A 50,431-nucleotide genomic window follows, 5' to 3' on the forward strand; every position below is an offset into this window, starting at 1 on the left:
ATTAGCCAGTTCATTTTCTAGGGCAATCTGTTGTAGCTTTGCGGCTTGTACATCATTTTTTGTTTTACCCCAGTCAAATATATCCCAGTTTGCAATTATGTTTAGGCTATAGATGGAGTTATCGGCGTATGGGTTATTGTTCATATCGAGGTTTTGACCATTGCGGTTGTAGTTTGCCTTTAATTGTACCTGAGGATAATAGCTAGACTCTACCATACCTACTTGAGCTTTGGCTTTGTTAATTGCAAATGATAGTGCTTTAATATCTGGACGGTTGTCTGTTTGAGCATAAAGTGAGTCAAGGGGTGTTTTTAAGTTAACAACATCCGCTACCTGATCAAATGTATGTGTTTTATCAATGGGCTCGTTGAGCAATTGGTTTAGCTGAGCTATAGCGTTTGTTAAGTTAGCATAAGCTTGTTTTAGCTCTTGCTTTGCATTTGAGTAGGCTACTTGTGATTTTAGTAAGTCTACTTTTGGGATAAGACCTTGTTTATAGAAACTTTCTGCGTCTTTTAAGTGTGATTCATACTGGGCAACAGCAAGCTGCCTAGTTTCTAGTATCTTTTGGTTATATAGGACGTTGAAGTAAGCATTTTTTGCATTTGTTATAATTTGGTTTCTTATTACTTCTAGGTTTGCCTGAGAGAATGATTCATTGTACTTTGCATACTTGTACTTGTTTAACAGATAAAAGCCTGTAAATAAAGGCTGTGTTATTGTAACATTCCACTGATAGTTATTAACAGAGCCCATAATCAATTTATTGCCGTTTGCAATCTGGTATGGTGGCTGATCAAGTCTTGTATATGAGTAATTTGTAGATAGGTTTGGCAAAAAGTTTTTAAAAGCACTTTGCTTTGACTCTTTTGAAGACTCATAGAGCGATTCGTACTGCTTTATCTGATAGTTGTTGTTTGAGCTTAAAGACTGTACTTCGCTTAAAGATAAAGCGTAAGAAGTATTTGCAAATAAAGCTAAGACCGATATGGAAAACAGGGTTTTTCTAAGGTGCATGAAAGAACCTCCCTTGGACTATTAATCAATTGTTTAGTCTATATTTTTATTATAGCAATGTCAAGCTATTTAAATATTACTTTTATTTTTCTTATCAAGTCCAAAAATATAATAAGCTGCAGTTAGTATTCCAAACCACGGTATTGCTACATACAAAGCAATCCTGCCATCTGGCATAAATGCCATTACTATGATTACTAAAACTAAAAAGACAATACACAAAATATTTAAAATCGGATAAAAAGGCAAATGGTATTTTGGTAACTTACTTTCTTTCAAAGATTTTCTAAATTTCATATGCATAACGAGTATGAGCAACCACACATACAAAGCGCCTGTTGTAGCTACACTTGTTATAATTGTAAATACTTGTTTTGGTATAAAATAGTTTAATATTACGCCAATAAGCATTACAATTGAAGAAAAAATAATTCCTATATATGGTACTTTATTGTTGCTTAATTTTGAAAAGGCCGATGGAGCGTTTTTTTGGAGAGAAAGAGAATAGAGCATTCTGCCTGTTGCAAACAAGCCACCATTTGTGCTAGAAAGTGCAGCTGTAATAACCACAAAATTTATAATGCTTGCAGCTGCAGCTATGCCTAGTTTTGAGAAACTTTCCACAAACGGGCTTCCAAATGTGCCGATTTTAAACCAGGGGTATATTGACAGTATTACAATCATTGGTAAAGCGTAAAACAAAATTATTCTGTAGATTACTTTATCAATTGCAGATGGCAATGTAGTGCCTGGGTTCTGTGCTTCTCCAGCAGTAACTGCCACAATTTCTATACCCAAATAAGCATAGACTACAATTATTAAAGAAAATAAAAAACCTTTTAAGCCATTTGGAAAAAAACCACCATATTTGTATAAATTACTAAACCCAGTCGGAATACCGTGATTGCCAATACCAAAAAATATTATAAAGGCTCCTACTACTATAAAAAATAAAATTGTTACTATTTTTATAATTGAAAACCAAAATTCAGTTTCTCCATAAACTTTTACTGCAATAAGGTTTAATAGAGTGATCAAGGTTACAGATATAAGTGCAGGTATCCACTGAGGCACGCTTGGAAACCAATAGGTAACATATATACCTACAGCTGTGATTTCTGCCATGACTGTAACTGTCCACATAAACCAGTAAGTCCACCCAGTAATATAACCAGCTAATGGACCCATTATATGATCTGCCCATGCGCTAAAGCTTCCAGAGACAGGATAAACCACAGCAATCTCGCCAAGTGCTCTCAAAACAACAAAAACAATTAAACCAACCAATATATAAGATAAAATTAGTGATGGGCCGGTAAATTTTATACCCGTTGCAGAGCCCAAAAATAAACCTACGCCAATTGCAGATCCTAAAGCAATTAATTGGATGTGACGATTTTTTAGGTCTCTTTTTAAGTTTTCTTTAAGGTAGCTTTCTTGCGTTTGGTTTGACATGAACACCCCCATTTTTAACTAATTTTACTATAAGTTTATAGTTTAGTCAAATTATTAATTAATTTTGCGATTTATATACTCTTGCTCAATTAGATGTTTCAGCTTTATAATGGCATTTATTTTAATCTGAGAGACACGGCTTTGTGTCTTTTTTATTATTCGGGCAATTTCTTTGACGCTAAAGTCTTCGTAGTAATACATAGATAAAACATCAAGCTCAATTTTTGTAAGTTTGCTTAAAGCTTTTTTTAAGATCCCTAAGCGTTCATTTTTTTCGATAACTTCAATTGCCGATTTAATATTTTTGTCTTCTATTGATTCTTGCAAGCTTATTTCATCTTCTATTATGTTATCCAAACTGACGATATCTAGGTTAGATAGCTCAAACATCGCTTTGTAGTATTCTTTCATTGATATACCAGCTTTTTTTGCAACACTTTTTTCTGATGCATCAAATATATTTTCTTTTAAAAAATCTTTGTGTGCTTTGGATATACTTTTTAATTTGTCTCTTGTGTATCTAGACACTAAATCCACACTGCGTAATTTATCAAGTATAGCGCCTCTTACTTTTAATAATGCATATTTATAAAAGGCGTTTTCGTCTTTTGTTATGTCGATATTGTCAATAGCTTTTAAAAGTCCCATCATGCCAATCTGGACGAAATCCTCTTCATCATAAGATTCTGGCATTTTAACAACGATTTTTCTAACCATTCTTTTGACAATAGGGTAGAAATATTCAATTTGCTCTTCGTTAAAGTACGGTTTATTTGAATTCATAGAGCGCTAAATATTGTTTTGATTGCTTTCATTTGAACTTGCAATATAATTAAAAATGATTGCTAAAATCATACCAAAAATATAAAAACATATAGAAGTTACTATAATTTTTAGTGTTGAATAAAAGAAATCGCTACCTAAGTATACGAGCACAAGACAGCTTGCGATAAAAGCTATTATGCCAAATAATGAACCAAGCCATTTTGGATCAATCTCGTAATTCATTGCCAACCAACTTTAAAAACTCATCTTCGCTAATTATCAAAATGCCTAATTTTTTTGCTTTTTCAAGCTTGCTTCCAGGTTCATCTCCAACAACTAAATAGTTTGTATCTTTTGATAGGCTATCTTTGACAACGCCGCCGAGATTTTCTACAATCTCTTTTGCTTTACTTCTTGGTATACCTAATATTCCAGTAAAAACAAATGTTTCATTGAGCAGTTTAGTGGATTTTTTATTATCAATAAAACTAATATTTTCAAGCAAGTTTTTAATTGTATTAATATTTCTTTGTTCCTTAAAAAAAGCAACTACACTTTTAGCTATCTCTGGACCAATACCTTCTATTTGCATAAGTTTTTCCTCGTCTTTAAGCTCCATTAGCCCTTCTAAACTAAAATTGTTTGCAAGTTTATTTGCCACAAATTCGCCCACATGCTTTATGCCAAGCGCATATAAAAATTTAGCAAAAGTTGTTCTTTTGCTTTTTTCTATGTTTTCTAATATTTTGTTTGCTAGTTTTTCGCCCATTCTATCAAGCTGCAATAGTTTATTTTTATCTAATTTGTAAATATCGCTAACACTTTGAACAATTTTTTTAGCTACTAGTTGTTGAATGATTTTATCACCCAAGCCTTCTATATTTAAAGCATTTTTTTGTACAAAGTGCTTAAGTGATTCAACAATTCGTGCTCTACAATCAATATTTGGGCAAATCAAATATGCGCCTTCTTCTTGCAACAGTGAACTACACACAGGGCAATTAGTGGGTTTTACTACGTGTTTTTCTTTGCCGTTTCTTTTTTCTGGTATGCTTGAGACAACCTCTGGTATTACATCGCCCGCTCTTTGAACAAAAACATAATCTCCTATTCTTATATCCTTTTTAAATAATTCATCAAATGTATGCAAACTTGCCCTTGATATTGTTACGCCACCGATTTTAACGGGTTTTAAAATTGCAACTGGTGTTACAATACCTGTTCTGCCTACATTAAAAATTATATCCTCTACAGTAGTAGATGACTGCATGGGAGGAAATTTAAAAGCAATAGCCCATTTGGGATATTTGCTTGTGTAGCTGAGTTTTTCTTGAAGCGAAAAATCGTCAACTTTGAACACCATTCCATCAATTTCATAAGGCAACTCTTCCCTGGCTTTTAAAAATGTTTGACGATAAGCAATAGCCTCTTGTATATTTTTGCAATATCTATTTAACTCACTAACAGGCAAACCCAGTTCTTTTAATATTTGAAGGCTTTGTGTTTGAGTTTTTGGTTGAGTGTAGGCTTCAATACCCCTTATATAGTAAACAAAGACTTTAAGGTTTCTTTTGGCTGTCTCTTTAGGATCTAGTTGTTTTAAGGAACCAGCTGCTGCGTTTCGTGGGTTTGCAAAAAGCGCTAATCCAATTTCTTCCCTATATTCATTAATCTTTTTAAATTCTTCTTTTGTGAGTATCACTTCGCCTTGTACATCCAAAAAACTAGGTGGGTTTTTAACAATTAAAACAAGCGGTAAGTTTTTTAATGTTTTTATATTTTTTGTAATGTTTTCTCCTATAATGCCATCGCCCCTTGTAGAAGCGACCTTGAGTTTACCATTTTCGTAAATTATATTAACTGATACACCGTCGAATTTTGGCTCTACGCTGTATGCAAGACAATCGTTGATATCTAGATTGCGCTTTACTCTATTGTCAAATTCTATCACTTCTTTTTCGCTAAATGCATCTTCTAGAGAATACATCCTGTATTTGTGTTCGACTTTTTCGAATTTTTCGGAAATATCAGATCCAACTTTTTGAGTTGGTGAGTTTTCATCAAAAAACTGTGGATATTGAGCTTCTAAGCTTATCAACTTTCTAATAAGTGCATCATATTCGTCATCAGAAATAATAGGTTGGTTTAGTACATAGTAATAATAGTTGTGGCGATTGATCTCTTCTCTTAATTGTTCAATTTCGTTTTTTATATTTTGGTTTTGCATTTCTTCAACACCATTGTAACATAATCTTCTAAAAATTTAACTTCTTGTGTTTCATAACCCAATTTTTCAAATTCGTGCCTTGTTTCGAAATTATATTCATAATTGATACCAGATGCAATAAGTAAGCCTTCTTCCTTTAGTAATTTATCAATGTTATTAACATTTGACAAAATTATACTAGAATAAATATTTGCAAAAATTACGTCATACTGAGAATTTATTGCATCAATTGTAGAACATACTGAGTAAATATTGTTTAAGCAATTGTAATGTGCATTTTCTTTTAAGTTTTTGCAAGCTTCAAAGCTAATATCAAAGCAAATTGCTTGTTTTGCACCTTTTTTGAGGCTTGCAAAACTCAAAATTCCTGTGCCAGCGCCTATGTCAAGGATTGTTTTGTTAGAAAAGTCGAGTTTTGAGATAATTTCTAAGCAGCTTCTTGTAGTTTCATGTTCGCCGCTGCCAAATGCGTTACAATTTAAAACAATAGGTATCGTACTACGCTTGATATTATAGATTTCAAAATCACCTGCTTCAACTATTTTCATAATGGTATTCCTTCATTGTTAAAGTTTTATCGTATTCTACATATGTAAAATGTTCGCAAAAATCGCCAATATTTGCATAAACGCTATTATCGATAGTTTTTAATAATGGGTTGTGCGTGTGGGCCAGTATAACATAATCAAAACCTTTTTTTATTAATTGAGTTGCAAATTCTTCTAAAGCAAAATCCGTTCTTCTTAATGCCTTGTTTTTTACGTTGTTTTTGCTGATTTTTGAAGCTATATCGGCAAGTTTAAGTAGAAAAACAGGAGAGATAAGTTTTAGTACTTTAAGCGTAAAAGAATTTTTAAGAATATTTCTAAAAATCCGATATGTTTTGTCCTTTTTATCAATGCAGTCGCCGTGTTCTATATAAAATAGTTTTGTATCAATATTTTCTATCAACTCCTTTTTAACAATTTCAACGTTTGGCAAAAATTTCTTTATAGCTTCTAGCTTGTACTCGTGATTGCCCTCAAATAAGTATACTTTTTTTTCATCCGATATTTTTCTTAAAAGCTCAACAAGCTTTGATTGATGGCAAAACAAAAAATCATAACCATAATAAAACTCAAACAAATCACCAACTATGTAAATTCTATCATATTTTTTGTAAATTGAACCTAAAAAATCCAAAAATATTTCATTGTGTTTATAATGAACATCAGACAAAAAAAGCAGTTTCATGCAACCTCTTTGGCTTGAGCGTTTTTGCGCTTTTCAAGTGCAAATTTAACAATTATATAAAAAAATATAGATACTGGAATTGCTAATACTAAACTTCCAAGCCATGTTATTAAGTAAATATGAAAGCCTTTATGTAATAAAAAATTTACAGAAAAGTTGTTTACTACATTAAGCTTAGCATTTAGCAAAATGGCACCAATTTTATATGCTATTGCATAAACGAAAACTGTGGTCCATGGGTTGTTTAACAATGTCCCAACGATTAGAGAGATTTTATTTAGTTTAAATACAAAGGCAATAATAAGCGCAAGTATTGTATGAAAACCGAAAGTTGGTGTTATAGAAATAAAAACTCCTATGGCAAATGAAAGTGCAATTTTTTTTGGTGTATCTTTAAGTGCAAATAGGCTACGTATTAGTTTTTTGATCTTTTTTACTCCCCAAACTGGAAAATAGTTTATCAAAGAATGTTTCTTTTTTTTGTAAATTATTTAGTTTATCTAATGCGACTTTATTATTGGAGTCCCATTCTAAAACTTCATAATATACTTTAATCGCCGTGTTTTTTAAACCAATTTTTTCATAACAGTTTGCAAGTCCAAGTAAAGCTTCCACATTGTAGTTTTCTAATTCCAATGTTTTTCTATAATAGTCAATGGCCTGTTTGTAATAGTTTTTTGCATTATATGTCTTTGCAAACAGAAAAAAAATTTTTGCATTTTTTTGGCTTTTTTCGAGTATTTTTAGTGTATTTAGGGCATTATCAAATTCATTTTTATTTAAAAATTCTTCCACTTTTAAAATAAGGTATTTTGAATAATCGCTGTCTATTTCAGTTTTAGAGATAGTTTCTTTGTTGCGCGGCGAGTTTTTAATTTGGTTATACGCATTTGTAACATCTTGAAAAATATTCAATAAATATTGTTTTTCTTTTTCATCTTTTGCTAAATCGGGGTGATATTTTTTAGCAAGTTCCCTATAAGTTCTAACTACCTCATCTATGCTAGCATCATTTGTTAATCCTAATACCTTGTAAGGTTCCATATCATCTATCAAACATTTTTTTAAGTTTATTTAGGGCTTCTTTTTCGATTTGCCTAACCCTTTCTTTTGATATATGGTATTTTTCTCCAATTTCATCTAATGTATAGCGTCTATCTAAATCAAGTCCAAAACGCATTTTTATAATATCCTGCTGCCTTTTGGGTAACTGTTTTAAAAGTTTTTTTATAGCGCTAACGCTTGATTCATAAACATAGTTATCTTCCACAGACACATTCTCATCTTCCAAAACATCCAGTAGGCTATTGTCACTATCTTCACCTATTGCTTTATCTAGTGAGTTAAATTTTAACCTACCAGCTTCAATATCATTAATTTCTTTTTCACTAAAGCCACTGACTTTGGAAGCTACTTCATTATCCATTTCTTCACCGAATTCTCTAAAGTATGCATCTTTGATATAGTTTAATTTGCTTGATTTTGCTCTTGCTTTAACAGGGATCTTAATAGGTGATGTCTGCTCGCTTAATGTTTTTAAGATAGCTTGTTTTATCCACCATACAGCATATGATATAAATTTTATGTTTTTATCTGGATCAAACTTTGATGCTGCTTTAATCAAGCCAATATTACCTTCATTGATTAAGTCCGAAAGTGGTACGCCAAAATTTTTGTACTTTTGAGCAACGGATACTACAAACCTTAAGTTATGTTTTACAAGTTTTTTTATAGCCTCTTTATCACCTTTTTGGATTTTTTTTGCTAGTTCAATTTCTTCTTCTTTTGTTAAAATGGATATTTTTGATATTTCATCTAAATATTGATTGATTGAATCTTTAACTTCTGTATCTTTTTCTTTAAATTTTATTTTACTTTTTTCCATATAGTTTTGTCTTTGCGATCTTCTAAAACAATGCCAGCATTTGATAGCTCATTGCGTATGCTATCTGCAAGAGCGTAGTTTTTTTCTTTTTTTGCTTTATTGCGTTGTTCAATTTTTTCGTCAATCCATTGATTTTGTTCAACATTAAACCATTCTTTGTATGATTTATCAAATACTCCTAACACGCAAGCTACTTTAGACATAAAATTTAGAAATTTTTCTTTTAATTCAAGAGCTGGCGTTTTATTGCTTTTTTGGCAATTATCCAGATAAAGGTTAAATTCTTTTATACAATTAAAAACTTCAGCTATGGCTTGAGGCGTATTAAAATCATTATTCATAGCTCTTTCAAAATTTGAAATTAATGTTTCAAGTGAGTCTAATTTGTCATTTTCATATTGAAATTGAGTGTTATCAAGCCTCATTAAAAATGAATAGTATCGATTTAGCGTTTCTTTGGCGGCAAGCAACCCATCATACAAAAACTCTATTGGATTTCTATAGTGTGTGAGGAGCATATAGTATCTAAGTGTCTCACCGTTAAACTCCTTTAGAACGTCCCTAATCGTAAAAAAATTACCTAAAGACTTTGACATCTTTTCATTATTTATTTTAATAAATCCATTATGTATCCAGTATCTTACAAACTGTTTCCCGCTTAAAGCTTCACTTTGGGCTATCTCATTTTCATGGTGTGGGAAAACCAGATCCTCACCACCGCCATGTATATCTATTGTCTCACCTAGATAATACATGCTCATAACAGAACACTCAATATGCCATCCGGGCCTACCTTTGCCCCACGGTGAATCCCAGCTTGGTTCATTGGGCTTTGATTTTTTCCACAAAGCAAAATCTAAAGGGTCTTTCTTTTTTTCGTTTATATCTACCCTTGCACCAGACTTTAAATCTTCAATTTTTTTGTGAGACAATTTGCCATAAGATTCAAATTTGCTTACGCTATAATAGACATCGCCATCTGATTCATAAGCGAACCCTTTTTCTATTAATTTTGAGATAAATACTATTATATCATTTATGTGCATCGTTGCTTTTGGTTCAAATGAAGGTTTTTTAATGCCTATCGCATTCATATCCGTGTAAAATTCTTTAATATATTTTTCACTAATTGCATCAAATGGTTTATGTTCTTCATTTGCTTTGTTTATTATCTTATCATCAATATCGGTAAAATTTTTAACAAATTTTACCTCATAGCCTCTATACAACAAATATCTATATATTACATCAAAACATATGGCGCTTCTTGCATGTCCTACATGGCAGTAGTCGTAAACAGTTACGCCACAAACATACATTGTAACAATATTGTCGTTAAGCGGCACAAAATCTTCTATTTTTCTTGTTTGAGTATTAAATACTTTTAGCATCAGTTTTTTACACCTCTAAACTCAAAATACGGATTTACAGGATACTCTCTTTTTAACTGCATCAAGCAATCATAGGCTTTTTGGGTATTTCCCATTGATTTGTAAGTTTTGTAAAGCATAAATATACAAGCATCCGTTTTACCACCATCAGATGTAGGTTTTTTAGAAAAATTATTAAGACAAACAGAAAAATAATTTAAAGCCTTGCCATAATCATTTAGATTGTAATAGCTATTTCCTATCCAAAAGTATGCATTTTGCTCTAATGTCGTATGTGGGTAATTATTCAAAAATTGTAAGAATTTATCTAATGCTCCAGCAAAATCTCTCTTCATATATATGGCAAGGGCATTTTCATAAGATTTTAAAGCTTCAACAGATGGTGGTTGTAATTTTGATTCTATTGCTTCTTTGGGTTTTTCTTCTTCAGTTTCTTTGATTTGTTTATTTTCAAGTTTTTCTTGAGTTTCATTTGAAAATACGACGCTTGCTGGAGGAATTTTGCTTGTTATGTCGTTTGTGTTGTTGTCAAGGTTAGCTTCAACGATTGTTTTTTGCGAAATTTTCACTTTCTTTGTTGAATTTGTGTTATTTTCTAGCGTATTTATTTTTTTGGCAAGTATATTTAATTTTTCTTCAACCTCGCTTACTTTTGGTTTTATTTTATTTAGATCCGATGTATTTTTACTTATGGCACTTTCAATTTTTCCCAACCTATCATTTATATTATTTATCTGTTGGTTGGAGGCACAAGAAGACAACAAAACTAACACAAATAACAGAAACAATTTTTTACTCATAAGGTCTCCCGCCACTTTTTAATCATTGTAAATAATTTTCTATATAAGTCAAGCTACTAACTTTTTAAATCTATTTTTCTTCTATATCTTGACTTATATCTTAAATTATGTATATTGTTATTGTCACTTTTGATTTTATTTTATGCGTAAATTTCTCCCTACATTATAATGAGGGCGGCAAAGGTTTTAAAATGAATGTTTTTGAAGAGACTCTTACAAAAATTTTAAAAAGTTCAATAGAAGCTATGGGTTATGAATTATATGATTTAACATATTCAAAAAGCTCTAAAAGAGGAAAACTGACCGTTTATATAGACAGACAAAGCGGCGTTAGTTTAAATGACTGTGAAGTGGTAAGTAAACATATCTCAGTTGTACTTGATGTCGAAAATGTTATGGAAGAAAGCTACATACTTGAAGTTTCAAGTCCAGGCATAAATAGAAACCTAAAAACAAAAAAACACTATGAAGATTCAATTGGCAAAGAGTGTATTATTAACCTATTTAATCCAATTGATAATAAAAAAAACATAGAAGGACAGATTATAAGTGTAACCGATAGAGGCGTTGAAGTAAAAAGCGATCAGGTAGTAGTTTATATTGACTTTAATGATATTAAAAAAGCTAAACTGAACTTAATTTAGTGGGGGAAAAAGTGAGAGAAATATTTGAAATTGCCAATGTAATAGCAAAAGAACACAATATCAATTCGCAGGCGGTTATTGAATCACTTGCTGAAGCTATAAAAATTTCTATTGCTAAAAAATATGGAGAGGACAGTGTGGTGAAAACATCGCTTGATTCTCAAAAACAAATATTTTCAATTTTAATCGAAAGAAAGATTGTTGATAAACCAAAGAATCACAACGAAATTTCGCTTGAGGAAGCTAAAAAAATTGATCCAAATGCAAGTATTGGAGACTACATTGATGTTGAGTTTGACCCCGAAGAATTGGGCAGGATTGCGGTTTCTACTGCAAAAAATGTTATGTCCAAAATGTTTAAAGATTTAGAAAAGCGTGTAACATATGAAGATTACACGAAAAAAATTGGCAAGATTGTATCAGGTGAAATTTGGAGTGTTGGCGTATATAATGATTGTATCGTGGATTTTAAGAATGCCATAGGCATTTTGCCAAAAAAAGAACAGTCACCAGGCGATAAATACGTTGTTGGAGAAACTATAAAAGCTTACGTTATGGACGTTTTAGAAGAACCAAAAGGTGTAAAGCTAATCCTTTCGAGAACTCATCCAGGTTTTGTGAAAGAATTGTTCATGAAAGAAGTCCCAGAGGTAAGGGATGGCAGTGTTGAGATAAAAGCCATAGCAAGGGAGCCTTCAAAGCGCACAAAAGTGGCAGTTTATTCAAAAGACTCCAAGATTGATCCGATTGGCACATGTGTTGGCGCAAAAGGCACACGTATTTCTGCAATCGTTAAAGAATTAGGTGATGAGAAGGTTGATGTAATAAGGTGGAGCGCAAATTTAAGCATTTATATAAAAAATGCACTTGCACCCAGCAAGGTTTCTTATATTGAGCTTTTTGAAGACGAAAAAAGAGCAAAAGTTTATGTACCTGATGAAGAATTTTCGGCTGCAATTGGTAAAATGGGCGTTAATGCAAAGCTTGTTGCAAAACTAACAGGTGTCAATATTGATATCATAAAAGAATCTGAGATAGATAAGAGCGTTAGCGAAGAAGAACATGAAAAAACAATAGAAGAAGTCATTGAAGATCTGATTTCTGTTGAGTCTATTACTGAGAATCTTGCAAATAAACTTTATGATAATGGCATTAGATCAGTTGAACAACTCAAAACCCTAACCTTAGATGATCTAAAAAACATCAAAGGTATAGGAGAAAAACGAGCTCAAAAGATCTTTGAATTACTAAATCAAACTACTTAGGGGGTAATGGTTTAATGAGAGTGTATGAAGCAGCAAAAAAGCTTAATATAAAAAGTAGCATACTTTTACAAAGACTGCGTAATTTAGGTTTAGATATTAAGAGTAATTTTAGTACAGTATCAGATGATGTGATTGAAAAATTAGAACACAAAGAGATACCCCCGAAAACTATAGAAACAAAAGATCGGATTCCAAAACAAAAAAAAGTTAAAATTGAAGAAAAACCAACAATCGAGGAAAAACGAAAAGAAAAACAGCCAGAGTTTGTAAGCGCTAAAAAAAAGGAGCTCATTGAAGCCTCATTGCCACAAAAGTTAAAAGGTAAAAAAAGGTACTATAAAAAAGCTCCCAAAGAAGAGCAAGAAGAACAGCTAAGCAAAATACAAATTGGCAAAAACACTACAGTTTTTGAATTTGCAACAATGCTTAATATAGACTTTTCAGAAATAATACAAAAGCTATTTTCACTTGGTGTAATGGTTAGAAAAAACGACTTTATTGACTTAGACGCAGCTAAAATTATTGCTCAAGACTATGGAGTAGAAGTTGAAGAAAAAACTTTAGAAAAAACAATCATGGAAGAATTTGAAGCTCCAGATGATGAAAAAGACTTGCAACCAAGGCCCCCGATTGTTACGGTCATGGGCCATGTAGATCATGGAAAAACTTCTATTTTGGATGCAATAAGACATACACATGTTGTTGCTAAAGAATCAGGTGGTATTACACAGCATATTGGTGCATACTCTGTTAATTACAATGGTAAGCAAATTACGTTCCTTGACACGCCTGGACATGAAGCCTTTACTGAGATGAGGGCACGTGGTGCACTATTAACTGATATTGTTGTACTTGTTGTTGCAGCTGATGATGGTGTAATGCCACAAACAATCGAAGCTATAAACCATGCGAAAGCTGCAAATGTGCCCATAGTTGTAGCTATAAACAAAATTGACAAGCCAAATGCAAACCCAGATAAAGTAAAACAGGAATTATCTCATCATAACATAATGCCAGAAGAGTGGGGTGGCGAAAATTTATTCGTAAATGTTAGTGCGAAAAATAATATTGGTATTAATGATTTGCTTGAGAGTATTTTACTTCAAGCAGAAATTATGGAATTAGAGGCAAACCCAAATAAAAGAGCAAAAGGTATTGTAATCGAAGCTAGATTAGATAAACAGCGTGGTCCTGTTTGTGATGTTGCTATACAAGAAGGCGCGCTAAATTTAGGTGATAGTATTGTAGCTGGTATTGCCTATGGCAAAGCAAAGGTTCTTATTGATGATAAAGGAAAAAGAATAAAAAAAGCGACGGTTTCTATGCCAGTTGAGATATTGGGTCTTCATGAAGTACCAGAAGCTGGCGACGTACTATTTGTTGTAAAAGATGAAAAAATAGCCAAATCAATAGCTGAAGAAAGAAAAGAAAAATACAAAGCAAGTATGCAGAAAAAAACTACTGTAAGTCTGGAAACTGTTTTTAAAAACCTATCTTTAGGTCAACTAAAAGAATTACCAATACTCATAAAATCTGATGTTTTTGGCTCAATTGAAGCAATTTCTTCCTCTGTACAAAAGATATCAACGCAAGAAGTTGCTGTTAAAATAATACATTCTGGCATTGGAGAGATTACAAGATCAGATGTAAACTTAGCAAGTGTCTCAAATGCAATTATCATTGGGTTTAATGTAAGACCATCAAACGATGCGCTAAAGCTTGCAAACGATTTAAAAGTAGAAATTAGAACTTACAAAATCATATACGATATTATAGAAGATATTAAAAAGGCACTGTCTGGCTTATTGTCTCCTACAATAGAAGAGGAAATTTTAGGTAGAGCCGATATTAGAGAGGTTTTTAGTGTTCCTAAGGTCGGTAATATTGCAGGTTGTTATGTAACATACGGGAAAGTTACAAGAAATTCAAAAATCCGCGTAATTAGAAACGGAGTTATAATATTTGAAGGCTCAATTGCATCACTAAAGCGATTTAAAGACGATGTTAATGAAGTTACTTCAGGCTTTGAGTGTGGGATAAGAATTGATAAATTCAACGAGATAAATGTGGGTGATCAGCTTGAATCCTATATTTTAAAAGAAATTCAAAAAACTCTTTAGGTGATAGATTTGTTTATTGGTGTTATTATTATTGAATTATTGTTAAAAGATGCATTCAATATAAAAGACAGAAGAAATATATTATCTAGCATAATAAATAAAATTCGCGGCCAATACAATGCTTCGATAGCAGATATCTCAGAAGAAATACTTTACAACAAAGCTACCATAGCTATTAGTACTGTTGCAAATAGCAAAAGTGCAGTGGAAAAATTTATGGATAAGGTTTATAATTTTATTTCTAATAACTACTCAATAGAAATTTTACATATAGAAAGGCAAATATTATGAATACAACAAAACCATATAAGAGAACACAAAGGGTCTCAAGCACACTCAAAAAAATAATATCAAACGTTATTGAATTTGATCTTAATGATGAACGTTTAAAAAACGTTACAATTACAGATGTTGAGTTGAGTAAAGATTTTAAGTTTGCTAAAATTTACTTTAGCTCACAGTTAAGCGAATTATCCAAAGAAGAAATTGCTACGTTGATTAATAAATCCAGTAGCTTTATTAGTAAAAAAACATGTGAAAAAATAAACTTGCGTACTGTGCCAATATTTAAGTTTGTTTACGACAAATCCGTAGAAAATGGTTTAAAAATTGAGGAAATTTTGAGGCAAATTAAAAATGAGTGAGAATATTTTAGAAAAGGTTGGTTATTATCTAAAAAACTACAACGATTTTCTTATAGTGGGGCATAAAGATCCAGATGGTGATGCAATAGGCTCAAGCCTTGCACTCTACAAAGCACTTAGCGAATTTGGTAAAAATGCAATTGTTGCAAATACATCCAAAATTTCTGATTTGTACTTTTTTTTAGATGATACAAAAAATATCAAATTACTTCAAAACAATGAACGGGCACAAGTTATCATTACAGTAGATAGTGCTGATTTTGAACGTACAAATCTTGATAAAAATTATATTAAGGACAAAATTTTGATCAACATAGATCACCATCCAACAAATACATATTTTGGAAATATCAACTATGTTATGTCACAAGCTTCTGCAGTGGGGTGTTTAATATATGAGATTTTAAAATTTAACGATATCCCAATTAGTTCAAAAACAGCAGAGTATTTGTACTTGAGTATATTAACGGATACTGGATCTTTTAGATACTCATCAACCAGCTCAAATGCTTTTAGGATAGCTGCAGAGCTTATAAGCTTAGGTGTTAAGCCGTGGAAAATAGCCTATAATATATATGAATCTAAAAAACTCACAACTTTAAAATTAATGGGTCAGGCTATAAATACAATCACAACTCATTACAATAATAAGCTTACAATAATGTACATAACTCAAAACATGTATAAAGATTCAAACACTACTGCAGATGACACAGAAGGATTTGTTAATATTGCAAGGAGTGTCAGGGGCTGCGAAGTAGGAGCACTTCTAAGAGAGGATAAACCAAATTACATAAAAGTAAGTTTGCGTTCAAAAGATGAAGTTGATGTTTCCAAAATTGCTTTAACTTTTGGTGGTGGTGGACACAAAAATGCTGCAGGCTTTGAATTAACTGGCAGTATTGAAGAAATCAAAGAAAAACTCGTTCAAGCATTTTCTTTTTTGAAATGAACGGTTTATTACTTATCAATAAACCAAGTGGTATCAAGTCATTTGATGTAGTAAAAAAAGTAAAGGGAAAATTTAACGAGAAAGTTGGCCACAGTGGAATTTTAGATAAATTTGCATGTGGTTTAATGGTTATTGGGATAGGTAAGGCTACAAAGCTTTTGTCTTTTTTTGAGAAGAGTTACAAAGTTTATAAAGCAAAAATAATCTTTGGGTATGAAACAGATAGTTTAGATATTACAGGAAATATCGTACATAATAATGATTATTTGCCAAACATTGAAGAAATCTACAGAACTATAAATCAAAAATTTATTGGAAAAGCAGAGCAGACTGTGCCAATATACTCAAATGTTAAAGTGAAAGGCAAGAGGCTATACAAATATGCACTTTCAAAACAAAATGTTGATCTACCGACAAAAACAATTTACATATCAAGCATCGATATATTAAGTTACAATCAGGGTGTTTTGGAAATCAAAGTAGTTTGCTCAAAAGGTACATACATTAGAGCACTTTCAAGAGATATTGCAAGATCTCTTAATGCTTATGCTACTGTTACTTACTTAGAAAGGCTCTATATATACCCCTTTAGTATAAATGAAGCTGTTGATTTATCTTATGTGAGTCAAGAGCATGTAATTCCATTTGAAAAAGTAAAATATATGACTAAAATAGATACGTTGGAGGTGTTTAATGGAATCGCAAATTAAAATAAAAGGCTGGTGCAAAGAATACCCAGGAGAACGCCCTCCTAGGTTTTTGAGAGCTTTTTTGCTATTTTTTATTGGCATTGAAGAATCTCACGGCTATGACTTAATTGAAAAGCTTAAAAAAATGGGGATACACTATGAGAATTACGAGTTAGGTTATGTGTACAAAACCCTTCGCTCAATGGAAAAAGAGGGGCTTATTAAGTCTAAATGGAACCTACAAGAAAAAGGTAATGCAAGAAGGATTTATGCCATTACTAAAGCAGGCAGAGATAATTTAGATAAGTGGGCTGAAATACTCACAAATCTTCGCGATAGCATAAATAGTTTTCTTAGTGAATATGAAAGGATATACAAAAAAGAGCAAAAAGACTAGCTTTCTATGTATTTAATTTCTGTAAAATCGCTCAAACCTAACGATATACTAGGCAAAGCCATTGTTAGTGAAAAAGGGCAGGTTCTTTTAAATAAAGGTGTAAAACTGGACGAGCATTATATCCATATACTATATAAATACGGTTATCAGTTTGTGTATATTGAAGATGATGATACAAAAGATATTACAGTAGAAGATGACATTAGTGATCAGCTTAAAACAAAAGCAATTAAAACAATAAAAAAAGTTTTTGATATTGTAACGCCTGCAAAAGATGATAATGTAGACGATTTTAAACAAATTATAAAAAAAATAGAAAAAGGTGAAATCAAAAAAAAATTAGCAGACTCTCCATTTATTAAATCAATAGAATCCATATCATACGATATTGTAAATTCTTTAGGGGATGTTAAGGTTTTAAATGGCATGGCAAGTCTGAAAAGACAAGACAATTTTACATATCAGCACTGCCTTGATGTAACTATTCTTTCTGTAGCCCTTGCAAGTAAGTCACTGTATACAAAAAAAAGACTCGTTGAACTTGCAAAAGGGTGTTTATTGCACGATATAGGAAGGATTTTAATAAACAAAAGTCTTTATACTCAACCTAGAAAACTTTCTAGTACAGAGTTTGATCTTATCAAAAAACATCCTCAAATAGGCTATTTAGTATTAAAAGACGTTTCTCAAGTAGGCATAATTGCCTCTCACATTGCTTATCAGCACCATGAGCAACAAGATGGCCTTGGCTATCCAAGAGGATTAAAAGGCAATAATTTGCTTCCAGTGCCAGATAAACTTGCAGAAGAAGGATACATTATGCCTTTAGCCGAAATCGTTTGCGTTACAAATGTTTATGATGCTTTAGTCTCACCTCGCGTATACAGATCCGCCTATACTCCAGATCAAGCATTTTTTATAATGAAAAGAATGGCTGGCAAACAATTAAACATAGAGGCTTTTAGGGTTTTTTCTGACATGATACCTGCCTATCCTATTGGTACGACTGTGTATATTTTAAATGGTAGGTACAAGAATTTTATAGGCGTAGTTTCTAAGATAAATCAAGAAAATCTAACCCGTCCAACAGTAAGGCTATTGTATAATGCCTCAAAAAGACGCATATCTCCACTTGAAATAGACCTAATAAAAAACCCCATTTTGAATATCACTGGGGTAATTATTTGAGATCTTTATCTGCTTTATAAATACCAATACCTAAAATTATTATAATAACAATGGGTATAATTAACTTAATCGGTAAGCCGAGAAATGTTTTGCCTAAGTGATCTTTTATTAAAATTGAGCTACCAAGTATTACTGCGCTAATTATTAAACTGATACCAATTTGTTTAGCAACTAAGCGTATTGTATTTATAAGCTTATCAAGTCCATTAATTTCTATTTCAACTTTAATATGGCCGCTTTCCAAAGCACCTTCGGCTTTTTTAAACAAAAAGGGTATTTTATTTGCTAAAATTGCATAAGTTGCATTAGGTTGTAGAATTTTTTTAAAAATTCTAAATGGTGAGTAAAGTTTCTTTGCAAAACTCTCAAAGTAAGGTTTTGCTGTTTCTGTAAAATTAAAATCCGGGTAAAATTGCTTTCCGACACCATCTGCTATAATAATAGCCCTAAGCAATCTTAAAGAATTTTTGCTGATAATTATATTGTATTTCTTTAAAATTTTGAATAAATCTTTTAATACTTTTGATATGTATATTCTTTTTAAAGGTAGAGAATGATATATATCTATTAGTTCTACAATATCTGATTTGAGATAAGCATTGTTTAAAATATTTGTATTTAGTGTGAAATTAGATACAGACAATAAAATTTTATCAGCATCTTTTTGTATAAAGCCCAGTATCATTTCAACTAAATTTAATTTATCCTCTTCTGTTACTCTTCCGACCATCCCATAATCCAAATAGCAAATCCTGCCATCATGCATAATAATGATATTGCCTGGGTGAGGATCTGCATGGAATAAGCCTATATCAAATATTTGTATCCAGAATACTTTTGCGCCTTCTGTGGCTAACTTTTCCGTATTAAAACCTGCAGATCTTATAGACTCTATATTTGTTGCCTTATACCCATCTATAAACTCCATAGTTAGTACATTGCGTGAAGTGTATTCCCAAAAAACTTTTGGCACATAAATGTTTTTAAATTGACTTAAGTTTTCTTTGAATGTTTGCATGTATTGTGCTTCTATTTCGTAGTCAAGTTCTTTTTTAATAGTTTCTTCAAATTCTATTATGAAAGGCTTTATCTCAAAATTAAAATAAAGTTTTAATTTTGAGTTTAGATAATCGCCAATTTGTTTTAATAACTCTATGTCGGCTTGTATGGTTTTTTCTATGTTTGGTCTTTTTACCTTAATTGCAACAGTTTGACCACTAGTAAGAATCGCTTTGTGTACTTGGCCCAATGAAGCGCTTGCTTCTACATTTTCGTTAAAATAAGAAAAAATTTCATTTAATGGTTTTTTAAATTCTGTTTCTATAATTGATTTCACTTTGCTAAATTCAAAAGGTGTTACATCATCTTGGAGTTTTTTTAACTCTTCTATAAATTCATACGGTAAAATATTTTCTTGAGTAGACAAAAGCTGTCCAAATTTTACAAAAGTAGGACCTAATTCTTCCAGTAGTTTTCTAAATTGTTCTGGGGTTGTTGAAGGTTTAGTTTTGCTAAATTTTATATTTTTTGTGACAAAACCAAAACCATACTTTGCAAGAATAAATGATATTTCGCGAAATCGCCTTATATTACCAAAAGTTCTTCTTATTTCCATCGTTTAGAAATGTCGTTTTCTATACCTGTAACATCTAATACTTTACCAACAACAAAATTAACTAAATCATCTATAGTTTTGGGTTCGTTATAAAAAGCAGGTACAGGTGGGACAATATTTACACCAAGCTGCGCTAATTTTAGCATGTTTTCTAGGTGTATTGCAGAAAATGGCATTTCTCTTGGGCAGATTGTTAACGTGCGCTTTTCTTTGATAGCCACATCGCACATTCGAGCAATTAAGCTCTGCGAAAAACCCATAGCAACACTTGAGAGCGTTTTTATTGAACATGGTATTACAATTGTTTTGTCGATTAAAAACGAACCACTTGCAAGTGGAGCGTAAAAATCATCATTGTTAAAATATTCAACTTTAAGTGATTTAAAAAATTCAATCAAATCTGTCTGCATTTCAGTTTTTGCTATTTTTATAGCATCAATTGACGCTACAGCAAAGATTTGAAACTTTCTTAAAGCGCTTAGATATTCTAATAATTTTTTTGCATATATAATTCCACTTGCACCGCTTATGCCAATGACAATTTTCATTGGATTACCTCAACTTTTCTTAAGCCAATCACTCTTGCATTTCCAATCCTTTTTGAATTAAATTCTACTTTTATTATATCACCTTTATAGCCCATTTGCAAAGCTTTGGCGCTTGTTTGTATGTCTATGCCATTTTTGTCATACATAGCACTTACAATATCACCAATATTGACTAGCATTTGTCTTTGTGTATTGTAAAATGTAAAAAAACTACCTGCCTTAATATTGCCCAATGCTTTTGCGCTAATAATCGAATCCTTGGTTGTTATTACATAAGAAGGTACATAGTCAACCCTTTTATATTCAATGTCATCTTTTGAGATTACTTGGTAGCTTCTAATGTCTTGGCTTGCTATGGGTACAAGCGAATCAATCTTTTTTACGTATTGTATAAAAAAATTTCTATAAACTTGATTATTAAGCATAACGGTTAACTGTATCCAGCTATATTCTCCATAATTTTTTATACTGCTAATGCTTAAAGTATAGTGATTATAGGGCAGGGCGATCGGGAGTTTTGTCTGTATGATTAAGTCTTTTTCGTCCATTAATTTGTATATAGTGTCAGCTGTTATTAAAAATGCCTTTCGTTTTACTATAGAATACGATCCGCAAATATTATAATGCATATTGTTACCATTTAATATGCTTTTTAAATAATCAGCATCGATTTTTGTTGTTTCATTTGGCATAGGAGCCAACGAAATGGGCATTTTTTCAATATTTTTTGGATATTTTGAAGCTATGTCTGATATAAACACCCTATCTGAGTTTACTTCAACATTTTTTATTAAATTAATATCGCAAGCTATTGAGAGGCTAACAAATATAAATATAAAGCTACTGCTTGAGATTATTAGCAGTTTGCAACATTTGATCAGATGTTTGTATAACTTTTGCATTTGTCTCATACGCCCTTTGAGCTGCTATCATATCGACCATTTCTTGAACAACACTAACATTTGACATTTCAAGGTAACCCTGATTAATTGTCCCAAGACCGTTTATACCTGGTGTACCCAGCGTTGGTGTGCCTGATGATACAGTTTGTTGAAATAAATTTTGACCAATTGCTTTAAGACCTGCTGGATTAGCAAAAAAAGCAAGTTGTATTTGACCAAGCTGCGTGGGTGTAGTTTGACCTGCTTCCAACACAGAAATTGTACCATCGTTTCCCACGCTTATCGATGTTGTATCCTGCGGCACAGTAATTTCTGGTGATAAAGGATAGCCGTCTGTTGTAACGATTCTACCGTTATTGTCTAATTTAAAATCACCGGCTCTTGTGTATGCGATTGTTCCATCTGGCATTGTAATTTGGAAAAAACCGCTGCCTTGTAATGCTAAATCAAGTGGGTTTCCTGTTTCTTGCAAACTACCTTGCATAAAATTTTTTGATACATCTGCTAATTGCGTACCCAAACCAATTTGTATACCTGTTGGTTCAACTGTATTGGAGGTCGTGTTAACACCAGCTTCCTTTTGCGTTTGATATATTAAATCTTCAAAATCAGCTCTAGAACGCTTAAAACCCACTGTGTTAACGTTTGCTAGGTTGTTTGCTATAACATCTATGTTTGTTTGTTGGCCCTGCATGCCAGTAGATGCTGTCCACAATGCCCTTATCATTTTTTATTTCCTCCTTTTTTAAGTAACGCTGCCTATCTGGATTGTATTAGGTATCAGTTGGTTTGCAAATGTTGATATTACTTTTTGATAACTATCATATGAGCGTTGATTTTGTATAAGCTCTACCATTTCTTTTACAATATTAACATTTGATTGTTCCAAATAACCTTCTTTTAGCATAAAGTTTGCTGTTAATTGTGGCTGCATGTTATTTACTGGCACAAAACAATTATCGCCCACTTTTCTCAAATTTCCATAGTTGCTAAAATCTCTAATTGCGATAGTGTCTGTTTGCGCTCCATTGTCTAGAACTGCACCAGTTTGAGAAAAAGCTGTTTGAGAATCAACTTTAATAAATTTTCCATTCTTAAAATAATTTTCACCCAGCACAGGGTAATTTGTGCCTCTTTGAACCAATATTCCTTGACTATTTATACCAAATTGACCGCCTCTGGTATATTCTATACCATTTGGAGTAAGCACAGCAAAAAAGCCTCTGCCTTCGATTGCAAAATCTAGCTTATTGCCCGTTTTTTCTAGAGAGCCTTGCGTAAAATTTATGTAGTCTTTATCCATATGAACAACTGAATTTACAGCTTCATTTATAAAATTTGCCGCTAATTGTGTGTTTTGCGCAATGGGTAGTTTGGCTTCACCATAGCCATTAAATTCTGACCAGCTTTTCTGATTAATACCTTCACTTTTAAAACCAATTGTATTTGAGTTTGCTATATTATTTGCAATGTTGTTTACCCTTTGGGCTGCAATAATCATTGCACTAGCTGACGTGTAAATACCACTTAGCATCAAAGCACCTCCAAAGCTAAGTGTAGCAAAATCTGTTCTAGTTTAATAACTGATTATTTTTTATTGTTTGAACGAGATCTGGTAGCAAGAGATGATGGTTATCTACGATATCTTGAGTTATTTCCCATATTGCAATACCGCCTAAATTCATCTCAAAAGCATAGCGTATCTTATCATTAATTGATGATGAGTCGTCAAAACTGTAGTAGATCTTATTTTTTTTATTTACTAAATATGGTGTTTTTGTCATAAAATCCCAAAAATATTGATAATCTTCGTTTTTTAGAAGGGATAATATATTTCTATATGTAGTAGCAAAAGATTGATTGAATTCTTGACATGGTTCGTCAGCATTAAAAGCCCTGCCATAAAATGGTATACCAAGAAGTATTTTTTTAGAATCAATTCCTCTTGCAAGCCAGTACTCAATGCTTTTTTGTATATCGTGTGTGTTGCAAAAACCTGGTTTGAGCGGAGCATTGTAACCACTAATGTGACTCCAAGCCCCAGAATAATCATAAGACATAACGACAAAGTAGCTTACAAAATATTTTAAAAAATCAATGTCAAAATATCTGCCACTATAATTTGCATAAGGTAAATCGACGCAAATTATATAGTCATTCCCAAGGTTTTGTTTCAAAATTTGAACAAATTTGTTCAAATTTAAAGCATCAGTTGAATTTTTTGGAAATTCCCAATCTATATCAACGCCATTATACTGGTTTTTCTTAATAAAATTTATTAATTGATCAGCAAAATTTTGAAATAATTGAGGGTTGTTTAGCACACTTGATAAATAACCAGAATTGCCACCGCCGCCAACAGACAAAATAACTTTTATGTTCTTGCTTGTAGCAATATCTACAATTTCTTTATTGTTAAAACTTTTTGGTACAACAAGATTGCCATTTCTATCCGGCCATACAAAAGCATGGTATAATACATTTATACTATTATTTATTGCAATTTGAGGAGGAAATTTTGATTGTTCCCAATAAGGATAGAAACCTGCAATTAGAAAATTTGAAGGCTTATTTTGCGTTTTTATTTCTACTGCTGGCCGAAGCGTTGGAATTACAGAAACTTTTTCTTTGTAGCTACAGCCAGCAAGTAGAGTTAACGCTAAAATTAGCGTTAATAATTTCATTTTTATTTGTTTATAATAATTTTATCCTGCTTTTTTAATTCTTCAATATAACTGTCCAATGCTTGTTTTTTCTTCAAATTTGCCAAATACTGTGAAATCTCAGGTTTTACTTTACTTAATGGCAATATTTGACCTTTTGAATCCTTTAGTTTTGATTTATTTTGATTATAAAAGTCCGTTATTTCTTTATCTGTTGGTGTAAAATTTTGATTGCCAAATTTCTTTTGCAATAAAGCATTAATTAGAATATTGTCTGTTTGAGTTTTAATTTCTTGCGTAACCTGCGGGTCTTTTTCTAAATTGAGTTTTTTTGCTTCATTAAGCAAAACCCTTTCGCTAATAAGTGAATTTAAAACGTTTTCTCTCACTTGCGCGGTGTTTTTATTGTTTACAGCACCAGCAGGAAGAGATTTTATAATATTATCCACAGCCGATTGAGTAATTTCGTAACCATTAACCGTAGCTAATACTTTATCTTGAGTTTGAGCAAAAGCAGTAGCTGTTAAAAAAAACGTCACCAAAAACAAACTTGCCAAAAGCTTCATACGCCCTCCTTTAAAAAACATTAATTTTTTTAGCTATCCAATTGTAGACTACAATAGGCGGTTTTGTCAACCTTAAAATATCTGTTTAATTTTATTATTGACAAAGTCTCAATATTGTATAATCTTAGTGAGGTAAGGAGGGTTTGTATGGAAATTAAAATTGTAAAGATTGTTACGGGAGAAACAGTTATAGGTACAAAAGTGTTAGATTATTTAGAGGATGTTGCTCTTATTCAGGTAATACCATCATCTGGCAGTATCCAACTTGCAATATTGCCTTATGGTTTTCCTTTTGAGGAAAAAATTGGTGGTAAAATTTCTGTAGATAAAATTGTTTATGAATTCGAAGATGTGCCAGAAGACATAAAGAATAAATATTTAGAAGCAAAAAGTGACATTAAAATAAGCTCAACAATACCAGGATCCGACTTAGATTTTAATCTGATAAAATAGTTTTAATCAATTGTAATAACTGTCAAAAGCGTGCCATTTTCTACATCGCCAGTCGAAGCATCAAGCCACACCAAACAATTTGCCTTTGCCATTGAAAAAAAATTGCTTGTGTCTTGAGATTCGAGTGGTTCTATAAATAGACCTTTATTATTATATGTTAAGATTGCGCGATTAAAGTAGTCCTTGCCCATTCTAGAATGCATTGATTTTGTTGTTGAGGCATAATAAATAGCGTTTTTATAGTTAGTTAAGCCTGATAATTTCTTTAAAGCGGGTTTTAAAAATACCTGGGTATTTACTACCAAAGACGAAGGCCAACCCGGCATGCCAAATACTAATTTATCACCTAAATTACCAAAAATTAAAGGCTTACCCGGCTTAACTGTTGTTTCATCAAATTTTATATCAATTCCTAAAGCTTCAAAAACTTTTTTGGTAAAGTCTTTTGTGCCTTTTGATGAACCACCTGTACTAACAAGTATATCGCAGCGTGATAACGCATAACGATAAGTTTCAACCAGCTCATTGATATTATCTCTTATGTGCCCAAAATATATGCACTCGGCATTTAGCTTTTTTACAAAGCCGTTTAGATAAAAGTAATTCGTGTTGTAAACAGACCCTTTTTGAGCTGTTGCACCAGGAAAAACAACTTCATCACCTGTTGTAATAATGCCAACTATGGGTTTTTGATATACCTCAATCAAAACTTCTCCCACATATGCAAGCAGAGCCATTTTTTGCTCGTTAATAAGCTCTCCTTTTTTTATTACAATTTCACCTTTTTTGATTTCAGATCCAGCAAAAACAAAATTTCTATACTTTTCTACATTTTTGCTTAGTTTTATATAACCATCATGTTTTTCAATAAGTTCTACTTCAATAACTGAGTCGCATATTTGGGGTATATCATTGCCTGTGTTTAATCTAAAGGCGCTATTTTCATCAAACTGGTTAATATCGAATACTTCTTTTAATGGTTTGTCTTTATTTTTATAAACTATTGCATATCCATCCATTGCCGTTTTATTTAGGCAAGGGTAATCTGACTTTGCTAGAATATCAATGCAAGCTACCCTCCCCAAAGAATCGCTCAAAAAAACCGTTTGTGACGGCTTTGTTTTAGAGCAATCCAGTACAATCTCTAGCGCTTCTAAGACATTTTTCTTCATATTACTTTCCAAATGGGCATATTGGATATGTGCAGTAATCGCAAAAGTGGCATAATCCCCCTTCACTATAAAATTTTAGCTCTTTTTTATCAATATGGTCTTTAGCAAGCAGTCGTGGCAAAAAAATATCTAAGGCACTTGCTTTATAGTATAGACTACCTGCTGGCACAACGCAAATCGTGCTATTTTCAAGGTATCCAATGCTTAAATTGTTTGCTGGCTGTATTGGATTAGATTTAAATACAAATTTCACTTTGGCTTTTGATAGGGATTGTTTTGTTACATCGTCTGGATCAACACTGCTTCCGCCGCAAACAAATATCAAATCAGCTGTTTTTAATTGATTTAAAGCTTCAATAATGGCTTTTGTATCATCTGGAACTATTCTACAATCGTTAATTATGCAACCATATTTTTTTAGCTTGCCCTCAATATGACTTTTAAATAAATCTTTTCTCAAACCATAGTAAATTTCATTTCCAGTAATTATCGCATTAATTGTTTTGACGCTGTAGGCAATAACATTAAAAATTGATGTATCGAGAATTTTTTTTACTTTTTCTAATACTTTTTTCTTTGTATAAAGTGGAATAATGCGAAAAGCGGCAATGGTTTTGTTTTCATTGCATGCAAAGTTATTGTGGATGCAAGGTAGTGATAAATCACTGATAGCGTTTATTTTAAACAATTTGTTTTTATCTATCTTTAATAAGCCATCAATTGCCGAGTAAAAATTGATTTTGCCTTCGGTAGGAGACTTATCATAAAAAATATTTTCTCCTGCAATGTATGGGGCAATTTGAATAGCAAAATCATCTTCATGGATATCATTTTCATCTGGTATTAGCTTATAAATATAGCTTTTACCTATTGATTTTAAGATATCAACATCGCTTTGTCCAACTATATGGCCTTTTTTAAAGCGAGCACCCTTAAAACCCTCTTCTTTGTTAATATATGTAATGTCATGAGCTAAAGCTAATCCAACGCTTTTTTCAACAGGAACTTTTATTTTTTTCACAAGGTAAATTCTAATTAAAGCTGTTTTTTTGTCAAGCGTTTTTTTGTAAATTATATAACGGTTGCTTAAAGTTGACATTATAAAAAAATTGATATAGTATTAACTTTTATATGGAAATGCTTTATGCAAAGTGGTTATTCAATGGTAAAGAAATATTAAAAGGGTTGGGCTGTGTAAGCCACAACAATATGGTAGTTGACTTGTTACCAATTAAGCTTGCAAAAAAAACTTACCCTGAAGCAGTAGTAAAAGATTATGGAGAGGGTGTTTTATTTAGCGGTTTTGTTAATGCCCATACGCACCTTGATTTATCCAATGTAAGTATTGAGCCATACTTAGGCTTTGTAAAATGGCTAAAAACGATGATAGAAACTAAAGTTCAAGCCAACGAAACTCAAACGGATGAAGCCATAAAAAAAGCACTTGACAGCTTAATTAAAAGCGGCGTTTGCGCAGTTGCAGATATTAGCAATACGCTTAAAAGCTGTAATTATCTTAAAAAAATACCAAAAGCTATTGTTTTTTTTGAAAACTATTCTTTAAGAAAAAAACAAGCGCAAGAAAAAATAGCCTATATTGAAAATAACATTGAAAACATAAGACAAACATACAAAATGAAAATTGATGTTACAGCACATTCTGTGTATTCAACACATAGAGATTTATTGGGGTATACAATGCTAAAGAACAACCCAAAGTTTGGCAGTGATTTATTTAGCTTTCATTTTTTAGAAAGTGAATTTGAAAATCCGTTTGTTAACTCTAGAGGCGATTTATTTGAAATGCTACAAGAAAAAGGTTTAATAGACAATCAGCTTCATTTTTCAAGCGCAATCGAGTACATAAAAAGCTTGGGAGATATAAAAAAAGGCTTATTTGTTCACTGTGTTCATATTAAGCCAGATGAAATTGAATATTTAAAAAGCATAGATGCTAGTATTGTAATAGCTCCGCGCAGTAACTATTACATAAGTAAATCCTTGCCAAATTTAGAACTGTTGAAAAATAGCGGCATAAATGTTGCAATTGGCACAGATTCGCTTGCAAGCAATTGGGATCTAAATATTATTAATGAATTAAAATTTTTATACAAACACTACAGTCATATTGATCCTGCTTATTTTTTTGGGATAGCAACCACAGGGGGTTATACAGCACTCAACCTCCACATTGGTTTTAAAAAAGGTTTTTATGCTTATCCGTTCTTTATGGAAACAACTACAAACAATGCCCTTGAAGAAATTTTGCAATAAATTTAAAAATTTGTATTATGTTTAAGACACTTTGAAAAATGAGGTTAATGTATGTCAAAAGACAACTCTATAAAAAAGGTTCTTATTATAGGCTCTGGTCCGATAGTAATTGGTCAGGCATGTGAATTTGATTATTCTGGCACTCAAAGTTGTAGGGCTTTATCAAAAGAAGGGATTGAGGTTATTTTAGTTAATTCTAACCCGGCCACAATTATGACAGATCCACAACTTGCAAATAAAACCTATATCGAACCAATAAGCGTAGAGTTTATTGAAAAAATAATTGCAAAAGAAAGGCCAACGCATTTATTGCCAACATTGGGCGGTCAAACGGCTTTAAATACTGCCATGGGTCTTTATGAAGCTGGTGTGCTTGATAAATACAATGTCAAGCTCATAGGTGCAAATATAGAATCTATCAAAAAAGCTGAAGATAGAGAACTATTTAAAGAATCTATGCGCAAAATAGGCCTTAAAACGCCAAAATCCACAGTTGTTAGAAGCCTTGAAGAGGCAAATATTGCTGTAAGCGAGATTGGTTTTCCTGCAATTATTAGACCTTCTTTTACACTAGGAGGTACTGGTGCTGGTATTGCCTACAATAAAGAAGAGTTTGAATCTGTGGTAAAATGGGGTTTAGGTCAGAGTCCAATTAGAGAAATATTAGTCGAACAATCTGTAATTGGCTGGAAAGAATTCGAGTTGGAAGTAATGCGAGATAAAGCGGATAATGTTGTGATTATTTGCTCAATAGAAAATTTTGATCCAATGGGCGTTCATACTGGTGATTCAATTACAGTTGCACCAGCGCAAACCCTTACAGACAAAGAATACCAATTGTTAAGGGATGCAGGTATTGCAATAATTAGAGAAATTGGTGTAGAAACAGGTGGATCCAATATACAATTCTGTGTTAACCCACAAAACGGAGAATTTTATGTAATAGAAATGAACCCAAGAGTATCTCGCTCAAGCGCTTTGGCAAGTAAAGCTACGGGTTTCCCCATAGCTAAAATTGCAACGCTTTTAAGTATTGGTTATACTTTAGACGAAATATCCAACGACATAACAAAAAAAACCCCTGCAAGTTTTGAACCAACGCTTGACTATGTTGTTACCAAAATACCACGCTTTACATTTGAAAAATTTAATACAAAAGATGAAATTGGTATGCAAATGAAAAGCGTGGGCGAGGTTATGGCAATTGGGCGTACATTTAAAGAATCTTTACAAAAAGCCATCCGCTCCTTAGAAATGGATCATTATGGCCTTGAAGATGTAGAAGAAAATGATATATCAAAAATTATTGATAAAATTGTGCACCCAAACAGCAAGAGACTCTTTTATATTGCAAAGGCTATGAGAATGGGAATGTCTGTAGATGAAATATATAAATATTCATTTATTGACAAATGGTTTTTAGCTAATATAAAGCAAATACTGGACATGGAAAACCAAATAAAATTAATTGGTGTTAATATAGAAAATATCAGAAAAATAAAACAATATGGTTTTTCTGATAAATATCTTGCTAAACTTACAGGTAAAAAAGAAGAGGACATAAGGTCTTTTGCAAGAAACCTTAATGTTAAAAATGTTTACAAAATGGTTGATACGTGCGCTGCTGAGTTTGAATCCTACACTTCATATTTATATTCAACCTACGAACATGAAAATGAGTCAAAGAAATCTAACTCCAAAAAAGTCGTAATCTTAGGCAGTGGCCCAAATAGAATTGGTCAAGGTATAGAGTTTGATTACACATGCGTGCATGCAAGCCTCACATTAAAAGAAGAAGGTTATGAATCTATAATGATAAATTGCAACCCAGAAACTGTGTCTACCGATTATGATATTTCTGACAAACTTTATTTTGAACCTTTAACATTTGAAGATGTTATGAACGTTATAGAAAATGAAGATCCAGAAGGCGTTATTTTACAATTTGGAGGGCAAACACCACTAAAGCTTGCAAAAGATTTGCAAAAAAATAATGTTAAAATATTAGGTACAGACTCATCAAGTATAGATTTAGCTGAGGATAGAGAGTTATTTAAACAACTAATTGACCAGTTAGGCTTAAGACAGCCAAATAGTGCAACAGCTACAACAATCGAACAAGCAATAAACATAGCAAACAATATTGGCTATCCTGTGCTTGTTAGACCTTCTTATGTGTTGGGCGGAAGAGCTATGACGATAGTCTACGATCAATCGCATATGGAAAAATATTCGAAAGAAGCCATAAAGGTCTCTGGAGAGCATCCTATATTAATAGATAAGTTTTTGGAAGATGCAATAGAAATTGATGTTGATGCACTATCAGACGGTACTGATACGGTTATTTGTGGTATAATGGAACACATAGAGGCAGCTGGCGTGCACTCTGGAGATTCTGCTTGTTCTCTGCCGCCAAGAACATTGAGTAAGCAAATGATTGATGAGCTAACAAACCAAACAATAATTATATCAAAAGAATTGAATATTAAAGGTTTTATAAATATTCAATTTGCAATCAAAGATAAAAGCATCTATATTCTTGAGGTTAACCCCAGAGCATCCAGGACAATACCGTTTGTTAGCAAAGCCACAGGAATTGCTTGGCCAAAAATTGCCACAAAAGTATTGCTTGGACGAAAGCTTAAAGAGCTTAATGTTAGAGAAGTAGTTCCACAATATTATGCTGTTAAGGAAGTTGTTTTGCCATTTGCTAAGTTTCCAGATGTAGATGTTGTGTTAGGTCCAGAGATGAAATCAACGGGTGAGGTTATGGGTATAGATAAGGATTTCTCACTTGCATACTATAAAGCTTTTTATGCAAGTGGTTCGGTTTTACCCGTAAAAGGTAATGTATTTTTGTCTCTTGCTGATAAAGATAAATCCTATGTGGGTGAGATTGCCCAAAAATTGATCAATTTAGGTTTCAAAGTTTTTGCTACTCAAAGGACTTACAACATGATCAAAAATTTGCACAATGTTTTTTATGTAAAAAAAGTTAGTGAGGGCAGGCCAAATATACTTGATTTGATAATAAACGATGAAATAAACTTTGTCATCAACACGCCATCTGGTAAAGTATCTTTTAGCGACTCATTTCATATAAGGAGGTTATCGCTTTTGAAAAATATACCATACTGCACAACTGTTTGGGGAACTTTGGCAAGCATAGAAGCCATAACGGCAAAAATTAATTCACAAACTATAGATGTAAAAGCAATACAAGATTACTATAAGGAGCCTAATAATGGGTGATAAAGCTTTTTTTACGCCAAAAGGATACAATAAGCTCATTGACGAATTAGAAAGATTGCAAAAAATCGAAAGACCGAAAATTATAAAAGAAATAGAAGAAGCTCGTGCAAAGGGTGACTTGAGTGAAAATGCTGAGTATCATGCTGCAAAGGAAAAACAAGTATTCATAGAAAAGCGCATTTCTGAAATCTCAAATAAAATTAATAAAGCTTGTATAATAGACCCAAATAGTGTTTCAAAAGATAAAATAAGCTTTGGATGTAAGGTAAAATTGCTCAATACAGACACAGATGAAGAAGTTGAATACATGATTGTAGGCGAAGACGAAGCAAACCCAAATGATGGCAAAATATCCGTAAATAGCCCTATTGCGCTTGCACTTTTGAGCAAAGAGGTTGGTGATGTGGTAAGCGTTAAGGTGCCAGCAGGTATTAAAAACTTTGAGATAGAGGATATCTCTTAATCATGAAAACAATCGTTTTAAACAATGATCAAGTTGCAAAAGATACTTACTATCTACAACTGCAAGTACCCGAAGGATTTAAGTATGAACCGGGCCAATTTTTAATGCTAAAAATAAACAAGCTTAACGAACCATTGCTTAGAAGACCGTTCAGTATAGCAAAAGTAGATGAAACAATAGATATTTACTATAAAGTTATAGGTCTTGGAACAAACATTTTAAAATCGTATAAAAAGGGTGATTTAATTGATTTTACTGGTCCTTTTGGTAATGGGTTTGATTTAAGAAACAAGCGTATTGTGTTGTGTGGAGGCGGTATTGGTGTTGCGCCGCTTATTGGTTTAAAGTATTTTTTAGATTCAAAAAATATTACATCACATTGCTTTTTTGGTTTTAACTCAAAAGAAGACTGTTTTGTTGATTTTGGAGAAATTGCAACGCTGGATGGCTCTTTAGGGAAAAAGGGCAGTGTGGTTGATTTGTTGGAAGATTTAGACAATTCATTCCATGTTTATGCTTGCGGTCCAAAAGGCATGTTGAAGGCATTGTGTGAGCTTGCAGATAGAAAAGGTTTTAGTATGGATATATCGCTTGAGTCTAACATGGCTTGTGGCTTTGGTGTGTGCTTGGGATGCAGTATTAACACTATTAATGGTTACAAACAGGTTTGCAAAGATGGCCCAGCGTTTAACTATACGGAGATTATATGGTAAATTTAGAGGTAAAACTATCAAATTTAAGATTCAAAAACCCCGTATTAGTTGCCTCAGGTACATTTGGTTGGGGTATTGAGTACAATCGTTTTTTTGACATAGGCTTGCTTGGTGGCGTAATTGTTAAAGGCTTAAGTCTAAACCCAAGGCAGGGCAACCCGCCACCGCGTATTGTTGAGACACCATGTGGTATGCTAAATTCTATTGGTTTGCAAAACATAGGCTTAGAAAAATTTGTAAGTGAAGTTTTACCTCAATTTGACAGTATAAGAACAAATTTAATAGTGAATATTTATGGAAGCGAGATTGGAGAATTTGTGGAGCTTGCAGGTAGACTAAATAATTATAAGCAAATCGCCGCTTTGGAAATTAATGTATCATGCCCAAATGTAAAAGCAGGTGGTGCAGCATTTGGTAAAGATCCAGAGGTTGTTTTTGTATTAATTTCTAGTATAAAAAAAGTCTGCGATAAAACTATTATTGTTAAATTAACACCAAATGTTACAGATATTGCACTAATTGCTCAAGCAGCTCAATCTGCAAAAGCTGATGCTGTAAGCTTAATTAACACTCTAACAGGAATGATTATTGACACAAAAACAAAGAAGCCGTTTTTAGGCAATAAATTTGGTGGACTAAGCGGTCCTGCTATTTACCCTGTAGGTTTGAAGATGGTGTATGAAACCTATGAAAAGGTTAATATACCGATAATAGGTGTTGGAGGTATATACAACGCAGACGTTGCAGTTCAATATATACTGGCTGGCGCATCTATGATACAAATTGGCACAGCAAATTTTGTAGAGCCAGATATAAGTTTAAAAATAATTGAAGGAATAAGGAGGTACTTAGAAGATGAAGAAATTGATGATGTTAATAAGCTTGTTGGTCTTGCTCACAACTAGCGCATTTGGATATACGCTTAAAGATTTAGGCATATCGGTTAATAACTATCAATTTTTACATTTTAAACAAATTGCCATTAATGCAATGACAAAACAAAAAATTGAAAGAAGCGGTACATTAACGATAAAAAAAGGTCAATACATGGTTTTTGCGTATAATAATGAAACGATAAAGCTTAAAGACTCAAAAGCTTACGATACGATTGGCAATAGCACAAAAATATACCCGCTTGAAGGTTTTAATCAAGTGCTCTATAACCTGTTTTTGGGAAAAACCAACATAAATTCAATTTTCAATATAAAGAAGGTAAACGATTATTTTCTTTTGACTCCTAAAGGAAAAACCAATATAGCTCAAGTAGAGCTATACCCTAACAATCAAAAACTAAAAGAGATTAAAATTACAGACATATACGGCAATATTATTATATTTGATTTTTGATGTTGCTTTTGGCATTTGAACATCTTGGCGAAGCTAAATTATTTATAGAGCACTTTGATGCGCAAAAAAGACACAGTGTTTTTTGCGCAGATGGCATTGTAATATATGTTAATTATGGTAAAGGTGGTTTGAGTTTAGCATTAAATATAGCAAAATTGAATGAACAACTCAAACCACAACTATGTGTGCTTTTTGGTCTTGCAGGAAACCTAGCAAGCCTAAAAATAGGTGAAGTTGTAGTAGTTAATAAAGTAAAGCTTTTAGATTCTAGCTTAGACCCCATCTTAAATCCTGTTGAAATAAATTCTATAGATGGATTCAAAAATGTTGATTGTTTAAGTGTTTTAGGTAATTATGCATTCGATAAAAACTTAAGCTATCTTGCTGATTGCATTGATATGGAGGCATATTTTTTTGCAAAAGCTTTAAATGAGTTGGGTATAAATGGCTTTATAATAAAATTAATAAGCGATAATAATAACCAATTTTCAAAAGAATTTAAGTTCGACTACTCAAAAGTTGTTAAAATACTTGAGCTTTTAAAACAGATTGCAAATAACAATTTAACAGAGATATTCCTAAATACTGCCATAGCTAATGTAAATGTACTTTTTAACTTGAAAAAGCTATTTGAAAAAAAACGCTACACATTTACAATGCGTCAGAATGTTTATAAAAAAATTAAAATAAATACGGCAAAAAACATCAAAAAACCCTTTAAACTCAAATACATATTGTGCGAAAAACCGCTAAAAGGCGATTGTGATAAAAAAATAAATGACTATGTAAGTTACTTTCACAATCTAAAAGACAAATGTGCACTAATTTATGCTACAAAGAAAGGTGAATTTTTGAGAAAAACACCTGATAATTATACGCCTGCAAATACATACGGGTACTCTATTATTCAGTCTTATAACTGCATGTATGATTGTTCGTATTGTTTTTTAAAAGGCTATTTTAAAACATTTAACCCCGTTATATTTAAAAATATCAAAGATTATTTTTGCGCTATTAAAAAAACTCTTAAAAATGACAAACTAAGACCATTATACTTTTACTTAGGAACATTTTCAGACCCTGTAGCCCTTAGTATTTTTGATGCAAGTTATATAAAATTTGCAAGGTTTTTTGAAGAACTTGATGCAATTCTAGAAATTAGAACAAAATCAGTTATGATAGATAAATTATTAAAAGAAAAACCTTTTAAAAATACAATAATTGCTTTTTCTCTAACCCCTCAAAATGTTATAGATAAATTTGAACCATATACGCCAAGTCTTGTAAGACGGCTGAATGCTATAAAATTATTGGATCAAGCTGGATTTAATATAGGGATTCGCTTTGATCCTTTTTTTGTTGACAATGCAGATGATTATAAAGATTTTATTAATGCGTTAAATGAAATAAAACACCTACATTCTATTGAGATTGGACTGTTAAGATTTTCAAAAAATGAATATAAAGTCTTTTTAACCAAAAATCCCGGTATATTATCTAATTTAGTTCTTAAAGATGATATGTACATCCAATCAAGCCAAAAAAACATAAAAACGCTTGTTAACAACTTACTTTGCAATTTCAAAGATAAAATATACTACAACATGATTGTTTAAGTCTTTAAAAAATACTATTAAGCTTTATATGCTTGACATCTTTAATTAATTATTATATAAGTTAAAAAATTACATTGGAGGTTAATAATGAAAGAAGAGGATCTTAACGCACAATTGGCTGAATTAGTTAGACTTAATCCTCAAATTGAGGGTTCAGCTTTAGTTAGCTCAGATGGTTTAATGATAAGCTCCCAATTGCCTGCTAATTTCGATGAAGACAGGGTTGCTGCTATGTCTGCTGCATTGCTAACGTTAGGTGAAAGAGCTGTGGATGAATTAGAAAAAGGCGTGCCAGAGCAGGTTACCGTAAAAGGAGACAAAGGCTATATTATATTGACATCAGCTGGCAGTGAAGCAGTTTTGATTGTTCTTGCTAGATCAGATGTTAAGTTAGGATTGCTTTACTTAGATATTAAAAATACCTCAAAAAAACTCAAAGAATTAATGTATTAAGAGGTGTGTAATGAGCGATGAAGATAAAAAAGAGCGTTTAGAGAAGCTAAGTGGTGCTCATGTTTTTTGGGCATCGCTTGTTGGATCTTCTTACGATTTAGGGATAATGAACCAAGCTATTATAGTGCCTGCTATGAAAGCTACGGCGCAAAGGCTTGTATTACACCAAATGTACAAAAAATTACTCCCAAAATTTAGCATGCAAGAGAGTTTAGACATTAATATAAACAAAGCAATGGATGCCTTAAACGAGTATCTTTTGTTTGCCAATCATTATAACGTATCTGTCTCGCAAGAAGATTCCAGAATGATTGCAACGGTTACTATCAGAAAAGATTCCTGTATGTTTTGTCCAGTTGGCGTAGGCGGTGGGCCAGTTGATACAAGCGTATGTCCATATCCTCCACTTTTTTCTACATATCTAGATGTTTTGGCAAAAAATACACTTTCATTTTTAACACCAAAAATGAAAAAAGAAGAAAAAGGCTACATGAAAAAAGAGCCTGAAAGATGCATTATGAGTTTTATTTTTGAAGAAGATGAAATTTTTAAAATTACTTATGAAATTTTAAAATCGTCAGCTGAAAGGGTGCAAATTACAATAGAAAATGCTCTAAAAGATGGCAAAATAACAGAAGAAGACCTTTGGGACAGAAACTATGTACCTATAGAAAATACAAATCCACAAAAATACAAAACTAAATTTACTAATTTTATAAAAACATACATACAGCCTATTGAAGATGAAGTGCTAAGTATGAATAAAAAATTTGTCTTTGTGGTTTTGGTTGATGAAAACGGCTACTTACCAGCACATAACTCTATCTATGACAAGCCCCTTACAGGCGATTATAAAAAAGATCTTGCAGGGAACCGTTCAATGCGTATCTTTAACGACCCAACAGGGTTTGCAGCTGCAAAAAACACAGACCCTATTTTGTTTCAGATCTATCCTCGAGATTTAGGAAAAATCATGTACGATATTTCTATGCCAATAATAATAAATCAAAAACATTGGGGCGCTTTGAGAGTTGGTTTTAAAGATTAATCTTCTTCAATTAACTGCTCTAAAGCAAGCAATATAGCTTGCTTTACTTCCTCTTTATTTTTATTTGAAATTTTAATGAGAGGTATTTCTTGCGGTTTATTTGAAAGCAATGACTTTATGGTTTCATCTTCTATGCTATTTGGTAGGTCTTTTTTGGTAAGAGCAAATACAGCTGGCAGTCTTTTAATTTTCATAAATTCGCGGTAGTATTTATACATGTTTGAAACAGATTCTTCGCTGGTTATGTCACCTAGTACTATAATTGCCAGAGCATTTTTTTCCAAAATATCGTAAATAAACTTAAAGCGTTGTTGACCGGGTGTTGCATAAATGTGTATTATAATATCCTTATCTATAGTTATTATTCCAAAATCTATAGCTACAGTGGTAAAATTTTTTATTTCTTTTAATCCACTTTCTGTAACGGGCTTATCTGTAGTAATAGGATCGATTTCGCTAACACATTTTATGAATTCTGTTTTACCTGAATTAAAACTTCCTGTTACAATAATTTTGTAAATTGCCATTTCTACAAACCTCTAATTTTATCTAATATCTTATGTAAAACACCTTTTTTAATTTTTACGTCAAATTTTACATTTGCATCTTGATCCGAAGATAAATCGATTATACGCAGGATATACATAATTACAATGTTTTGCAAAACTTTTATGTCATAGTTGTAGCGTCTCATTATTTTGTCAAGGCTTATATCAGAATTATTTGTTAACCACTCTATATCTAAATTGCTACCAGGTAATAAGGAACTTTTTACAGCATATAACGGTGCTTTTACATTTATAATACCTCTATCTTTAGGTAAAAGTGCCATTAAGTGATCTTTATTCGTAATATTTTTTATACCTTCCCAAACAAAGTATTTTAAACTAATGCGAGGGGTATTTTCATTCGATATACTTGATAAATCTGATATTTCTATTATATCTTGAGAAACATAAAGGCTTGAATAATTGAATATATCGTAAAAATTATTAAAATCAGAGTGTAAGAAATTTATCTCGCTGCCTACTATAAGAATCTTTAGCAGTTTATTATCAACTAAAAAACTAATTTTTTGATTGCTTCTAATGGAATTTAAAAATTCACCCAGTCTAACTTCTTTATAATTATCAAATGTTATTTTTTCTAATGTTTTTAGTTTGTTATCAATATTTAAGATAGCTGTAAATATTTCTTTATGGAAAGATGGATATGAAATAGCTATTATATCTTTACCGTTTGGTATAATGTCTAAGTCATCTTTTAAAATGACAATAGATGGCCTAACAAAACCTGGCCCTAAATTGCTAGTATTTATTTTTTCTAAGAAAGCTTCAGCAAGTTTTACTTTTGTTGTAACACCTTTGTGGTTTCCAATAATGATAAAATTATAGTTTATTATGTCATCCTTTATTTGGCGTGGGTCATCAACCCATTCCACAGACCATCCATCAGCACTAAGCATATACTGTAAGATTTTTGCAAGCAAATCATCATCTATTACTAAATAAGCTTTTTTGGTTTTTTCTAATTCTTTTTGCATCTTATGAATGATTTTATATAACATAACCACTGAAGTCAAGAAAATTGTTAAAAAATTGATAAAAAAAATATTTGTGTTATAATAACTAAAAAAGGAGGTAAGATGAAGAAACTAACACTGGCACATAGCCCAGATTCAGATGATGCTTTTATGTTTTATGCATTAAATATCAAGGCAATAGAGACACATGGCTACGAGTTTGATCAGGTTTTAAGTGATATCCAAACATTAAATGAAAAAGCACTTAATGGTGTATATGATATTACAGCTATTTCTTTGGCAGCATACCCATTAATTGAAGACAAATACGATATACTAAAAAGCGGTGCTAGCATGGGTTTTAAATACGGTCCCATCATAGTAGCAAAAAAACAAATGTCTTTAGATGAACTTAAAAAGTCTAAAATAGCAATACCTGGAGTTTACACGAGTGCATTTTTAGAATTACAATTGCTGCTTGGTAAAGATCTAGATACTCTCGTTGTGCCATTCAACAAAGTATTTGATCATGTAATAAATGGTGATGCCCAAGCTGGCCTTATAATTCACGAGGGCCAACTTACTTTTAAAGAATCTGGGTTAGAAAATATCTTTGATTTAGGTAAATGGTGGTTTGAAAAAACAAAATTACCCCTGCCTTTGGGTGTTAATGCAATAAAAAAGTCATTAGAAGAAAAAAGTTTAATATCAGATATATTGCAAAAAAGTATTTTGTATTCTCTAGAGCATAGAAGTGAAGCAGTAAAATACGCATTGCAATTTGCAAGAGGAATGCAAGAGTCACTGGCAGATCAATTTATTGGTATGTATGTAAATAAACTTACTGTAGATATGGGGGAAAATGGCATAAAAGCATCTCAGCTTTTGTTGGATGAATCCTATTACGCAGGTTTAATTAAAAAGAAAGTTAAAATAACACTTGTATAACGCAATTATTATTGGTGGTGGCACAAGCGGTCTTGCTTGTGCCTGTTTTTGTAATAAGGATACATTAGTTTTAGATAAGCAAAGAATAGGCAAGAAGTTATCCGTAGCTGGTAATTCTCGCGTAAACCTCACAAATCTTGCAGATTTAGATGATTTTATAAAAGCTTATATTCCAAATGGGAATTTTTTAAGAGATGCCTTTGGGGTTTTTTTTAGAGAAGAGCTGATTGATTTTGTAAGCAAACTTGGTTTGAAAACACAGATTGAAAACACTAAAGTATTTTTAAGTAATTCAAATGGAGAAGAATTTGTAAAAAGGATAAAAAACTACATTATAGGTAGAAAAGCGCAAATACATGAATATGAAAGGGTAACTAAAATTGAACAAAACAAACATTTTTTTGTGCATACTACGAAAAGTATTTATGAGGCTAAAAATATTGTTATTGCAACAGGTGGCTTGAGCTACCCAAAACTAGGTGCTTGCGCAGATGGTTATAATTTTGCAAAGTCCTTTGGACATAACATCGCTCCTACACAACCTTTTGAAACACCATTTTGTATTAAAGATGATTTATTCAAAAATTTAGATGGCATATCTTTAGATAATGTTGAAATTAAATACAAAAATAAAATATTTAGTGGAAATTTATTATTTACCCATTTTGGTTTGAGTGGCCCAACTATTTTAGATTTATCATGTTACACAAAAAATGGTGATAAAATTTATATCAATTTTTTAGGAAATGATAAGGAACATTTGCTAAAAGATCTAAATGATGAAAATAAGAATTTAAAATCTATCATTAAAAAATATTTACCAAAAAGGTTCGCAGAAAATATGTCAGAAAAAATACCATTTATCAAGAAAAAAATATTAGAAGTCTCCAAAAAAGATTTGAATTTATTATTGAACTTGATATTTAATTATAAAGTTACTGTAGAATTATGTGGTTTCGAAAGAGCTTTTGTAACAAAAGGTGGAGTATCTTTGAGAGAAGTTGATCCAAAATCCTGTGCTTCAAAGCTGGTTAAGGGTTTGTATTTCTGCGGTGAAGTGTTAGATATTGCTGGTACAATTGGCGGATTTAATATACAAGCAGCATTTTCTACAGGTTATCTTGTTTCTCAAAAACTTGGAAGCCTGCCATTAAAAAACATATAAAAACCTACTGATATTAAAAATACGCTCATAATATAAGTAACTAAATTTGTCTTTAAAAAATTGAATGAGTTTACAAAGAAGCCCATAAATACAGAAGCCAAAAGAAACGGTATGCCAAGACCCAGTGAGTATATAAAAAGTAACATTGCGCCTTCTGAGAGGCTAGCAGTATTTGCTGCAATTACAAGTATTGATGATAAAATTGGACCCACGCAGGGGCTCCAGCCAAATGCGAATAAAATACCAATTACAAAAGATGTTAACAGATTAACACTTTTTATTTTTACATCAATGCGCAAAAATTTGTAAATAAAGTCGATTTTTAATATATAAAAAATTCCAAATATTATTATTAAAATACCCGAGATTTTTGCCAGCAAAATCTTATTTGTAACTATTAAAGTGCCAATGTAGCTTGCACTTGTTCCCATTAGTGTAAAAATTACGCTAAAGCCCAATACAAATGCTATAGAGTTTATAATAGCCTTTTTGTATACATTTTTGTCCTTGGAGTTTTTAAGCTCTTTTATGGTAACACCAGAAATATATGAAATATAAATTGGTATTAATGGTAAAATGCATGGACTAATAAAAGATAAAATACCACCCAAAAAGGCACTCAAATACATCACATCCTCCCAAATAGATTATTAAAAAACATTTTGATTGGATTGTCAATAAGTTTAATATTTTGAGAGAAAAAGTAATTTATAAGCCTTTTTATAGAAATAGAAAAACTTGAGTCTGGATAGTACTGAATAATTGGTTTTTGGCTTTTAATTGAGTTTGGTAGAGTTTTATCAAACACACTATAGCTTGCCATTTCAAGTTTTGTATTTAAGAATTTCTCACATATATTATTCATGTTATTAAAAACATTTTGTGCCTCTTGTTTATCTTTTGCCATATTTATAAACATTTTTATATCTTTGCGTTTGTAGTTTAGAGTTAATATCTTAATTGTTGCATAAGCATCGGCAATTGAAGTAGGCTCAGGTGTAGCCACAATAACTATATCTATCGCATTTTTAAGCAATGTCATGACTTTTTTTGATATTCCAGCGCCTGTGTCTATCAACAACACGTCTGTTTGGCTTGCTAGTTCATTAAGTTTATCCATCAAATCAATTAAGTCATTTTCTGAAACATTTGATATGTCTTCTATGCCACTACCAGCTGGTATAATTTTTAGATTTTGGTTATAATCCACTATAATTTCTTCTAATCTTTTTGATTTATTTATTACATCAATTATGCTGTAATTTGTTTTTACGCCTAAAACAATATCTACATTTGCAAGGCCTAAATCGCCATCAAGCAGTATTACTTTTTTGTTGATATTGCTTAACGCAACAGCCATATTTGAAGTTATACTTGTTTTTCCTACACCGCCTTTGCCGCTAGAGACAGCTATGACTTTTTGGTTTTTTTTGTTAGTATCCACCAATTCTCTCAACTTTTTAGCCTGATCATTCATTTTCACCCTCTATTTTTGCTTTTTTGATAATAAATGAAGATATACCAAAAGGGTCTGCTTTTACGAGATCATCTGGCACATCTTGTCCAAAACTAATGTAAGAAATGGGTTTTTTTGTTTTAACAGCAAAATTAAGCATTGTGCCAGGTGTATTTGTTTCGTCTAATTTAGTAAGTAACAAACTATCAATCTTGAGTCTAGAAAATTTACCATAAATTTCCATACAGTCTTCTTCTTTAGTATTTAAAGCTAAAACTAAACTGATATGCATACCATTTTGATCATTAAATAAACTAAATGATTCTTCAAGACGCTTAATATCTTTTTGACTTCGACCAACTGTATCAATAAAAATTTTGTCATAACCACTAAATTCATTTATGGCTTTTTGTAAATCATCTCTTCCAAGACATACCTGCATAGGTATTTCCATAATTTTTGAATAGGTAAGTAGTTGATCAACGGCGCCTATGCGGTAAGTGTCAGTAGTTATGATGCTTACTTTTTTTTTGTTTTTTAACTTTTCTATTGCTGCAAGTTTTGCTATAGTTGTTGTTTTGCCCACACCGGTTGGACCTGTTAATACGACTATTTGTTCAGTTGGCTCTACTGTCTTAAAAAACTGGGACAAAAGAACGCTTAGGTAATCAATAGTGTAGTTGTCATCTTTGAGTTTTTCGGCATACAAATTATCATAAAGAGCTTTGGATATTTTAAAAGAATATTTTTTGTTTATACCTTTTTCATTCATAAAATTAAAATACTTTTGAACAGAAATGGGCAAATTGTAAATATCAATCTCACCTTCTTTTTTTGCCATGTATGATAGGCTGCTTTTTAGGTTGTCTAGGTCACTTTTAATACTTTCTACCACTTCTTGTAAGGGATTTTTTGTAGCATTTTTTAACAGATTTTCTAAATCTTGTATCTTTTTTTCAAGGTCTTGTTTGGATTGGTCGTTTTGTTTGGACTCGATTAAATTAGCAAAATCTTTTTTTTTGGTACTTTCTGGATGCTCGATAGCAGCTGTAACTTCAATAACCTCTCTTTTAAAAAAAGAAAAAAATGAACCTTTACGCACTTTTCTTGTAGATAAAATTACAGCTTCTTCGCCTAGCTCTTTTTTTATTTTTTTAATAGCTTCTTGAAGATTGTTTGCCTCGAATGTTTTTATTATCATAATTCAATTGTGTCTATCGTCTTAATTTCTACATTATTGGCAATTTCTGAGTAAGACAAAACAATAATCCTTGGGAAGAATTTATCAAGAAAAGCTTTAAAATGCCTTCTGACTCTTGGTGAGGTCACAATTATAGGCTCAATCCCATTTTCTGCGGCTCTTGCAATTTGATTTTGTGTGGATTGCATAAGCTTATCACCAATATTTGGTGGAAGATTCATATATGAATAACCATTTTCTTCTTTAATGTTTGCAGTTAACACGCCTTCTACACTAGAGCCCAATAGTATTACATTTAACACATTGTTTTCATTTTTGTATTTGTTTGTAATATGATAGGCTAGGGCACTTCTTACATGTTCTGTTAGTAAATCCAAATCCTTAGTGTGCGGTGCCCAGTCGGCAAGCGTTTCAAAAATTGTTAATAAATCTCTAATAGGCACCTGTTCCTTAAGCAGATTTTTTAATATCCTATGTACTTGTCCAAGCGATAAATACTGTCCTAACTCTTCTATAACTTTGGGGTAATCACCTTTTAGATTTTCAAGCAGTTTGTTTGCATCTTGTCTGGTAAATATGTCGTAAATGTTTCTTTTAATAAGCTCGGTTATATGCGTGATAATTACCGTTACAGGATCCACTACTGTGTATCCTGCTACTATTGCTTCATTCTTCTTTTCTTTTTCAATCCATATTGCCTGCAAACCAAACGCTGGTTCTTTTGTAGAAATGCCTTCTATTTGTTTTAATGGAGCAGGTGACATAGCAAGGAGTCTATCTGGTTCAATTTTATATCTACCAACTTCAATGCCTTTTATTAAAAAAATATATTCATTTTTATCTAATGTGAGATTGTCCCTTATCCTGATAGAGGAAATTATTACGCCAATATCTAACGCCAGTTGCTTCCGCATTAATTTTATTCTATTGAGCAGATTACCGCCTTCGGCTTCTTCTGTTAGATGTATCAAGCCATAGCCTATCTCAAGTTCAAGTACATTAATTTTCATAGCTTCTTCGATATTTTCTTCAACAATTGGCGCCTTTGCCTGTTCTTGGATGTTTTTTTCTTCTTCAAGTTTTTCTTGAATTTTCTTTTGAGAAATAGAGTATGCCAAATATGCAAAAATCAGTGCTAAAAAGATTAAACTAATATGTGGCATGCCTGGAATCAAAGCCAAAATCCCCAGTATTGCAGCAGATAGATATAGTGCTTTATATTGTTTTGTAAGTTGATTTATTAGGTCTGGCGCAAGACTTTCTTCGCTTGAGCTTTTTGTAATAACAATACCAGCTGCTGTTGATATGATAAGCGCAGGCAACTGTACCACAAGGCCATCGCCAATTGTAAGCACCGTGTACCTGCTTGCTGCCTCTGATAGATTCATGTTGTGCTGCAGAACACCAATTATTATTCCGCCAATTATGTTAATAAAAGTTATTAAAAGGCCTGCAATTGCATCGCCTCTTACAAACTTGCTTGCACCATCCATGGCACCATAAAAATCTGCTTCTTTTGTAATTTCTTGCCTGCGTTTTTTGGCCTCTACTTCAGTAAGAATGCCAGAATTCAAATCAGCATCTATACTCATTTGCTTTCCAGGCATAGCATCAAGCGTAAAGCGCGCAGCAACTTCAGCTACTCTGCCAGCACCTTTTGTTATTACAACAAAGTTTATTATTACTAAGATAATAAATATTATAAAGCCGACAATATAGCTCCCGCCAACAACAAAATAACCGAAAGTTTTTATAAATTTACCTGCTGCGTCAGCGCTTTGAGCACCATGTAGCAAAATTGCTCTTGTGGTTGCAATACTAAGCGATAGTCTAAATAAGGTGACAGTCAAAAGTATTGTAGGAAATGTGGATATATCAAGTGGTCTTTGTGTATAAATGCTAACAAAAAATATCAATAGTGCAGAAGCAAACGAAATTGTTATAAAAAAATCAAGCAAAAAAGGCGGCAGTGGAACAATTAAAACCGTAAGTATTATAATTACTGCAATTAGTATAAGAAAATCGCTAAAGCGAGTAATTTGACCCATTAAACTAAGTTCTTTCTCCAAAAATTCCCCGTCCAATACGTATTATAGTTGAACCTTCTTGTATAGCGATTTTATAGTCATCACTCATACCCATTGATAGCTCGGCTAAATCAGGGCAAAAGCTTTTCTTTAAATCTTCAAACAACGATTTCATATCTCTAAAAGCTTTTCTGATTTCAACCTCATCAGCTTGAGGACCAATACACATAAGTCCGTGCAATTTTAAATTCTTCAAATTAACTATACTTCTTGTAGCCTCTAAAACATCATTTTTAAAAAAACCGAATTTTTTAGGATCATTTGCAATGTTAACTTCAAGCATTATATTTATAATTTTGTTTTGTGAAAATGCATAATTATTTAGTTTATCTGCAAGTTCTAAGCTATCCATACTATCAATATAGTCAAAATACATTGCAGCCTTTTTTGCTTTATTTAATTGCAGATGACCTATTAAATGCCACTGGATATCTAAATTATCTTGCTTTGCTAATTCTATTTTTGCAATCGCCTCTTGCATCCTATTTTCACCAAAGATACGCTGGCCGCATTCATATGCTTTTTTTACAACGCTAAGATTAAAATTTTTTGATACTGCCATTAATTTGACATCAGGATTTAAACTTTCTATTTCGCTCTTTATTTTTTTTAAGTTTTTGCAAATATTTTCCATAAAAAACTCCTTTTTACGATTATACTTTTGCTTTAAAATAAGTCAATTATTTATGAATCAATGGGTAACAAAAAAAAGATTAAAACGATGAACACTACTACTCACCACAGAAAGGTGCGGTTTTCAAGTCACACCTTTTGGGCTAATACAGAAATGAAACTCATTGTTTGTTTGAAGGATATGGTTCTTTTCAATAACTACAGCATTATTATTGTAGTCTATAAGCAAAACATAAGAAGTTTGTGTACCGTAATTCTTGCTTTTTACAAATATAGACGAGAGCATTTTTTCTTGCATTAAATCAATTCCTGTAGATGGGAGACTATCTTCAAATACTGTATCGTCGTATAAAATTTTAAATAGTTGTTTTATCATTAATTTTTTGTCTTGCGCGTAGAGAATGTCATTTTCAAATGCAGCTTTGGCTTTCTTTGTTTTAGGCCACGATATATCCAGTAAACTATTACTTAGGGTATGCAAGCCACTTTTTATTCGCATAAGTTGATTTTGAATGTTAGAAAAGTAGTAAAGGCAATCGATACTGCCAAATACTAAATTAAATGGATTATATAAAACAGGATTTGTACTCCTAATAAATCTTTTTGGGTCAACATTAGCAGTTAAATAGTCCCATACAATACGCCCTCTAGAAGGTGCGCTAGTTTTAAATAAATCAGGATTTCTATAGTTTGTTAAAAAAACCAATTTACCATTTTTTGTTATACCAAAAAAGCTGCCTAGTGCAAGCAAATCCCTTGGAGATAGCAACTCATCAGTTTCAGATTTATACCACTTAAATGGCAAACTCTTTCTTGCGTAGTATTCGTCCCTATTGCCTGCTAATATAAGTTTGTATTTGGGGTTTTTGTTTAAGGCAAACACAACTAAACACATACGTATCTTAACCCTATAAATTTATATAACAATTGAAAACAAATAAGCTCAAATAACTAAAAAAACCGCTGCCCACTGTTTTATTATAAGTCTAGTTGCGCTTTCTTTGGCAGTAATCTATAAAATTTTTTGCAAACTCAACGCAAAAACTTTTTTTTCTGACGCTTAACATGGACATGGCTCTAACCAAATAAACAATCTTTTTCATACATTTGCTTTCCAATTATTGTATATTTGGCCTCTGTATAAAGGTATTTGAATTTGGCCTTTTGAAAAGACTATCTGATAAAGTTGAGTATCACCCCACTTAAAGGAAGCGTAGGCACCATTTAAATACAACCTCCACATTCTAATAAACTTTTCGTCGAACGTCTGTTTGACTTTGCCTATATTTTTTTCAAAATGCTCTATCCAGTGTTCAATTGTTTTGGCGTAGTGAGGCCTTAGGTTTTCTATATCGATAATATAAAACTTTTTCTTCCTTAGTCTTTTAACCAATTCTTCTAAAGAAGGCAAGTATCCGCCGGGAAATATATACTTAAGCGTCCATGGATCAGTAGGCAGTGGCTCATTATGCCCAATTGTATGCAAAAGCCCAAGCGCACCTGACTCTAGAATGGCCTTGAGTTTGCTAAAAAACACATCAGCATAATTTTTCCCAATATGCTCATATGCTCCTATTGAAACAAATTTGTTGAAAGTCCCTGTTAGGTTCCTGTAGTCTTCATAAACAACTTCTATTTTATCGCTTAAGCCTTCCTCTTTTATTCTTTGTTTTGCAAATTCATACTGGTTTTTAGATATAGTGCAGCCTAAGCCTTTTATATTGTTTCTCTTTGCTGCATATATCAAAAAACCACCAAAACCACAACCAACATCTACAACTTTATCATTGTCTTTTAAGTAGATCTTTCTGCATATAAGTTCATATTTATTGTTTTGTGCAGTCTCTAAACTATCATCTGGAGTTTTAAAGTAAGCGCAAGAATACGTATAGCTTTTATCCAAAAACAAACCAAAAAAATCGTTGCCCAAGTCATAATGGTAAGATATATTTTTTTTAGCGCCCTTTTTTGAATTTATATTTGAAAGCTTATTTACTGCAATGGCAAGTTTTGTTTTTGCAGGTACCCTTATATTGTTCTTTTTTATGAAATTTTCAAGATACAGCAAATCCTTTAAATTTCCAGTTACTTCAATATTCTGGCTTACGTAGTGCTCTCCAAAACCCAAGCTCAAGTCACTAAATAAATCTTCAAGTACATTTTTAGCATTTATTTTTATACTTATTTTGTGCGGTTCACTCCCAAAATGTTTGGTTGTGCCATCCCAATAGGTAATCTGTGAAGAAACTTCCTTGCTTGCTTCTTCAAGAGCCTGTTCAATAAATTTTTGAAACTCTCTTGTAGTGTTCACGATAAAGCCTCCTGATCAATCAAACAAAAACTTTTGTTTGATTCAAAAGATTTTTTAAGTACTAAAAATTTAAGAGCTCTTTACACACCTTATTTCTATTGTCTATAATGTATGCCAAAATAAGATTTTTCAAGAGTATTATTAAAGATGCATTTTTTAAAAGTTGCTTTTTTTTACGTTCTTGTATGTTTTTTAGCTAATTGCCTAGCTTGAAAAAGCTTAATAAAGGTACACAAAAACTCTTAATAATGCTTAAATCCTAAAAATGATTAATTAATATATTGACAAAATAATAAGTGATATTATAATAACCAAAATGAAGGGAGGTTCTTTCATGCACCTTAGAAAAACCCTGTTTTCCATATCGGTCTTAGCTTTATTTGCAAATACTTCTTACGCTTTATCTTTAAGCGAAGTGCAGTCTTTAAGCTCAAACAACAACTATCAGATAAAGCAGTACGAATCGCTCTATGAGTCTTCAAAAGAGTCAAAGCAAAGTGCTTTTAAAAACTTTTTGCCAAACCTATCTACAAATTACTCATATACAAGACTTGATCAGCCACCATACCAGATTGCAAACGGCAATAAATTGATTATGGGCTCTGTTAATAACTATCAGTGGAATGTTACAATAACACAGCCTTTATTTACAGGCTTTTATCTGTTGAACAAGTACAAGTATGCAAAGTACAATGAATCATTCTCTCAGGCAAACCTAGAAGTAATAAGAAACCAAATTATAACAAATGCAAAAAATGCTTACTTCAACGTCCTATATAACCAAAAGATACTAGAAACTAGGCAGCTTGCTGTTGCCCAGTATGAATCACACTTAAAAGACGCAGAAAGTTTCTATAAACAAGGTCTTATCCCAAAAGTAGACTTACTAAAATCACAAGTAGCCTACTCAAATGCAAAGCAAGAGCTAAAACAAGCTTATGCTAACTTAACAAACGCTATAGCTCAGCTAAACCAATTGCTCAACGAGCCCATTGATAAAACACATACATTTGATCAGGTAGCGGATGTTGTTAACTTAAAAACACCCCTTGACTCACTTTATGCTCAAACAGACAACCGTCCAGATATTAAAGCACTATCATTTGCAATTAACAAAGCCAAAGCTCAAGTAGGTATGGTAGAGTCTAGCTATTATCCTCAGGTACAATTAAAGGCAAACTACAACCGCAATGGTCAAAACCTCGATATGAACAATAACCCATACGCCGATAACTCCATCTATAGCCTAAACATAATTGCAAACTGGGATATATTTGACTGGGGTAAAACAAAAAATGATGTACAAGCCGCAAAGCTACAACAGATTGCCCTAGAAAATGAACTGGCTAAT

The 50,431-nt window shown here is 32.1% G+C and carries 52 protein-coding genes; 22 read left to right on the forward strand and 30 right to left on the reverse strand.

All coding sequences use genetic code 11. From position 1 onward, the window contains the following. From DESAMIL20_RS01670 to DESAMIL20_RS01725, 12 genes are all read right to left on the reverse strand, one after another. A partial coding sequence (locus DESAMIL20_RS01670) for a TolC family protein (protein WP_143340220.1) occupies positions 1–1,017 on the reverse strand: 1,017 nt, incomplete at its 3' end. Between the two features lie 69 nt (positions 1,018–1,086). Next, on the reverse strand, positions 1,087–2,484 hold the full coding sequence (locus DESAMIL20_RS01675) for an amino acid permease (protein ID WP_239393363.1): 1,398 nt from the start codon (positions 2,482–2,484) through the stop codon (positions 1,087–1,089). A 42-nt stretch (positions 2,485–2,526) separates the two neighbouring features. Continuing rightward, entirely contained in the window at positions 2,527–3,255 is a 729-nt protein-coding gene (locus tag DESAMIL20_RS01680) for a sigma-70 family RNA polymerase sigma factor (protein WP_086033152.1), read from the reverse strand. Between the two features lie 6 nt (positions 3,256–3,261). Next, positions 3,262–3,480, reverse strand: a complete 219-nt coding sequence (locus DESAMIL20_RS01685; protein WP_086033153.1) for a hypothetical protein — start codon at positions 3,478–3,480, stop codon at positions 3,262–3,264. Next, positions 3,464–5,464, reverse strand: coding sequence for an NAD-dependent DNA ligase LigA (ligA, locus tag DESAMIL20_RS01690; protein ID WP_086033154.1), 2,001 nt, complete (start codon positions 5,462–5,464; stop codon positions 3,464–3,466). The genes DESAMIL20_RS01685 and ligA overlap by 17 nt, the downstream gene beginning before the upstream one ends. Beyond that, entirely contained in the window at positions 5,446–6,012 is a 567-nt protein-coding gene (locus DESAMIL20_RS01695) for a 50S ribosomal protein L11 methyltransferase (protein WP_086033155.1), read from the reverse strand. The genes ligA and DESAMIL20_RS01695 overlap by 19 nt, the downstream gene beginning before the upstream one ends. Further along, positions 5,999–6,697 (reverse strand): UDP-2,3-diacylglucosamine diphosphatase, encoded by a 699-nt coding sequence (locus DESAMIL20_RS01700; protein WP_086033156.1) that lies wholly within the window; start codon positions 6,695–6,697, stop codon positions 5,999–6,001. The genes DESAMIL20_RS01695 and DESAMIL20_RS01700 overlap by 14 nt, the downstream gene beginning before the upstream one ends. After that, complete coding sequence (locus DESAMIL20_RS01705; protein ID WP_158090476.1) at positions 6,694–7,161, reverse strand: DUF2062 domain-containing protein; 468 nt, start codon at positions 7,159–7,161, stop codon at positions 6,694–6,696. The genes DESAMIL20_RS01700 and DESAMIL20_RS01705 overlap by 4 nt, the downstream gene beginning before the upstream one ends. Then, entirely contained in the window at positions 7,106–7,741 is a 636-nt protein-coding gene (locus DESAMIL20_RS01710) for a J domain-containing protein (protein WP_086033158.1), read from the reverse strand. The genes DESAMIL20_RS01705 and DESAMIL20_RS01710 overlap by 56 nt, the downstream gene beginning before the upstream one ends. A 1-nt stretch (position 7,742) precedes the next feature. Then, positions 7,743–8,582 carry a sigma-70 family RNA polymerase sigma factor gene (locus DESAMIL20_RS01715; protein WP_086033159.1) on the reverse strand — a complete coding sequence of 280 codons (840 nt, stop codon included), beginning with the start codon at positions 8,580–8,582 and terminating at the stop codon, positions 7,743–7,745. After that, positions 8,564–9,973, reverse strand: a complete 1,410-nt coding sequence (gene cysS / locus DESAMIL20_RS01720; RefSeq protein ID WP_086033160.1) for a cysteine--tRNA ligase — start codon at positions 9,971–9,973, stop codon at positions 8,564–8,566. Before cysS ends, DESAMIL20_RS01715 begins: the two co-directional genes overlap by 19 nt. Next, complete coding sequence (locus tag DESAMIL20_RS01725) at positions 9,973–10,773, reverse strand: tetratricopeptide repeat protein (RefSeq protein ID WP_086033161.1); 801 nt, start codon at positions 10,771–10,773, stop codon at positions 9,973–9,975. The genes cysS and DESAMIL20_RS01725 overlap by 1 nt, the downstream gene beginning before the upstream one ends. Positions 10,774–10,964: 191 nt before the next feature. Here DESAMIL20_RS01725 and DESAMIL20_RS01730 point away from each other — a divergent pair, with 191 nt between their 5' ends. The 9 genes from DESAMIL20_RS01730 to DESAMIL20_RS01770 are packed head-to-tail and all read left to right on the forward strand — an operon-like array spanning position 10,965 to position 18,672. Further along, positions 10,965–11,417, forward strand: a complete 453-nt coding sequence (locus tag DESAMIL20_RS01730) for a ribosome maturation factor RimP (RefSeq protein ID WP_158090477.1) — start codon at positions 10,965–10,967, stop codon at positions 11,415–11,417. A gap of 11 nt (positions 11,418–11,428) precedes the next feature. Beyond that, on the forward strand, positions 11,429–12,682 hold the full coding sequence (nusA, locus tag DESAMIL20_RS01735) for a transcription termination factor NusA (RefSeq protein WP_158090478.1): 1,254 nt from the start codon (positions 11,429–11,431) through the stop codon (positions 12,680–12,682). Positions 12,683–12,696: 14 nt separating this feature from the next. Further along, positions 12,697–14,802 (forward strand): translation initiation factor IF-2, encoded by a 2,106-nt coding sequence (gene infB, locus DESAMIL20_RS01740; protein ID WP_086033164.1) that lies wholly within the window; start codon positions 12,697–12,699, stop codon positions 14,800–14,802. Beyond that, on the forward strand, positions 14,803–15,093 hold the full coding sequence (locus DESAMIL20_RS01745; protein ID WP_086033165.1) for a DUF503 domain-containing protein: 291 nt from the start codon (positions 14,803–14,805) through the stop codon (positions 15,091–15,093). Continuing rightward, complete coding sequence (rbfA, locus tag DESAMIL20_RS01750; RefSeq protein WP_086033166.1) at positions 15,090–15,446, forward strand: 30S ribosome-binding factor RbfA; 357 nt, start codon at positions 15,090–15,092, stop codon at positions 15,444–15,446. The genes DESAMIL20_RS01745 and rbfA overlap by 4 nt, the downstream gene beginning before the upstream one ends. Continuing rightward, positions 15,439–16,398: a DHH family phosphoesterase gene (locus DESAMIL20_RS01755; protein WP_086033167.1), complete on the forward strand. Its 960-nt coding sequence runs from the start codon at positions 15,439–15,441 to the stop codon at positions 16,396–16,398. The genes rbfA and DESAMIL20_RS01755 overlap by 8 nt, the downstream gene beginning before the upstream one ends. Then, on the forward strand, positions 16,395–17,108 hold the full coding sequence (truB, locus tag DESAMIL20_RS01760) for a tRNA pseudouridine(55) synthase TruB (RefSeq protein WP_086033168.1): 714 nt from the start codon (positions 16,395–16,397) through the stop codon (positions 17,106–17,108). The genes DESAMIL20_RS01755 and truB overlap by 4 nt, the downstream gene beginning before the upstream one ends. Continuing rightward, the gene (locus DESAMIL20_RS01765) at positions 17,092–17,484 is read left to right on the forward strand and encodes a PadR family transcriptional regulator (RefSeq protein ID WP_086033169.1); all 393 of its coding nucleotides are present in this window, start codon (positions 17,092–17,094) and stop codon (positions 17,482–17,484) included. Before truB ends, DESAMIL20_RS01765 begins: the two co-directional genes overlap by 17 nt. Positions 17,485–17,490: 6 nt before the next feature. Next, positions 17,491–18,672: an HD-GYP domain-containing protein gene (locus DESAMIL20_RS01770; protein ID WP_086033170.1), complete on the forward strand. Its 1,182-nt coding sequence runs from the start codon at positions 17,491–17,493 to the stop codon at positions 18,670–18,672. Here DESAMIL20_RS01770 and DESAMIL20_RS01775 read toward each other — a convergent pair. The 7 genes from DESAMIL20_RS01775 to DESAMIL20_RS01805 are packed head-to-tail and all read right to left on the reverse strand — an operon-like array spanning position 18,665 to position 24,966. Next, a complete protein-coding gene (locus DESAMIL20_RS01775) occupies positions 18,665–20,287 on the reverse strand; it encodes an ABC1 kinase family protein (RefSeq protein WP_086033171.1) in 1,623 nt (540 codons plus the stop codon). The genes DESAMIL20_RS01770 and DESAMIL20_RS01775 overlap by 8 nt on opposite strands. Then, positions 20,278–20,835, reverse strand: coding sequence for a UbiX family flavin prenyltransferase (locus DESAMIL20_RS01780; RefSeq protein ID WP_086033172.1), 558 nt, complete (start codon positions 20,833–20,835; stop codon positions 20,278–20,280). Before DESAMIL20_RS01780 ends, DESAMIL20_RS01775 begins: the two co-directional genes overlap by 10 nt. Further along, on the reverse strand, positions 20,832–21,737 hold the full coding sequence (gene flgA / locus DESAMIL20_RS01785) for a flagellar basal body P-ring formation chaperone FlgA (RefSeq protein ID WP_158090479.1): 906 nt from the start codon (positions 21,735–21,737) through the stop codon (positions 20,832–20,834). The genes DESAMIL20_RS01780 and flgA overlap by 4 nt, the downstream gene beginning before the upstream one ends. Next, positions 21,676–22,464, reverse strand: a complete 789-nt coding sequence (gene flgG / locus DESAMIL20_RS01790; protein ID WP_086033174.1) for a flagellar basal-body rod protein FlgG — start codon at positions 22,462–22,464, stop codon at positions 21,676–21,678. Before flgG ends, flgA begins: the two co-directional genes overlap by 62 nt. A gap of 18 nt (positions 22,465–22,482) precedes the next feature. After that, a complete protein-coding gene (locus DESAMIL20_RS01795; protein ID WP_086033175.1) occupies positions 22,483–23,271 on the reverse strand; it encodes a flagellar hook-basal body protein in 789 nt (262 codons plus the stop codon). A gap of 37 nt (positions 23,272–23,308) precedes the next feature. Continuing rightward, positions 23,309–24,421: a glycoside hydrolase family 18 protein gene (locus DESAMIL20_RS01800; protein ID WP_086033176.1), complete on the reverse strand. Its 1,113-nt coding sequence runs from the start codon at positions 24,419–24,421 to the stop codon at positions 23,309–23,311. A gap of 2 nt (positions 24,422–24,423) precedes the next feature. Next, positions 24,424–24,966, reverse strand: a complete 543-nt coding sequence (locus DESAMIL20_RS01805) for a SurA N-terminal domain-containing protein (protein WP_158090480.1) — start codon at positions 24,964–24,966, stop codon at positions 24,424–24,426. A gap of 147 nt (positions 24,967–25,113) precedes the next feature. Here DESAMIL20_RS01805 and DESAMIL20_RS01810 point away from each other — a divergent pair, with 147 nt between their 5' ends. Then, complete coding sequence (locus DESAMIL20_RS01810; RefSeq protein ID WP_086033178.1) at positions 25,114–25,419, forward strand: hypothetical protein; 306 nt, start codon at positions 25,114–25,116, stop codon at positions 25,417–25,419. A gap of 2 nt (positions 25,420–25,421) precedes the next feature. Here the strand turns inward: DESAMIL20_RS01810 and DESAMIL20_RS01815 are convergent, their stop codons facing one another. Both DESAMIL20_RS01815 and DESAMIL20_RS01820 read right to left on the reverse strand, forming a co-directional pair. Then, positions 25,422–26,591, reverse strand: coding sequence for a molybdopterin molybdotransferase MoeA (locus tag DESAMIL20_RS01815; protein ID WP_086033179.1), 1,170 nt, complete (start codon positions 26,589–26,591; stop codon positions 25,422–25,424). 1 nt (position 26,592) lies between these two features. Continuing rightward, the gene (locus DESAMIL20_RS01820; protein WP_086033199.1) at positions 26,593–27,612 is read right to left on the reverse strand and encodes a molybdopterin-binding protein; all 1,020 of its coding nucleotides are present in this window, start codon (positions 27,610–27,612) and stop codon (positions 26,593–26,595) included. Positions 27,613–27,722: 110 nt separating this feature from the next. On the opposite strand from DESAMIL20_RS01820, the gene DESAMIL20_RS01825 reads away from it, so the two are divergent. The 9 genes from DESAMIL20_RS01825 to DESAMIL20_RS01865 all read left to right on the forward strand — a co-directional run bounded on the left by DESAMIL20_RS01825 (position 27,723) and on the right by DESAMIL20_RS01865 (position 37,757). Then, positions 27,723–28,865 (forward strand): amidohydrolase family protein, encoded by a 1,143-nt coding sequence (locus DESAMIL20_RS01825; RefSeq protein WP_086033180.1) that lies wholly within the window; start codon positions 27,723–27,725, stop codon positions 28,863–28,865. 51 nt (positions 28,866–28,916) lie between these two features. Then, a complete protein-coding gene (gene carB, locus DESAMIL20_RS01830; protein WP_086033181.1) occupies positions 28,917–32,117 on the forward strand; it encodes a carbamoyl-phosphate synthase large subunit in 3,201 nt (1,066 codons plus the stop codon). Then, positions 32,110–32,580, forward strand: coding sequence for a transcription elongation factor GreA (gene greA, locus DESAMIL20_RS01835; RefSeq protein WP_086033182.1), 471 nt, complete (start codon positions 32,110–32,112; stop codon positions 32,578–32,580). Before carB ends, greA begins: the two co-directional genes overlap by 8 nt. Positions 32,581–32,582: 2 nt before the next feature. After that, the gene (locus tag DESAMIL20_RS01840; RefSeq protein ID WP_086033183.1) at positions 32,583–33,293 is read left to right on the forward strand and encodes a dihydroorotate dehydrogenase electron transfer subunit; all 711 of its coding nucleotides are present in this window, start codon (positions 32,583–32,585) and stop codon (positions 33,291–33,293) included. Continuing rightward, positions 33,287–34,198, forward strand: coding sequence for a dihydroorotate dehydrogenase (locus DESAMIL20_RS01845; RefSeq protein WP_086033184.1), 912 nt, complete (start codon positions 33,287–33,289; stop codon positions 34,196–34,198). Before DESAMIL20_RS01840 ends, DESAMIL20_RS01845 begins: the two co-directional genes overlap by 7 nt. After that, entirely contained in the window at positions 34,149–34,640 is a 492-nt protein-coding gene (locus DESAMIL20_RS01850; protein ID WP_143340222.1) for a LolA family protein, read from the forward strand. The genes DESAMIL20_RS01845 and DESAMIL20_RS01850 overlap by 50 nt, the downstream gene beginning before the upstream one ends. Next, positions 34,640–36,256, forward strand: coding sequence for an SPL family radical SAM protein (locus DESAMIL20_RS01855; RefSeq protein WP_086033186.1), 1,617 nt, complete (start codon positions 34,640–34,642; stop codon positions 36,254–36,256). Before DESAMIL20_RS01850 ends, DESAMIL20_RS01855 begins: the two co-directional genes overlap by 1 nt. An 87-nt stretch (positions 36,257–36,343) precedes the next feature. Further along, on the forward strand, positions 36,344–36,709 hold the full coding sequence (locus tag DESAMIL20_RS01860; protein WP_086033187.1) for a roadblock/LC7 domain-containing protein: 366 nt from the start codon (positions 36,344–36,346) through the stop codon (positions 36,707–36,709). A 10-nt stretch (positions 36,710–36,719) separates the two neighbouring features. After that, positions 36,720–37,757 carry a hypothetical protein gene (locus tag DESAMIL20_RS01865; RefSeq protein ID WP_086033188.1) on the forward strand — a complete coding sequence of 346 codons (1,038 nt, stop codon included), beginning with the start codon at positions 36,720–36,722 and terminating at the stop codon, positions 37,755–37,757. Here the strand turns inward: DESAMIL20_RS01865 and DESAMIL20_RS01870 are convergent. Beyond that, positions 37,754–38,284, reverse strand: a complete 531-nt coding sequence (locus tag DESAMIL20_RS01870) for a GTP-binding protein (RefSeq protein WP_086033189.1) — start codon at positions 38,282–38,284, stop codon at positions 37,754–37,756. The two genes, DESAMIL20_RS01865 and DESAMIL20_RS01870, sit on opposite strands and share 4 nt — an antisense overlap. Positions 38,285–38,286: 2 nt before the next feature. After that, a complete protein-coding gene (locus DESAMIL20_RS01875; RefSeq protein WP_158090481.1) occupies positions 38,287–39,324 on the reverse strand; it encodes a hypothetical protein in 1,038 nt (345 codons plus the stop codon). A 78-nt stretch (positions 39,325–39,402) separates the two neighbouring features. Here DESAMIL20_RS01875 and DESAMIL20_RS01880 point away from each other — a divergent pair, with 78 nt between their 5' ends. Both DESAMIL20_RS01880 and DESAMIL20_RS01885 read left to right on the forward strand, forming a co-directional pair. Next, on the forward strand, positions 39,403–40,227 hold the full coding sequence (locus tag DESAMIL20_RS01880) for a menaquinone biosynthesis family protein (protein WP_086033191.1): 825 nt from the start codon (positions 39,403–39,405) through the stop codon (positions 40,225–40,227). Further along, positions 40,220–41,392, forward strand: a complete 1,173-nt coding sequence (locus DESAMIL20_RS01885; protein WP_086033192.1) for a BaiN/RdsA family NAD(P)/FAD-dependent oxidoreductase — start codon at positions 40,220–40,222, stop codon at positions 41,390–41,392. Before DESAMIL20_RS01880 ends, DESAMIL20_RS01885 begins: the two co-directional genes overlap by 8 nt. Here the strand turns inward: DESAMIL20_RS01885 and DESAMIL20_RS01890 are convergent. The 7 genes from DESAMIL20_RS01890 to DESAMIL20_RS01920 all read right to left on the reverse strand — a co-directional run bounded on the left by DESAMIL20_RS01890 (position 41,356) and on the right by DESAMIL20_RS01920 (position 49,080). Then, positions 41,356–42,015, reverse strand: a complete 660-nt coding sequence (locus DESAMIL20_RS01890; RefSeq protein ID WP_158090482.1) for a cytochrome c biogenesis CcdA family protein — start codon at positions 42,013–42,015, stop codon at positions 41,356–41,358. The genes DESAMIL20_RS01885 and DESAMIL20_RS01890 overlap by 37 nt on opposite strands. Positions 42,016–42,020: 5 nt before the next feature. Continuing rightward, a complete protein-coding gene (locus DESAMIL20_RS01895) occupies positions 42,021–42,869 on the reverse strand; it encodes a MinD/ParA family protein (protein WP_086033194.1) in 849 nt (282 codons plus the stop codon). Then, a complete protein-coding gene (gene flhF, locus DESAMIL20_RS01900; RefSeq protein ID WP_086033195.1) occupies positions 42,862–44,049 on the reverse strand; it encodes a flagellar biosynthesis GTPase FlhF in 1,188 nt (395 codons plus the stop codon). The genes DESAMIL20_RS01895 and flhF overlap by 8 nt, the downstream gene beginning before the upstream one ends. Next, positions 44,046–46,118, reverse strand: coding sequence for a flagellar biosynthesis protein FlhA (flhA, locus tag DESAMIL20_RS01905; protein WP_204218551.1), 2,073 nt, complete (start codon positions 46,116–46,118; stop codon positions 44,046–44,048). Before flhA ends, flhF begins: the two co-directional genes overlap by 4 nt. Next, positions 46,102–46,770: a YggS family pyridoxal phosphate-dependent enzyme gene (locus DESAMIL20_RS01910; protein ID WP_086033196.1), complete on the reverse strand. Its 669-nt coding sequence runs from the start codon at positions 46,768–46,770 to the stop codon at positions 46,102–46,104. The genes flhA and DESAMIL20_RS01910 overlap by 17 nt, the downstream gene beginning before the upstream one ends. Before the next feature lie 123 nt (positions 46,771–46,893). Next, complete coding sequence (locus tag DESAMIL20_RS01915) at positions 46,894–47,664, reverse strand: NRDE family protein (RefSeq protein WP_086033197.1); 771 nt, start codon at positions 47,662–47,664, stop codon at positions 46,894–46,896. A gap of 204 nt (positions 47,665–47,868) precedes the next feature. Further along, positions 47,869–49,080: an SAM-dependent methyltransferase gene (locus DESAMIL20_RS01920; RefSeq protein WP_158090483.1), complete on the reverse strand. Its 1,212-nt coding sequence runs from the start codon at positions 49,078–49,080 to the stop codon at positions 47,869–47,871. A gap of 316 nt (positions 49,081–49,396) precedes the next feature. On the opposite strand from DESAMIL20_RS01920, the gene DESAMIL20_RS01925 reads away from it, so the two are divergent. Continuing rightward, the coding region (locus tag DESAMIL20_RS01925; protein ID WP_143340223.1) for a TolC family protein at positions 49,397–50,431 on the forward strand (1,035 nt) is incomplete at its 3' end.

The organism is Desulfurella amilsii (assembly GCF_002119425.1).
GTDB lineage: Bacteria > Campylobacterota_A > Desulfurellia > Desulfurellales > Desulfurellaceae > Desulfurella > Desulfurella amilsii.

Bases quoted from the DNA above. Each gene is read 5' to 3' on its own strand.
- DESAMIL20_RS01675 (WP_239393363.1), bottom strand. From the start codon at position 2,484: ATGGGGGTGTTCATGTCAAACCAAACGCAAGAAAGCTACCTTAAAGAA.
- DESAMIL20_RS01680 (WP_086033152.1), bottom strand. From the start codon at position 3,255: ATGAATTCAAATAAACCGTACTTTAACGAAGAGCAAATTGAATATTTC.
- DESAMIL20_RS01685 (WP_086033153.1), bottom strand. From the start codon at position 3,480: ATGAATTACGAGATTGATCCAAAATGGCTTGGTTCATTATTTGGCATA.
- ligA (WP_086033154.1), bottom strand. From the start codon at position 5,464: ATGCAAAACCAAAATATAAAAAACGAAATTGAACAATTAAGAGAAGAG.
- DESAMIL20_RS01695 (WP_086033155.1), bottom strand. From the start codon at position 6,012: ATGAAAATAGTTGAAGCAGGTGATTTTGAAATCTATAATATCAAGCGT.
- DESAMIL20_RS01700 (WP_086033156.1), bottom strand. From the start codon at position 6,697: ATGAAACTGCTTTTTTTGTCTGATGTTCATTATAAACACAATGAAATA.
- DESAMIL20_RS01710 (WP_086033158.1), bottom strand. From the start codon at position 7,741: ATGGAACCTTACAAGGTATTAGGATTAACAAATGATGCTAGCATAGAT.
- DESAMIL20_RS01715 (WP_086033159.1), bottom strand. From the start codon at position 8,582: ATGGAAAAAAGTAAAATAAAATTTAAAGAAAAAGATACAGAAGTTAAA.
- cysS (WP_086033160.1), bottom strand. From the start codon at position 9,973: ATGCTAAAAGTATTTAATACTCAAACAAGAAAAATAGAAGATTTTGTG.
- DESAMIL20_RS01725 (WP_086033161.1), bottom strand. From the start codon at position 10,773: ATGAGTAAAAAATTGTTTCTGTTATTTGTGTTAGTTTTGTTGTCTTCT.
- DESAMIL20_RS01730 (WP_158090477.1), top strand. From the start codon at position 10,965: ATGAATGTTTTTGAAGAGACTCTTACAAAAATTTTAAAAAGTTCAATA.
- infB (WP_086033164.1), top strand. From the start codon at position 12,697: ATGAGAGTGTATGAAGCAGCAAAAAAGCTTAATATAAAAAGTAGCATA.
- rbfA (WP_086033166.1), top strand. From the start codon at position 15,090: ATGAATACAACAAAACCATATAAGAGAACACAAAGGGTCTCAAGCACA.
- DESAMIL20_RS01755 (WP_086033167.1), top strand. From the start codon at position 15,439: ATGAGTGAGAATATTTTAGAAAAGGTTGGTTATTATCTAAAAAACTAC.
- truB (WP_086033168.1), top strand. From the start codon at position 16,395: ATGAACGGTTTATTACTTATCAATAAACCAAGTGGTATCAAGTCATTT.
- DESAMIL20_RS01765 (WP_086033169.1), top strand. From the start codon at position 17,092: ATGGAATCGCAAATTAAAATAAAAGGCTGGTGCAAAGAATACCCAGGA.
- DESAMIL20_RS01770 (WP_086033170.1), top strand. From the start codon at position 17,491: ATGTATTTAATTTCTGTAAAATCGCTCAAACCTAACGATATACTAGGC.
- DESAMIL20_RS01775 (WP_086033171.1), bottom strand. From the start codon at position 20,287: ATGGAAATAAGAAGAACTTTTGGTAATATAAGGCGATTTCGCGAAATA.
- DESAMIL20_RS01780 (WP_086033172.1), bottom strand. From the start codon at position 20,835: ATGAAAATTGTCATTGGCATAAGCGGTGCAAGTGGAATTATATATGCA.
- flgA (WP_158090479.1), bottom strand. From the start codon at position 21,737: ATGCAAAAGTTATACAAACATCTGATCAAATGTTGCAAACTGCTAATA.
- flgG (WP_086033174.1), bottom strand. From the start codon at position 22,464: ATGATAAGGGCATTGTGGACAGCATCTACTGGCATGCAGGGCCAACAA.
- DESAMIL20_RS01795 (WP_086033175.1), bottom strand. From the start codon at position 23,271: ATGCTAAGTGGTATTTACACGTCAGCTAGTGCAATGATTATTGCAGCC.
- DESAMIL20_RS01800 (WP_086033176.1), bottom strand. From the start codon at position 24,421: ATGAAATTATTAACGCTAATTTTAGCGTTAACTCTACTTGCTGGCTGT.
- DESAMIL20_RS01805 (WP_158090480.1), bottom strand. From the start codon at position 24,966: ATGAAGCTTTTGGCAAGTTTGTTTTTGGTGACGTTTTTTTTAACAGCT.
- DESAMIL20_RS01810 (WP_086033178.1), top strand. From the start codon at position 25,114: ATGGAAATTAAAATTGTAAAGATTGTTACGGGAGAAACAGTTATAGGT.
- DESAMIL20_RS01815 (WP_086033179.1), bottom strand. From the start codon at position 26,591: ATGAAGAAAAATGTCTTAGAAGCGCTAGAGATTGTACTGGATTGCTCT.
- DESAMIL20_RS01825 (WP_086033180.1), top strand. From the start codon at position 27,723: ATGGAAATGCTTTATGCAAAGTGGTTATTCAATGGTAAAGAAATATTA.
- carB (WP_086033181.1), top strand. From the start codon at position 28,917: ATGTCAAAAGACAACTCTATAAAAAAGGTTCTTATTATAGGCTCTGGT.
- greA (WP_086033182.1), top strand. From the start codon at position 32,110: ATGGGTGATAAAGCTTTTTTTACGCCAAAAGGATACAATAAGCTCATT.
- DESAMIL20_RS01840 (WP_086033183.1), top strand. From the start codon at position 32,583: ATGAAAACAATCGTTTTAAACAATGATCAAGTTGCAAAAGATACTTAC.
- DESAMIL20_RS01845 (WP_086033184.1), top strand. From the start codon at position 33,287: ATGGTAAATTTAGAGGTAAAACTATCAAATTTAAGATTCAAAAACCCC.
- DESAMIL20_RS01850 (WP_143340222.1), top strand. From the start codon at position 34,149: ATGAAGAAATTGATGATGTTAATAAGCTTGTTGGTCTTGCTCACAACT.
- DESAMIL20_RS01855 (WP_086033186.1), top strand. From the start codon at position 34,640: ATGTTGCTTTTGGCATTTGAACATCTTGGCGAAGCTAAATTATTTATA.
- DESAMIL20_RS01860 (WP_086033187.1), top strand. From the start codon at position 36,344: ATGAAAGAAGAGGATCTTAACGCACAATTGGCTGAATTAGTTAGACTT.
- DESAMIL20_RS01865 (WP_086033188.1), top strand. From the start codon at position 36,720: ATGAGCGATGAAGATAAAAAAGAGCGTTTAGAGAAGCTAAGTGGTGCT.
- DESAMIL20_RS01870 (WP_086033189.1), bottom strand. From the start codon at position 38,284: ATGGCAATTTACAAAATTATTGTAACAGGAAGTTTTAATTCAGGTAAA.
- DESAMIL20_RS01875 (WP_158090481.1), bottom strand. From the start codon at position 39,324: ATGTTATATAAAATCATTCATAAGATGCAAAAAGAATTAGAAAAAACC.
- DESAMIL20_RS01880 (WP_086033191.1), top strand. From the start codon at position 39,403: ATGAAGAAACTAACACTGGCACATAGCCCAGATTCAGATGATGCTTTT.
- DESAMIL20_RS01895 (WP_086033194.1), bottom strand. From the start codon at position 42,869: ATGAATGATCAGGCTAAAAAGTTGAGAGAATTGGTGGATACTAACAAA.
- flhF (WP_086033195.1), bottom strand. From the start codon at position 44,049: ATGATAATAAAAACATTCGAGGCAAACAATCTTCAAGAAGCTATTAAA.
- DESAMIL20_RS01910 (WP_086033196.1), bottom strand. From the start codon at position 46,770: ATGGAAAATATTTGCAAAAACTTAAAAAAAATAAAGAGCGAAATAGAA.
- DESAMIL20_RS01915 (WP_086033197.1), bottom strand. From the start codon at position 47,664: ATGTGTTTAGTTGTGTTTGCCTTAAACAAAAACCCCAAATACAAACTT.